This window comes from Cellulomonas sp. S1-8, assembly GCF_026184235.1.
Taxonomy (GTDB): domain Bacteria; phylum Actinomycetota; class Actinomycetes; order Actinomycetales; family Cellulomonadaceae; genus Cellulomonas.
Map to the genome: position 1 here is coordinate 173,014 of NZ_CP110806.1, position 56,963 is coordinate 229,976.

The window sequence follows — 56,963 nt, forward strand, 5'->3', positions numbered from 1 at the left end:
CCGTGGCGACCGCGTCCGTCCAGGAGATCGTGTCCGAGCGCACGTCGCTCGAGCTCGCGGTCGACGGCGACGTCCTGCGGGCCGCGGGCGACCTGTTCGGCATGCCGCTCACGGCCGGGCTCGTGCCGCGCGTCGAGGCGGGTCGGCTGCTGGTCGACGTCCAGGACGTCACCCTGGGGGCCGCGACCCTGCGGCTCGAGCAGCTGCCGGGCGACGTCGCCGAGCAGCTCGTGGGGATCGAGGTGCCGCTCGAGGGTCTGCCCGCCGGGGTCGTCCTGGAACGGGCCGTCGTCGTGCCGGACGGGGTGCGGTTCACCGCCGCCGGCGCCGACGTCGTGCTGGAGCAGGCGCCGTGAGCGCGGCCGGCATGACGGGCCTCGCGGCGCTGGTCGCGACGAGCGCGGCACCGGGGACGTCGGGCGGTGTCGCGGGGCTGTGGGAGCAGGTCACCACCCCGCAGCCTGCGCCGGAGCGCGTCACCGTCCTCGTCGTGGGGGTCGTGGTGCTCGTCGCCCTGACCGTGCCCGGCGTGTGGCACCTGCTGCGGCACGGTCTGACGATCGTCCACGAGGCCGCTCACGCCGCGGTCGCGGTGCTGGTCGGGCGTCGCCTGTCGGGCATCCGCGTGCACTCCGACACGTCCGGGCTGACCGTCTCGCGGGGGAAGCCGCGCGGGCCGGGCATGGTCGCCACCGTCGCCGCGGGCTACCCGGGGCCCGCGGTGCTGGGCCTGGCGGCCGCGTGGCTGCTGTCCCGCGGCTACGCGCTCGGCGTGCTGTGGCTCCTGCTGCTCCTCCTCGCGCTCGTGCTGTTGCAGATCCGCAACTGGTACGGGCTGTGGGCGGTGCTCGTCAGCGGCGCGGTCCTGGTCGCCGTGACGGTGTGGGCACCGACGCAGGTGCAGACCGTGGTCGCCGCCGGGCTCACGTGGTTCTTCCTGCTGGGGGCGCCGCGCGCGGTGCTCGAGATGCAGACCCAGCGGCGGCGGGTGCGGCGGCGCGGCATGCGCGACGAGTCCGACGCGGGACTCCTGGCTGGTCTGACGCACGTGCCCGCCGTCGTGTGGGTCGGGGTGTTCCTGCTCGTCTGCGGTGCGCTCCTCGTGCTCGGCGGGGCGTGGCTGCTGGCGGCGTGGCCGTCGGTCTGAATCACCCGCCCGCCTTGTGGTGGTGTGCCCCGATGTGGGCCGTCATGACCGCAGAATTCGAGGCTCGCACGAGTCGGACAAGCGTCCAGCCTCTGCGATAGTGAAGTGGTGCCCACTCCTCCCGACGCCGAGCCGCGTTCGGGGCGCAACGAGTCCCTGTCACTGCGACGCGCCCTCGCCCTGCTCGACGTGTGCGCTCAGGACTCCGACCCCAGTGGCCTGACCGCCGCCGAGATCGGCCGACGCCTCGGCGTCCACAAGTCCACGGTCCTGCGGCTGGCGACCCCCCTGCTGGAGTCCGAGCTGCTGCGCCGTGACGACACGAGCGGCCGGTTCCGCCTCGGTGCCGGCGCGCTGCGCCTGGGCCACGCGTACCTCGCCGGCCTCGACATCGAGTCCGCCGCCGCGGCCTCCCTGGACGACCTCGCCCGCACCAGCGGCTGCGTGTCGCTGCTCGCGGTGCCGGACGGGCTCCATGCCCGGCTCGTCGGTCACCGCGTCGCCTCCGGTCTCGGCCGCATGCCCGGGCGGCTGCCCGCGAACGTGCCGCTGCACTGCACCGCGACGGGCAAGGCGATCCTGTCGGTCGCGGGCCAGTCCGTCGTCGAGCGCACCGTCGCCGGCGGCCTGCGCCCCGCGACGTCGCGCTCCATCACCGACGCCGGTGAGCTGCGGGCCGAGCTGGTCCGCACCCGGCGCCGTGGCTTCGCCGTCGACGACCGCGAGTTCGACCCCGACGTGCGCGCGGTCGCCGCGCCCGTGCTCGACCACACCGGCGGCGTGGTCGGTGCGCTGGCCATCGTCGGGCCTGCCGCGCGCATGCCCACCGCCGCGGTGCAGGAGCACGCGCGCGCCGTCGTCCTGGCCGCGCGCGCCGTGACGCGTCGCCTCGGCGGTGCCGGTGCCGGGCACGCGTGGGCCGACGCGGCGAGCGGCGCGACGCGGGAGCAGCGCGGCGCCTGACGTCGGCGCGGCGCCCGTCGTCGGGACCCTGCGCTCACCGTCGTCGTGCTCGGCGCTGCCGCGCCCTCACCGAGCCACGACGCACCGGTCGATCTCGCGCGTCAGCGCGTCGTGCTCGGCCTGGGTGACCCACAGGCCGTAGGCGGCCTTGACCATGCTCTGCCGCAGCGCGTACGCGCACCGGTAGCCCCGGTTGGGCGGGAGCCACGTGGCCGCGTCGCTCGCGCCCTTGCTCTGGTTGGTGGGCCCGTGGACGGCGAGCAGGTTCGCGGGGTCGTTCGCGAAGGCGGTGCGCTGCTCGTCGGTCCAGCCCTGCGCGCCCTTCTGCCAGGCGTCGGACAGTGCGATCACGTGGTCGATCTGCACCTCGGACGACCGCTCGCCGCGCTCGAAGTCGATCGACCGGGCCGTGTACGGGTCGTCCAGGGTGCCGGTCAGCACCACGCAGTCGTGCGTGCCGGGCTTCAGGGTGATGTCGAGGAGGTCGCGGCGCAGCATGTCGTTGCGGGTGTCGCAGCCGTTGCGGTCGACGTCGGCCCACGCCTGGCCGAACTCGTCGCGGTCGTAGCCGGTCCGCGGCGCCCGTCCCTTGACGACGAGCGCGTCGAGCGCCGTCCGCCCCGCCGCGAGGTCCTGCGCGGTGACGGGGTACTGGGCCGTCGTGCGGGCGTCCAGCCAGACGGGCGCACCGAGCCCGACCGCCAGCGCGGCCACGAGCAGGACCGCCCAGGACCGCGGGTTGCGCCCGCTGCGGCGCGCGGCCTGGCGCAGGATGTCGTCCGTCGAGGTCACGGGGAGCACCCTGCCGCACAGGGGGGACAAACCGGGGCACCACACGCCCGGACGGTGACGGCCGCCTGCGCCGACGGGGCTGTGGTCGGCTCACCGCGCCGGCTGTCGCGCCGACCCCCCGTCAGTCGCGCGGCTCGGCCGGACGCGCCTCGTGACCCGGCCGGCCGTGGGTGCGCTCGCGCTCCTTGAGCTGCGCCTCGTACACGTGCCGCCGCCCGGCGGTCAGCTCGTCGCGCACCTGCTGCTCGGCCTGCGCGAACGCCCGGTGGTACCCGTCGTCGAACTCCTCGATCATCTGGAACGTCCAGCGTCCCGGCAGCACGTTGCGCCCGACCACCTCGGCGCGGACCCGGTCGGCCAGCTCGCCGTGCCCGGCGGCCTCGAGGTCGTCCAGGGCCTCCTGCAGCTCGAGGTCGGCCCGGCCGATCAGCCGGTGGAACGCGTAGAGCATCCCGCGCGCGTGCTCGACGACCTCGAACGCCGCCGTCACCCCGCCGACCGCCGCCACCGTCGCGTCGTCCACGCCCGCGGGTGGGACGTGCCGGTCGTCGGGTCCGTCGTCGGCTGCGCGTCCCGCGGTGTCGTCCATCCACCCACCATGCCGAGCGGTGAGGGGACGCGCACGCCGGGCGGCGCCGCACGCACGGGGCCCGCACCAGGACGAACGTCCGGTGGCCGGCCGGGGTGGCGCACGCCATGCTCTCGGGGTCGGCCGACGGGGCCAGCGAGGGGGAGGACGATGACGGCAGCGGACGCACGGCGGCCCACGCGGGCACCGCGCAGCATCATGCGACGCCGGTCGGTCGAGGACTCCCTCGCCGTCGTCGACGACCCGGAGCGGCAGCTGCGGCGCACGCTCGGTGCGTGGGACCTCGCGGTGATGGGTGTCGCGGTCGCGGTCGGCGCCGGCATCTTCTCGGTCGGGGCCACGGCGGCGGCGGACCACGCGGGCCCGGCGGTGATCGTCTCGTTCGTCGTCGCCGCGTTCGTGTGCGCGCTGGCGATCATGTGCTACGCCGAGTTCGCGTCGACGATGCCCGTGGCGGGCTCGGCGTACACGTACTCCTACACGACGATGGGCGAGTTCGTCGCGTGGATCATCGGGTGGGACCTCATCCTCGAGATGCTCCTGGCCTCGGCCGTGATCGCGAAGTTCTGGGGCGTGTACCTGTCGGACGCGTTCGCGCTGTTCGGGTTCGACGTGCCGGCGACGGTCGCGGTCGGTGGTGCCGACGTCGCGTGGGGGCCGGTCCTCGTCGTCGCGGTGTTCACCGCGCTGCTCGCCGTCGGCACGCGCCTGAGCTCACGGGTGAACAGCGTGTTCACCCTCCTCAAGGTCGGCATCACGGTCTTCGTCATCGTGGCCGGGTTCTTCTACGTCAAGGCCGAGAACTGGACGCCGTTCGTCCCGCCGTCGCAGCCCGCCCCCGAGGGGACCAGCGCGCTGCACCAGCCGCTGACCGGGTTCCTGCTCGGGTTCGACCCCAGCATGTACGGCGTCATGGGGATCCTGTCCGGCGCGGCGCTCGTGTTCTTCGCGTTCATCGGCTTCGACGTCGTCGCGACGACGGCCGAGGAGACCAAGGAGCCGCAGCGGGCGGTGCCGCGCGGCATCCTCGGTGGCCTGGCGCTCGTCACCGTCCTGTACATCCTGGTGACCGTGGTCGTCACGGGCATGGTCAGCTACACCGAGCTCGCCGCGTCGGACTCCCCGTCCCTGACGACCGCGTTCGTCCTCGTCGGCGCGGACTGGGCCGGGCGGGTCATCTCCGTGGGCATCCTCGTCGGCCTGACGAGCGTGCTGATGGTGCTGCTGCTGGGCCTGACGCGTGTGGTGTTCGCCATGAGCCGCGACGGGCTGCTGCCGCGCGGGATGTCCCGCACGTCGCCGCGGTTCGGCACGCCTCTGTGGCTCCAGGTGGGCACCGGCGTCGTCGTCGCCCTCATCGCCGGGCTGTCGGAGGTCGAGCTGCTGGAGGAGATGATCAACATCGGGACGCTGTCCGCGTTCGTGCTGGTCAGCTTCGGCGTCCCCCTGCTGCGCCGGTCGCGGCCGGACCTCGCGCGCGGGTTCCGGGTGCCGTTCTCGCCCGTGCTGCCGATCGTCTCCGGGGTGGCGTGCATCTGGCTGATGCTCAACCTCACGACCCTGACGTGGCTGCGGTTCCTCGCGTGGGTCGTCGTCGGGTCCGCCGTGTACTTCGGGTACTCCTACCGGCACTCCCTGCTGGGCCGCGGGGCCATGACGACGGCCTCGGCCCCTGCGCCCGCCCCGGAGCCGGACGGGCCGTGACCGCCGGGGACCACCCCGCGGACGCGCCGCGCGGGAGGCCCGCGCCGGCCTGAGACGTCGACGCGGGGTCGGTTCGATGCCCCGTCGGAGGCACCGGGCCGACCACATGCCCGGTTCGCCCGGTTGCGCGTCCACAGGGGGTCCCGGGGCCCGCCCGGGGGTGGACGGCCTGCGGCATACTGACCGCGCACCCCCCCACCGAAGGGACCCCCGTCCGTGATCGTCTTCCTCGTCATCGGGGGCATCGGCCTCGTCCTGCTGCTCGCGTCGCTGGTCTTCGGCGACGTCTTCGAGTCGTTCGACATCGGGGAGGGCGGGTTCTCCGGCATCGCCGCCGGCGTGGGCGCCGTCGTGTTCGGGGCGAGCGGTGTCATCGCGCTCTCCGCGGACCTGGCGGACGTGTGGGCGTACGTCATCGGGATCGGCTTCGCGGTGCTCGCCGCCGCGGTCTCGCAGCTCACCATCAAGCGGCTGTCCGACACCGAGGACGGGCCGCCGCCGCCGCTCGACGGCGCCTTCGGCCTGACGACCGCGACCACCGGCCCGTCGGGCGGCGAGGTCCGTCTCGAGGGCGTGCGTGACCTGGAGGCGCGCCTCGCGTGGTCCGACGAGGAGATCGCCGCCGGGACCCGCGTCGTCGTCGTCGGCGTCTCGGGATCCCGCGTGCACGTGCGACCCGTGTGACCCGCGCCACCGTCCCGTCCCACCCGCAGCACCCGCACCACGCGTCGACCTGAGCCGCACCGCGGCCCCAGCACCACCCAGGCAGCAACGACAGGAAGGGGCCCGGCCCGGCCGGGACACCATGTTCGACGGATTCCTCCAGGACGGCGCCACCGTCCTCGCCGTCGGTGCGCTGATCATCGCGTTCATCGCGGTCATCGCACTGATCACCAAGCGCATCCGGCGCGTCCCGCCCAACGAGGCGCTCATCATCGTCGGGCGTGGGGCAGGCAAGAACGCCGCTGTCGACGGTGGCCAGCGCGTCGTCGTCGGCGGACGGGTGTTCGTGTGGCCCGTGCTGCAGCAGGGCTTCCCGATCTCGCTCGAGCAGCGTCAGATCGGCATCACCGTCGAGGGCGTCGACAAGAACCGCATCAAGCTCGCCATCAAGGCGTCCATCAACTTCAAGGTCCGCGGCGACGAGGAGGGCGTGCGGCGTGCCGCCCAGCGCTTCCTCTCGCAGCAGGCGACGCTGAACGACGTCATCAAGGAGTCCCTCGAGGGCTCGCTGCGCGCCATCATCGGCGACATGACGATCGAGCAGATCATCAGCGACCGCAAGTCGCTGCAGGACGCCGTCGTCAGCTCCACCAAGTCCGACCTCGCCGAGCAGGGCCTGCAGGTCGACCTGCTCAACATCTCCGACATCTCGACGCCCGGGTCGGACTACCTGAGCAACCTCGGCCGTGCCGAGGCGGCGCGCGCCCGGCAGGTCGCCGAGGTCAAGGAGGCCGAGGCGCAGCAGGTCTCCGAGTTCGCCAAGATCCAGGCGATGGAGTCGATCGCGGAGCGGCAGCGCGACCTCGCCCTGAAGCAGGCCGGGATCAAGGCGGAGACCGACCGCGCCAACGCCGAGGCGAACGCCTCCGGTCAGCTGGCCCGCGCCGAGCAGGACAAGCTGGTCGCCCTGCAGGAGCGCGACGCGCTGGCCGAGAAGGCGAAGGTCACCGAGGAGCAGCTCGACATCGACATCCGCAAGCCGGCCGAGGCGTCCGCGTACGCCGCGGTGCAGCACGCCAACGCCGAGCGCGACGCCGCCAACGCCGCCGCCGAGGCCGACGCGTACCGCCGCATGAAGGTCGCCGAGGCCAACAAGATCGCCACGGTGCAGGACGCCGAGGCGGCCGCCGAGGCGACGATCCGCGCGGGCAACGCCGAGCGTGACCGTCAGCTCGCCGAGGCGAGCGCCGTGGAGGCGCTCGGTGCCGCCCGCGCGTCCGCGATCCGGGCCGAGGGTCTCGCGCAGGCCGACGCGACCCGCGCCCAGGCGGACGCGCTGCGCGAGCAGGGCGACGCCGTCCTCGCGCAGCAGGTCATCGCGCTGCTGCCGGAGATCGTCCGCGCGGCGGCCGAGCCCATCGGCAACATCGACCAGCTCACGGTCGTCTCGACCGACGGCGCGTCGGCCCTGACCAAGACGGTCGGCAAGGTGCTGGGCGAGGGCCAGGAGGTCATCAAGTCCCTCACGGGCCTCGACCTCAACACCCTCGTCGCGAACATCGGCTCCCAGGTCGCCGGCGGCACCGGCGGGTCCACGAAGCACCACGGCGGCTGACGGACCGGGGCCGGATCGCCCTCTCACCAGGTGGTGGGAGGGCGATCCAGCCCCGCCCTGGGCGGCAAGCGATGAGCCGGCAGGTGAGACGGGCCCGCGGCGAGACCGGCCTGAGTCAGCCTCTGGGGCTGGATGGACGACTCAGGCCGGTCTGGTCGAGGCGGCGTCTCAGGGAGCGGACCGAGGGCCGCGCGTCGACGGCGCGCTGCCGCCGCGCGATCCAGCCCGTCAGTCGGCGGGTGTGAGGACCAGCACCGGGATCTGGCGGTCGGTGCGCCGGGCGTACGCGTCGTAGTCGGGCCACGTCTCGGCGGCCCGCGCCCACCAGGTCTCACGCTCCGCGCCGGTGACCTCGCGTGCGACGTAGTCCTTGCGGGTCGGGCCGTCCTGCAGCTCGACCAGCGGGTGCGCAACCATGTTGCCGTACCAGACGGGGTGCGTCGGGGCCCCACCGAGCGACGCGACGACCGCGTACTCACCCTCGTGCTCGACGCGCATCAGCGCGGTCTTGCGGATCTTGCCGCTCTTGACCCCCAGGGTCCACAGCACGATCACGGGTCTGCCGTTCAGCGTCGTGCCCTTGGTCCCGCCGGAGCTCTCGTAGAGCTCGGCCTGCTTGCGGGCGTGGGCGGACGTGCTGGGCGCGTACTCACCGACGAGAGGCATACCCGTGCCAACGTCGTCGACGGCCGACGCCATTCCCCGCCGCCCCCCGGCACAGCCGGCGTCCACCCCGCAGGTCCTCGCCGCGTCAGGCACGGGAGACCTCGCGGCGGCGACGCGCGCGGACGGCCAGCAGCACGTCGACCAGCAGGAAGCCGAGCAGCGGCACGCCGAGCAGGGGGACGAACCAGCCGACGACGGCGGCGACGCCGACCACGAGGACCGCGAGCACGCGGGGCGCCCGACGCAGCCCGCCGGGCGGCAGCCACGGTCCGGGTCCGAAGCCGGGTGACCGCGTCGGGCGGCGCGCCCACCACATGCGGTACCCGAGCACGACGAGCGTGATCAGGCCGATCGCGAGCGCGGCGAGCACGAGCTGGTTGACGACGCCGAAGAGCAGGCCCATGTGCGCGTCGATGCCCCAGCGGGTCAGCTTGGCGGCGAGGTGCTGGTCGGCGAAGTCGACGCGGTCGACGACCTCACCGGTCGCGCCGTCGACGGCGATGGTGTCCGCCTGGGTCGGCCACGACCGCGTCGTCTCGGCGACGGTCCAGGCCTGCCCGTCACCGGCGGGCGGGACGATCCGCACCGGGTCACGCAGCCCGTCGGCCTGGGCGACGGCGTGCACGCTGCCGACGCCGCTCAGCGGGACGTCGGCGGCCGCACCCTCACCTGCGCCGTGGACGTGCCCACCACCACCGCCGGTGGGCTCGTCGATCGTGGTGTCGACGGCGGCCGTGATCCAGCCCAGGGACTCGCGGAGCTCGCCGATGTTCGCGCCCGCCCGCGCCGACCATGTCAGCCCCGTGGCCGACAGCCCCAGCAGACCGACCGCGACGACCAGGCCGACGACGCCGTGCCACGAGAGCAGCCGGCGCCGTCCGCGGGCCGCGGTCTCGGGGACGACGAGCCGGCGCAGCCGGCCGCGCCGGGCGCTGCGTGCGACCCACATCGCGACGCCCGCGAGCACGACGACCCACAGCCACGACGCCGCGATCTCGGAGTACACCCGGCCGGGCTCGCCGAGCAGCAGGTTGCGGTGCAGGTCGTCGAGGTACCAGCGCACGGGCAGCCACTCGCCGGCCGTGGTGAGCGCGCCGCGCACCTCGAGCGTGTACGGGTCGACGAACACGGTGCGGCCCCTGCCCTCGGGGACGTCGTCGACGGCGAGGACGACGCGTGTGGTGCCGTCGGGGGTCGCGGCGGGACGGATCTCGGTGACCCGCCCCTCGGGGTGGGCCTCGCGCGCCGCGGCGAGCTGCTCGTCGAGCGCGCGCGGGCGTGTGCCGACCTCGTCGACGACCAGCTCCTGGGCGTGCACGACCGTCTCGAGCTGCGGGGTGGTGGTGTAGAGCAGGCCCGTCGTGGCGGCGACCAGCAGGAACGGGCCGACGAGGACGCCGGCGTAGAAGTGCAGGCGCAGCAGCAGGGGGTGCAGCGCGGACCACAGAGAGGTCCGTGCGGCGTCGTCAGGGGGTCCGGCGTCCGGGCGTGCCGGGGTGCGGGTCGTGGTCATGAGGGGTCGCTTCCGAGGGATCGGGGGCGCGCGCCACGCGCGGCGCCGCCGTGGGCACCGCGCTGCGCGCGTCGGGGACGTGGCTGTGCCCCGGCCCGCCCGACCGCGCAGCGGCCGTCAGCAGCCGGGGAGCGGCAGCGCGGGTGGTCCTCGACGGGGGGCGGCGGTCGGCAACCAGGCCGTGACCGGCCGACGCCGGACCCACCGGGGCTCCTGGCGCGGGACGCGGACGTCGACGTGCTCGGCGAGCAGCCGGACGACGTGCGCGACGAACGCCCAGCAGCGCGCGACGTTCGCCGCGGCGCGGTCGGCGCCCGCGAGCAGGGCGGCGGTCAGGACGACCGCGGCGCCGTGGGCGGCGAGCATGCCCAGGCCGCTGTGCGCGTGGGTGCTCGCAGGGGCGACGTCGGGCAGGGTGCCCACGCCGTGGTGCTGCGCCGCGGGCCCGGTCGCCGCGGCCGACGCGCCCGTGAGTACGGTGAGCGCGGTGTGCACCACCAGCTGCAGCGCCGCCAGCAGGGGGACGAGCCCGACGGTCCGCAGACGCCGACCGGCGAGCGGCGTCGCGGCGGCGAACGTCACAGCGCCGAGGGCGACGAGCACCTGGGCCGTCGGACGGGCGCCGCCGGAGGCGACGTGCGCGCCGACGGCGAAGGCCACGGAGGTCGTCGCCACGCCGGCCGCGCGGGCCACCCAGAGCGCGGAGCCCCGGGACGCGGTCATGGTGCGGACCCTAGCGGGACCTTCGTCCTGACCCCCGGGGTGAAGGGTTTCGGCCCCGCGGCGCCCGACGCGGCCTAGCGTGGAGGGGTGAGTCTCACCGAGTACGCGATGACGGGGTTCCGGGTGCGCGAGCACCGGCTCGAGGTGCCGGTGGACTGGGCCGACCCGCACCGGTTCGGGTCGATCGAGGTGTTCGCGCGGGAGGTCGTCGATCCCGCCCGGGACGGTGAGGACCTGCCGCTGCTGCTGTTCCTGCAGGGCGGGCCGGGCGGGATGAGCCCGCGGCCGACACCCGGCGGGGGCTGGTGGGCCACCGCGCTGCGCACGCACCGCGTCGTCCTGCTCGACCAGCGCGGCACGGGCCGGTCGTCGCGCGTCGAGGGCGCCGACGTCGCGGCGTTCGACGACGCGGTCACGGCCGCCGGCTACCTGGCGTGCTTCCGGGCCGACGCGATCGTCGAGGACGCCGAGCACCTGCGCCGCACGGTGTACGGCGGTCGCCGGTGGACGACGCTCGGGCAGTCGTACGGCGGGTTCCTCACGCTCACGTACCTGTCCCGGCACCCCGGTGCGCTCGATGCGTGCTGGATCACCGGTGGCCTGCCGCCGGTCGGCGCGACGGCCGAGGACGTGTACGCGGCGACGTACCCCCGCCAGCTCGCGCGCAACCGCGCGCTGCGGCGCGCGTTCCCGGACGACGTCGCGCTGCTGGGCTGTCTGGCCGACCGGGTCGCCGCGCGTGACGTCGTGCTGGCGACGGGCGACGTCCTGACGGTGGAGCGCCTGCAGGCCCTCGGCATGGACCTCGGCATGAGCACCGGCGTCGCCGGGCTGCACTGGCTGCTGGACACCGCGCTGGACCGCGACGGGGAGCCCGCGCCCGGGTTCCTGGCGCAGGTCGCGGCGCGCACGGGCTTCGACGCCAACCCGCTGTACCTGGTGCTGCAGGAGGTCATCTACCACTCCGGTCACCGCGCCCCGGGGTGGGCCGCGGCCGCCGAGCACGCGCGCCACCCCGCGTTCGCCGCCGCCGCACGCCCCCTGCACCTGACGGGGGAGGCCGTGTTCCCGTGGATGTTCGCGCAGGTCGCGGCGTTGCGGCCGTTCGCGGCAGCGGCCGATGCCCTCGCGACGCGCACCGAGTGGCCGGAGCTCTACGACGTCGACCGCCTCGCCGCGAACGAGGTCCCGGTCGCGGCCGTGCAGTACTACGACGACCCGTACGTCGACCTGGACCTGGCGCTGGCGACCGCGTCGGCGCTCGGCAACGCGCAGGTGTGGGTCACCAACGAGTACCTGCACGACGGGCTGCGCGTCGCCGGCGACGCGATCCTGCCGCGCCTGCAGGACCTGACCGCGGGTCGCTGGTCGGTCACCTCCCGCTGAGGCGGGGCCGGATCGACCTGACGCCCCCACCCCTGTCGCAGGTGGGGTGGGGGGTGCTGGCGGCGTGAACGGGTGAGGTTGTGGACGACGGTCCGGGCGATCCCGGCAGGTCCGGCATCATGGCGGGACACCCACCCTCCGGAGGACCTCGTCGTGCGCGCTGCCCGCCCGTCCCGCCCCGTCCGGTGCGCGCTCACGACCGGCCTGTGCGCGGCGGTCGCGCTGCTCGCGGCCTGCACCGGCGGCGACCCGTCGCCCGGTCCCGACGGCACACCGACCCCGACCGTCGACCCCGGCCCGCAGCCGGAGGGCGTCGTCGCGACGGCCGTGATCCCGGAGGGCGGGGTCGACCACGAGGTGCGCGTGCACCCGCTGGTGCGGGCCGGGGAGCACGTGGTCCTCACGCTGGACATCGTGCCCGTCGAGGAGATGGAGGAGACGATCCACATCCTCGGCTTCGGTGTGACGTCCTTCATCGCGGACGGCTCGGACCCGGTCAACGTCCGGCTGTTCGACCTTGCCGGCGACGTCGTCCACCACGTCGGAGCCGACGCGGAGGGCGAACCGGTCGTGGCCCCGGACGACTGGGACCGGATCACGGGCGAGCGTGGCACCCGCCTGCAGATGCCGTTCGCCGCACCCGCCGCGGACGTCGAGTCGCTGGCGCTGCTCGTGCCGGGAGCCCCGCTGTTCGCCGACGTGCCGATCGTCGACGGCGACCTGCCCGCGGCCGCGCACCCGGACGACGTGGCCGCGCTGGCGACCGCTGCGGCGAGCGCCGCCGCGGCCGCGTCGGCGAGCCCGTCCGCGACGCCCGAGGTCGAGGAGGTCGAGCCGCCCGAGGAGCTCGACCTCGATGCGGTCGTCACCGCGCCGACGTTCCCGCTCGAGTCGACGAGCGCCGAGCTCGCGGGCGCGGTGCGGACCATCGAGTCGACGGAGAAGGTCGAGGTCACGCTCGGGTCCGACGTGCTGTTCGCGTTCGACTCCGCCGACCTGACGCCCGCGGCCGCCGAGGCGGTGGCGCTCGTCGCGCAGCGCCTCGCGGAGCGGGAGGCGGGCACCGTCGAGGTCGTCGGGCACACGGACGACCAGGCCGACGACGCGTACAACCGCGACCTGTCGGCGCGGCGCGCGCAGGCGGTCGCGGACGCGCTCGCGGCGCAGGTCGACGGCTCCGGGCACCGGATGAAGGTCGAGGGGCGCGGCGAGGCGGAGCCGATCGCCGACAACGGGACCGAGGAGGGCAAGGCGGTCAACCGCCGGGTCACGGTGTCGCTGACGTCGACCGTCATCACGCGGACCGACGTGACGACGACGGGCGAGCTGCCGCCGTTCGGCGCCTACGTGGGCACCGCGGGGACGCCCCTGCGGGTGGAGAACTTCGCGCGTGCGTGGGACGTCGACGCGACGGCCCGTCGTGTCCACGGGCACGTGGTCGTGGACCTGACCGTGCACGGCGCGGACGACGAGGACGGCCTCGGCTGGGCCGTCAGCTTCCTGCGCGGGTTCTCGAGCCACCGCCCGGGGGAGACGGTCACCCCGCACGACCTCACGGCCCGCGGCACGGTGCTGCAGGGGGCGTCCCGCCTGTTCCCCCTGGACTACCGCGTCGGCGTGAACGAGACGTGGCCCGACGGCGAGTGGTTCACGGCCTCCGACCTCGACGCCGGGGCGTGGATCGACGGCGGCCAGACGCGGACCTACACGTTCGTGTACCCGCGGCTCGACGTGGAGTCGGTGGTCTTCCAGGCCGGCACCGGCGTCGCGTTCGACGACGACTTCCGTCTCCTCGACGTGCCGGTCGCGGCCGACGGCGCGGCGACACCCACCCCCGACCCGACCGACTGACGAACGGACCCGACGACGTGCGGACCCTGCGCCCGGCGACCCTGATCGCCGCGACACTGACCCTGACGCTCGTGGCCTGCACCGGCGGTGACCCGGCACCAGGCCCGGACCGCACGACCACCCCGACCGTCACCCCCGGCCCGCAGCCGGAGGATGTGGTGGCGACGGCTGCGATCCCCAGCGACGGGATGGAGATCGAGGTGGGGGTGCACCCGGTGGTCCGGGTCGGCGACCTCGCGGTGCTCACGCTCGACCTCACCGCGCAGGACCCGATCCCGGAGATCGGGTGGGTGCACGTCGAGGGCTTCGGCACCCAGGGGATCACGCACCATGTCACGCGGCACGAACCGAGCAACGTCCGGCTCGTGGACCTCGAGCGGGACGTCGTCCTGCACGTCGCCACGGACGCGGCGGGTGACCCCGTCGTCGCACCGGAACGTTGGGGCACGCTCGACGAGCCCGAGGGCGGGCGTCTGCAGATCGCGTACGCCGCCCCGGACCCGCGGGCGACCGAGGTCGCGGTCTTCCTGCCCGGCGCGCCGATGGTTGCGGCCGTGCCCGTGATCGACGGTGACGTGCCGTCGAGCGTGCGTCCGGCGACTGCGTCGTCGAGCGCGACCGCGACGTCCGACGTCGACGTCCTGGACCTCGACGCCGTCGCCGACGCCCCCGTCTTCTCGCTGGAGTCCAGCAGCGCCGAGCTCGAGGGCGCCGTGCAGACGGTGGAGTCGACCGAGAAGGTCGACATCGCCCTCGGGTCCGACGTGCTGTTCGAGTTCGACCAGGCGGTGCTGACCCCGGCGGCGGACGCGGCGCTGCGACTCGTGGCGCAACGGCTCACCGAACGTGAGCCGGGGACGGTGGGCGTCGTCGGGCACACCGACGACCAGGGCGACGACGCGTACAACGCCGACCTGTCCCTGGCGCGGGCGCAGACGGTCGCCGACGCGCTCGGCGCGCTGGTCGACACGGCGTCGTACCCGATGACCGTCGACGGCCGCGGCGAGGCCGAGCCCTTCGTGCCGAACGACTCCGAGGAGAACCGCGCGCTCAACCGCCGCGTCACGGTGACCCTGACCTCGACCGTCGTCACCCGGACCGACCTGACCACGACGGGCGAGCTGCCTCCCTTCGGGGAGGACGGCCAGGTCGGGCCGGCCGGCACCCCGCTGCGGATCGAGGGCGGGCGACGCGTGTGGGAGGTCGACGCGACCGCACGGCGTGTCCACGGGCACGTCGTCGTCGACGTCACGGTCCACGGCGCCGACGACGAGGAGAACGGCATGGGGGACACGATCGGCTCGCTCGACGGCGGTCCGCGCGGGCGGGGCGCCGGCACCTCGTCGCCCGACGCGTCGGCGCGCGGCGTCCTGCTCCACGGCGCTACGCGGCTGTTCCCCCTGGACTACCGCACCGGGGAGTCCGAGCAGCACCCCGGTGGCGAGTGGTTCCCGCTCACCGACCTGGCGTCCGGCGGCCGCATCGACGGCGGCCAGACCCGCACCTACACGTTCGTGTTCCCGTCGCTGGACGTGGACAGCGTGACCTTCCAGGCGGGTGACGGTGACATGTCCACCCGCGACTTCCGGCTCGTCGATCTACCCGTGACCCCGGGCGGCGCGTGACGAGGTCGTCGACGCGCCGGGGTGCCGGGCTCCGTCCGTGATGTCACCGGATGTCGTGACTTTCCGGACCCCTCCTGCCTACGTTGTGCTCGACGCCGTTCGGGTGCACCCGTCCGGGCGACGTCCACGGTCCCGGCCGACCGGCCGCGGGCCTCGCGTGGAGAAGGGGACACCACCGTGGCAGCTCGACGCACCGCCGGCTTCGCCGGCACCCTCGCCGTCCTCGTGCTCGGCACGAGTGCACTGCTCGTCCCACCGGCGGCCGCGCACGGCCGCGGGGGTGGGCCAGGCCCGGGTCCGGGCCATGCCATCGACGCCGAGCGGTTCGCACGGCAGGTCACGACGCGCGGCGTCTGGAAGCACCTCGAGGCGTTCCAGCGGGTCGCCGACCAGAACGACGGCAACCGCGCTGCTCTCACCGACGGGTACGAGGCCAGTGCGGTCTACGTCGAGCGCACGCTCCGGAGGGCGGGCTACACCACGACGCGGGACCCGTTCACGTTCGGTCTCGAGGTGATCGACGCCGCGAGCCTGACGCTCGGGACGGGCGAGACGTTCGAGGTCGACCAGATGCTGTACGCGCCGAACAGCGCCGAGGGCGGTGTGACCGCTCCCGGTTCGCTGCCGGGTGACACGACGGGCTGCACGGCCGACTCGTGGGCGGGCGTGGAGGCGGTCGGCACGATCGCCGTCATCAGCCGCGGGGTCTGCTCGTTCGCGGAGAAGGCCGTCGCGGCGGCGGACGCGGGGGCGGTGGGCGTCGTCGTCTACAACAACATCGAGGAGATGCTCTTCGGGACGCTCGGCGCGGAGGGCGTCGTGCAGGTGCCGGTCGCGGGCATGAGCCTGGCCGACGGGCAGGCCGTCGTGGCGGCCGTGACCGCGGGCACGCCCCTGACCCTCGACACCCGGTTCCACCCCGAGGAGCGCGAGAGCTTCAACGTCCTGGCGGAGACGCGCGCGGGCCGCGACGACAACGTCGTCATGCTGGGGGCACACCTCGACAGCGTCGAGGACGGTGCGGGTCTGAACGACAACGGGTCGGGCTCGGCGGTGCTCCTCGAGGTTGCGGTGCAGCTCGGCAAGCAGAAGAAGCTGAACAACACCGTGCGGTTCGCGTGGTGGGGTGCCGAGGAGCTGGGCCTGATCGGCTCGACGGCGTACGTGGACGAGCTCGCGACGCAGGAGGGTGAGCTCGACCGCATCGCGACGTACCTCAACTTCGACATGGTCGGGTCGCCCAACTACATCATCGGCGTCTACGACGCGGACGAGTCGACGTACCCCGCACCGGTCGAGGTGCCGGAGGGGTCGGCGCAGACGGAGGCGGTCCTGACGGACTGGTTCGACTCGACGGGCCAGCCGTGGGTGGACACCGAGTTCTCCGGGCGCTCGGACTACGAGGCGTTCATCCTCAACGGCGTGCCGGCCTCGGGTCTGTTCACGGGTGCGGACGACATCAAGACGCCCGAGGAGGTCGCGCTGTTCGGCGGCACCCCCGACATCCGTCACGACCCGAACTACCACACCCCCGCCGACGACCTGGCGAACGTGAGCCGCGAGGCGATCGGGATCATGGCTCCGGCGGTGGCGTTCGCGACGGCGAGCCTGGCGCGTGACACCTCGGCGATCAACGGGGTCTCGGGCCCCGGCGACCAGGGTCACCACCACGGTCCGTGGAAGCCCGGCAAGGGCAAGGGCCACTGGCGCGGCCACGAGAACGGCACGATGGAGAAGGCTGCCTGACGCCCCGGCGGCAGGCCTGACCGGTGGCCCGGGTGCCTGAGGCGCCCGGGCCACCGCACGTCCGGCGGGTTGCCCGGCGCTCGTGCGGTGCCGACGTCGTCGTTGGCGTGGCCGCCCAGCCCCGCTGTTGACGGGCGCCATCTTGCTCCTCCGGGCGGTCTCTGCCAAGACCCTGCATGACCTTTTCTTGACCTGGAGCCCGAGTTTCACCAAGACGAGTCCCCCAGCCGCGGGTTGAATCGTCATGATGTGATGAAAATGTGAAGATTCTCACCCGGCTCTGCCACGCGATTCGGTCAAGGTGCAGGATGCAGGTGGCCGCCCAGCCTCGCGCCCAACCTGACGCGGACACCGCCGTCCGGGACCGCACGTCACCACAGCAGCGGGTAGACCGCGTGCACCAGGGCCACGAGCGTCGCGACGCACACCGCCGCACCCGCCCACACCAGGACGCGCACACGTCGCCGGGTCCGCCGGTCGCCGTCGTCCGGGCGGTCCACGTCGCCCCCCGTCATGCCGACGGAGCGCCGATCCGCGCGAACGGCTCGATCGAGAACGCGACCTCGACCGGCACGTCGAAGAACGCGGCGATGCGCAGCGCGAGGTGCAGCGACGGGCTGTACTCGCCGCGCTCGAGGTACCCGACGGTCTGGTAGTGCACCCCCAGCGCGTCGGCGAGCTCACGCCGGCTGACGCCGCGCTCCGCGCGCAGCACCGCGATCCGGTTGTGGACCGAGTCGCCCGACTGGGGTCCGCGCCGTTCGTCGTCCGCCACGTCAGCGGCCCACGAGGGCGTCGAGGCGGGCGGCGAGCGCGCTCGCGGTCGCACGCGCGTGGGTACGGCGCAGCACGGCGGGCGCGGCGAGCAGCCCCACGACGGCCCACGCCAGCAGCACGAGCGCGGCGATCCCCGGGTACCAGGCGTCGCCGATCTCCAGGCCCTCGGCCCCCGCGGGCAGCGTCGTCGAGCGCAGGCCGTGCGCCAACCAGTACAGCGGGAACGCCTGGACGGGGCCCGCCGCCCACGGCGGGATGGTCTGCGGGCCGAAGACGCCGGAGAGGAAGGCGAGCGCGACCACGGGTGCCATGACGAACAGCAGGACGCGCGTGGGCCGTCCGGCGAGCGCGCCGCCGACGATGCCGATCGGCAGCGTGGCGAGCGTGCCGAGCAGCAGCCAGCCGACGACCGCGACCCACCCGCCCGCGCCGCGGTGCATGGGGTCGCCGAGCAGGAAGGGCCACGGAGCCAGCAGGAGCACGAGCATCGGCAGCGCACCGAGCACCTGGCTGACGACCATGCCGACGGTGTACGTCGTCGTGCCCCGCGGGATCGTGCGCATCCGCAGCACGGTCCCGTCCTCGATCTCCGTCGACAGCGCGAACGCCGGGCCCATGACCATGCCGAACAGGATGAGCGACGCGAGGATGCCCGGCAGCGCGACGTCGGGGAGCGTCAGCCCCCCGCTGCCGGGGATCGCGGTGTCCCGCTGCGTGACGAGGTACACGAGGATCCCGATCCCGATGACGACGTTCCAGCCGATGTCCTCGGGGTTGCGCAGCATGTGGCGGAACTCGACGACGCCGCGGCGCACTCCCGTGCGGACGGCCCAGGCGCGGGGGGTGGGGGTGCTCATCGTGCGACCTCCAGGTCCGGGTGGTGCGCGCCGGCCTCGTGGCGGCGGACGATCTCGAGGTAGGCGTCCTCGAGGCTCGCCCGGACCACCTCGAGGTCCTCGACGTCGCCGCCGGCGAGCAGGTCGCGTGTGAAGGCGACGGGGTCGTGGGTGCTGTGCACGTGGCGGGCGCCGTCGGCGTTCCAGCGCACCTCCGCCGGCCCGGCGACCTGGCGGGCGACGGCGGCGGGGCTGCCGTCGGCGACGATGCGTCCGCCGGCGAGCAGCAGGATGCGGTCGGCGACGGTCTCCGCCTCGGCGAGGTCGTGGGTGGTCATGAGCACGACGGTGCCGTCGCGGTCCACGACCTCGTGGACGAGCTCGTGGAACTCGCGGCGCGCGGCGGGGTCGAGGCCGGCGGTGGGCTCGTCGAGGATCAGCAGGTCGGGTCGTCCGACGAGCCCGACGGCGACGTCGAGCCGACGTCGCTGGCCGCCGGACAGGGTGGCCGTGCGCTGCCGTGCGGCGTCGGTGAGCCCGACGCGCTCGAGCAGCTCGTCGACGTCCCGGGGTCGCGGACCCCGGTCGTCGGCGTAGGGGCGGTAGGCGTCGGCGAGGTGCGTGAGGAGCTCGCGCACGCGCCACCGGCGGTGGTCGCGCCAGGACTGCAGGACGACGCCGATGCGGGCCCGCCAGGCATCGTCGCCGCGTGCGGGGTCGACGCCGAGGACCTCGACGTCGCCCGCGTCGCGGTGCCGGAAGCCCTCGACGATCTCGACGGTCGTCGTCTTGCCGGCGCCGTTGGGCCCGAGCAGGGCGACGACCTCACCGTGCGCGACCTCGAAGTCGACGCCGTCGAGCACGGTGAGGTCGCCGTACGCCATGCGCAGGCCGGCAACGCGGACGGCGGCGTTCTCGATGCGCTCCATGTAGTAGGTGTACTACATACCGTCGCACTCCCGCTACCTCTGGAGAGCGATGACCTCAGCCGATCGGCGAGCTGATCACCCACCGGTGCCCGAACGGGTCGACGAGCCACCCGCGCCGCTCGTCGCCCTGGTCGCTCGGCTCGCGATCGACCGTGGCACCCGCGGCGATCGCCCGCGCGTACGCCGCGTCGACGTCCGCCACGGTCAGCGCGAGCGACGCCGTCGCCTGCCCGAGCGTCGCCGGCGCCCACGCGCCGTACTCGTGGGCCTCGTCGGACAGGAACAGGGGCGCGCCGTCGATCGTCAGCGCGGCGAAGCCGATCTTCCCGTCCTCCTCGTACCGCTCCCCCGTCTCGACCGCGCCGAACGCGGCCGCGTAGAACGCGATCGCCGTGCTGCCGTCGTGGACGGTCAGGTAGGGCGTGAGCGTGGTCATGGGCTCCCCCTCTCGTCTCAGTCCTGCGGCGCACCCGCGACGTTGATCATCCAGCCGACGCCGAACCTGTCGGTGACCATGCCGAACTCGTCGCCCCACGGCGCGACCTCCATCGGCACACCGGGGGTGCCGCCCTCCGAGAGCCGCGCGAAGACCGCGCGCAGGGCCTCGGCGTCCGCGGCCTCGCCGAACAGCGCGACGGACGACGACGACTCGTCCGGGGCCGGCTGCGCGGCCGGCGCGTCGGACGCCATGAGGGTCCCGCCGCCGCTCGGCAGCTCGAGCTGGGAGTGCATGATCTTGCCCGCGTCCGCCGGGTCTTGCGCCATGCCGTACTCGTCGAACGTGCTGAACGTCGGCTCGGCGCCGAACACCTCGCCGTAGAACTCCATGGCGGCGCGGGCCTGGCCGCTGAAGCCGAGGTACGGGCTGATGCGTGCGGTCATGCGGTCCTCCAGGTGGGTGCGGGCTGACAGGACGTACCGACCGGCGCCGCCGTCCCGACTCATCGGGCACGCCGGTGGCCGCGCGCGCCGCGGCTACAGTGATCGTGACCCCGGAGGACCCTCATGTGCTACCCCACCCCCTGCCCCACCTGCGGGCGGACCACCTGGGCCGGCTGCGGCGAGCACGTCGAGGCGGTGCGGGCACAGGTCCCGGACGCGCAGTGGTGCCGCTGCGACGGCGACGCGTCGGACGCCCCTGTCACCTGAGGGTGGTAGGACGGTGCCATGACGACACCTCCCGGCGGCGACACCCCGGCCGCCACGCCCTTCCACGACCTCGACGCGTACGTCGCGCTCCCGCGACTGTCGGGCCTCGTACTCTCGCCCGACGGCACACGGCTGGTGACGGCCGTGCAGACCCTCGACCGCAAGCGCACCGCGTACGTCACGGCGCTCTGGGAGGTCGACCCGACGGGTGAGCGCGCGGCGCGGCGCCTGACACGGTCCGCCAAGAGCGAGGCGTCCGCGGCGTTCACGCCCGCAGGCGACCTGCTGTTCACGAGCGCGCGCCCCGACCCGGATGCGCAGGACACCGACGAGGACCCGAAGGCCGCGCTGTGGCTGCTGCCCGCCGACGGCGCCGAGGCCCGCGTCGTCGCCGACCGCGGCGCCGGGCTCGGGGGCGTGCAGGTCGCGACCGACGCGCCGACGGTGCTGGTCCTGTCCGAGGTCCTGCCGTCGGCGAGCGACCCGACCGACGACGACCGCCGCCGCAAGGAGCGCAAGGACGCAGGCGTCGCCGCGATCCTGCACACCGGGTACCCGGTGCGGTACTGGGACCACGACCTGGGTCCGGGGTCGCCCCACGCGTTCGTCGCGACCGTCGCCGCGGACGTCGCGGCCCCCCGCGCCGGTGAGCGCGACCCGCGCCTCGACCTGACGGACGTGACTCCCGGCGCCCGCACCGAGCTGCTCGAGCAGACCCCCGCGCTGAGCCCCGACGGGCGCACCGTCGTCACGCCGTGGAACCGCGCGGGTGCGCGCGGCGAGCTGCGCACGCACCTGGTCGCCGTCGACGTCGCGAGCGGCGAGCGGCGGGTGCTCGTCGACGACGAGGGCGCGGACATCGGCCACCCGGTCGTCTCGCCGGACGGGCAGTGGGTCGCCTACGCGCGCGAGACGCTGTCGACGCCGCACGTGGCGCCGGCCGTCGAACTGTGGGTCGCGCCGCTCGCCGGCGGTGAGCCCCGCCGGCTGGCCGCGGGCTGGGACCGGTGGCCGTCGACCCCGGTCTGGCTGCCGTCGTCCGACGCCCTGCTGGTCGTCGCGGACGACGACGGCCGCGCGCCGGTGTTCCACGTGGAACTGAGCTCCGACACGGTCACGCGCGTGACCAGCGACGACGCGGCGTTCTCCGACGTGCGGGTCAGCCCCGACGGGCGGACCGCGTACGCGCTGCGCACGTCGTACGCGGTGCCCGCGCACCCCGTGCGGATCGACCTCGCGGCCGCGCTCGTCGGCGCGCCCGTCGCGGCGCAGGCCCTCCGCTCGCCCGCGCCCGACGTCCCGCTGCCGGGACGCCTCGACGAGGTCGTCGCGACGGCCCCCGACGGCACCCGGGTGCGCGCGTGGCTCGCCCTGCCCGAGGGCGCCGGCCCGGAGGCGAAGGCCCCGCTGCTGCTGTGGATCCACGGCGGCCCGCTCGGCTCGTGGAACGCGTGGTCGTGGCGGTGGAACCCGTGGCTGATGGTCGCGCGCGGCTACGCCGTGCTGCTGCCGGACCCCGCGCTGTCGACCGGCTACGGCCAGGACTTCGTCCAGCGCGGCTGGGGCGCGTGGGGCGCGGCGCCCTACACGGACCTGCTGGCCGCGACCGACGCCGCCCTCGAGCGCGACGACGTCGACCCCGAGCGCACCGCCGTCATGGGCGGGTCGTTCGGCGGGTACATGGCCAACTGGGTCGCCGGGCACACCGACCGCTTCCGCGCGATCGTCACGCACGCGAGCCTGTGGGCCCTCGACCAGTTCGGCCCGACGACGGACGCCTCGTACTACTGGCAGCGCGAGATGACCCCCGAGATGGCGCTGGAGAACTCACCGCACCGGTTCGTCGGCGACATCGTCACGCCCATGCTCGTCGTCCACGGCGACAAGGACTACCGCGTGCCCATCGGCGAGGGCCTGCGCCTGTGGTACGAGCTGCTGTCCGCGTCCGGCCTGCCCGCCGACGACGAGGGCCGCACCCCCCACCGCTTCCTGTACTACCCGGACGAGAACCACTGGATCCTCAAGCCGCAGCACGCCAAGGTCTGGTACGGCGCGGTCGAGGCGTTCCTCGCCGAGCACGTCCTGGGCCGCACGGGCGAGGACGCGGTGGCCTACCCGGAGGTGCTGGGCTGAGTGCACTACCTGGGTCCGTGTCCGCGGAGGCATCGCCTCCGTGGACGCACGATCCGGCTGGCAGAAGAGACCGCAGATGGGACCCGACTGTGGTGCGTCAGCTCGTCAGACAGGATCGGTGAACGAGACCCGCTTGCCGGTGGCGTGGGCATGGGCGATCTCTCTGCTCGTGGACTCGCCGACGTACCCGCCCGGGTTGACAACCAGGACCCGGTCAGCCAGCTCGATCTTCCGCAGGTGGAGGGCGCCCAGCGCGGCCTTCTGCGCCTCGGTCATCACCTCGTTCGCTTCGCCCCGCGCGACGACGATGACGCCTGCCAAAGTCAGGTCACGGTTCGCCGCACGCATCTCGTCGACGAACCGGCTGGAGCCGCAGATGCAGACGATCTCAGGTCGGTCGGGCACGCCTCAATCCTCTTCGGTCGAACGGGAAGCCGTCAGCCTGCACCCGGCTCACGGGCTTCCAGCAGCACGGTCTAGCGGCCCGCGCCCGACGACACGTAGTCGAGGACGGTGGCTGTGGTGTGACCCTGGGCGGCGAACCACGACCAGTACCTGTCGCGCGTGACGACCTTGACACCCAACCGCTCGACGGTCGCGAGGATCAGAGCGTCACCGAGCGACAGCGTGGCGTGATGGGGACCGGGGTGGGCGTCGGAGGCCTCCCGCAGCTCTGCTGCGCGCAGCAGGTCGTCGTCCTCGGGGTGAGCGATCACGGCGCCGTGGGCGGAGAAAGCCGTCCAGAGCTGTGACGGGGTCGAGGTGTTGCCGTCGACCCGCGCACGGTGGACGACCTCCGTTAGGACCGGGCCGGCGAGGACAGGGGTGATCTGCGGGTTGCTCAGCAAGGCGTCGACACGTTGCCAGGTCGGTTCTTGCAGGATCCAGGTGAGCAGCACCGAGCTGTCGAACGCGACGTTCGTCATGCCACCCCGAGCTCGGCGAGCAGGTCGGCAGCGCTGAGGTCCAGGTCTGCCGGAGCAGGCGTGCTGCGGTTGAAGCCGGCCTCCTCGAGCCGTTGGTCCTCGGTGCGCGCCGCCCGAACCTTGGCCGTGGAGTCACCGGCGTCACCGCCTGTGTTGTTCGCCCACACGGCCATGGCAGCGGCGCGTGCCGTCACGAGCCGGACGCCGTCGTCCTCGACCACGAACTCGACGCGGTCACCGGCCTCGAGTGCGAGCGCAGCGCGGACCTCTGCGGGGATCACGACCCGCCCCTGCTTGTTGACCGTTCCGTGGGCGCGGCGTGCTCGATCTGTCCTCATGAGTTCCGAGTGTACGTGGGGGCAGACAGTGTCACAACATCGATCCCGTGACACCGGGTTGCTTGCGAGGTCCGCCGGGGCAGCCGACTCAGTGCGGTTCGCAGACGTAGAGCTGGAGCGCCGCACCTGCGGTGAGTGGCGCACGGGACCAGTCACCGAAGCGCTCGACCACCCGCAGACCGCCGAGCGAGAGCAGCAGCGGCAGCTCCTGGGGAAAGATGCTCCTGATCTCGAGCGGCATGACGACGAAGTCGGCCTCGGAGTCGGTCGAGAAGTACCACCTGCCGCGAGTGACCTGCGCGGCCGCGTCGTACTCGTCCGCGACGTCGACGTGCACCACGCCACGATCAGGGTCCACGAACGACAGCGCGTCGCGTCGTCGTCGGATGCCGTCGGCCTGGGCGAGCACGCCGACGCTCGGGTTGAACACGTCGAAGACGAGCCGCGCTCCGGGCGCCAGGTGCCGTCGCACCAACCGGAAGCAGGCCACCAGGTCCTCGGCAGCGTGCAGGTGGAGCAACGAGTTGGCGGCGATGAGCACGAGGTCGAACGTCCGGCCCAGGTCGAACTCGCGCATGTCGCCCTGCACCCACTCCACCTCCACGCCACGCTCGGCCGCTTTGCGCCGAGCCTCGGCGAGCATGGCCGCTGAGAGCTCGAGGCCCGTGCACGCGTGCCCGTCGGAGGCGATCGGGATCAGCTTGTTCCCGGTGCCGCTCCCGAGCTCCAGGACGCGCCCGCCGTGCCGACCGGCCTCGGCCCTGTAGAACTCGACGGCCTGCTCGCTCCCGGGGAACAACCGGTCGTACAACGTCGCATCCGAGTAGAACTGCCCGCTCATGAGGCGACACCTTCCTTGCGGGGTCTCGGGCCACCGGCGTCTCCGGCAGACGAGCGCCGCCTCACAGGTCCGTCGGGTCCACCAGGAAGTCGGCCTCGTCGGCCACCTCACCACCGGCGACGGCGTGCAGCGCCTTGGTGAGGGTCGCGATGAGCGGCGCCGACCGGCTGCGCGCGACGCGGTGCTCGAACGACGGCTTCTCGCGCTCGATCTGCTCGATCTCGAACGGCTCCCAGCGCACCCGGTAGGCCACGACGCCGGCCTTCGTCCAGGGCAGGTCCTCCATGAGCGGCGGCAGCTGCTCGCACGCCGCGACCTCGACGGCCAGCATGCCGTCCATGCCCAGGTCGACGAGCACGCCGAACGCCTCGGCGGGCGGCGGCGCGGCCAGCACGAGCTCGTCGTACGCGTCGGCCTCGGCCATGAGGCGGCGGCGGTCGTCGGGGTCCGCGACGCCGTGCTCCTCGAGCGCCGCGCGCAGCCCTGACCCGCCGACCTCGGACACCCCGCCGACAGCGCCGTGCGACCCGCGGCCGGCCAGGACCGTCGGTCCCGCCCACGAGCCGGGCGTCGCGACCGAGAGGTAGGCCCTGGGCTGGACGGTCTGCACGACCGCCAGCACGACCGCCGGCTCGAGCCAGCGGTCGGTCAGCACGGTCAGGTCGGTGGCGGCGTCCGGGTCGGGGGTCAGGACGACGCCGGTCTGCGTCCGCACCGCGCCGCCGAGCCGGCGCGCAGCGGCGACGAGCCACTGCAGCACCCGCTCCTCCTCGCGGATCGGCAGGCCGTCGGGGAACGCGCGCTTGAGGCCGTCGCGGTCGCCGCCCGGCCAGGGGCGCTCCCCGCGCTCGCGTGGCGCCTGCAGGACCCAGACCATGACGGTCGAGGCGGGCAGGCCGAGCGCGATCGCGTCGTGCGCGACGATGCCGTACGGCCCGGCGAGCGACGACAGGCGCGCGAGCCGCAGGGCGCGGGCCGGCCGGGCGGACGCCCGCGGCACGGACCGGATCCCCAGCGCAGCGGTCACGGCGGGCAGCATGCCGGTGCGCGTCGGGGCCTCGGACGCGGCGCGGTCCTCCCAGCGCACGTTGCGGAACCGGCTGGCGGCGAGGACCTCGATCTCCTCGGGCTCGACGCCGGCGGGCAGCGCGAGCAGGTGCCGGTCGGCCAGCGTCGGGTCGCCGAGCGCCAGGGGAGGCAGGGAGAGCGCCGCCATCACAGCTCCGTCCGGTGGAACCCCTGCCAGGAGCGCGACGCCGTCGGCCCGCGCTGCCCCTGGTAGCGCGAGCCGTACGCGCTCGAGCCGTACGGGTTCTCGGTGGGCGACGTGAGGCGGAAGAAGCAGAGCTGCCCGATCTTCATGCCGGGCCACAGCAGGATCGGCAGGGTCGCGACGTTCGACAGCTCGAGCGTGACGTGCCCGCTGAACCCGGGGTCGACGAACCCGGCGGTCGAGTGCGTGAGCAGCCCCAGGCGGCCGAGGGAGGACTTGCCCTCGAGGCGCGCGGCGACGTCGTCGGGCAGGGTTACCTGCTCGTACGTCGCACCCAGGACGAACTCCCCGGGGTGCAGCACGAACGACTCCCCGCTCTCGACCTCGACGAGGCGCGTGAGGTCGGGCTGCTCGGCGGCCGGGTCGATGAACGGGTACTTGTGGTTGTCGAACAGCCGGAAGTACCGGTCGAGGCGCACGTCGATGCTCGACGGCTGGACCATCGTGGGCTCGTAGGGGTCGAGACCGACCCTGCCCGACTCGAGCTCGGCACGGATGTCGCGGTCGGAGAGCAGCACGCGCCCACCGTAGTGGGAAGCGCGGGGCGCCCGTCGACATCGTGGAGCGCCCGCACACGTTCCTCACACGACCGGGTGCACACCGGCTGCCTCGTCGGGCAGCGGTGACGGGTGCAGCGGTGAAAGGTCACGGGTCGTTCCGGCGGGCGAGCCTTCGGGATATGCTGTGCCCGCTTCGCCTGTGGGAGCGCTCTCGCCCAGAGCAGGCGACGCGCTTCGACGGCGAGCGCGCGCGGGACGTCCCGCGATGTAGTTCCGTAGGACGACCAGGTACCTGAGCAGGGTCGCTGACGCCTGGCGTGCACCCCACCGGTGACGCCCGGGAGACGGACCGTGCAACGAGGCACGAGAGGCATGCGATGCGGTTCGGCCACTTCGACGACGAGGCGCGCGAGTACGTCGTCACGACGCCCCACACCCCCTACCCGTGGATCAACTACCTCGGGTCGGAGCAGTTCTTCTCGCTGCTGTCCCACCAGGCCGGCGGGTACTCCTTCTACCGCGACGCCAAGATGCGGCGTCTGACGCGGTACCGGTACAACAACGTCCCCGCCGACACCGGCGGCCGCTACCTGTACGTCAACGACGGCGGCGACGTGTGGACCCCGTCGTGGCTGCCGGTCAAGGCGGACCTCGACCACTTCGAGGCGCGCCACGGCCTGGGCTACTCCCGCATCACGGGGGAGCGCGGCGGCCTGCGGGTCGCGACGACGTTCTTCGTGCCGCTGGGCGAGGACGCCGAGGTGCAGCGCGTCGCGGTGACGAACACCTCCGACGTCGAGAAGACGGTGACGCTCTTCTCGTTCGTCGAGTTCTGCCTGTGGAACGCGCAGGACGACCAGACGAACTACCAGCGCAACCTCTCCATCGGCGAGGTCGAGGTCGAGCAGGACAGCCCCCACGGGTCGGCGATCTACCACAAGACCGAGTACCGCGAGCGGCGCGACCACTACGCCGTGTTCGGCGTGAACACCCGCGCGGACGGCTTCGACACGGACCGCGACACGTTCGTCGGCGCGTACAACTCGCTCGGTGAGGCGGCCGTGCCGCGCGCGGGTGCCTCGACGGGCTCGGTGGCGTCGGGCTGGTACCCGATCGGCTCGCACTCGGTGCACGTGACCCTCGCCCCGGGCGAGACGCGCGACCTCGTCTACGTCCTGGGCTACCTGGAGAACGCGCAGGACGCCAAGTGGGCCGACGACGCGCACCAGGTGGTCAACAAGGAGAAGGCGCACGCGCTGCTGGGCCGGTTCGCGACGGCCGAGCAGGCCGACGCCGCGGTCGAGGCGCTGCAGAGCTACTGGACCGACCTGCTGTCGACGTACTCCGTGCGTTCGGGCGACGAGAAGCTCGACCGGATGGTCAACATCTGGAACCAGTACCAGTGCATGGTCACGTTCAACATGTCGCGCTCGGCGTCGTACTTCGAGACGGGCATCGGACGCGGCATGGGCTTCCGCGACTCGAACCAGGACCTGCTGGGCTTCGTCCACCTGGTCCCCGAGCGGGCACGCGAGCGGATCATCGACATCGCGTCGACGCAGTTCGACGACGGGTCGGCGTACCACCAGTACCAGCCGCTCACCAAGCGCGGGAACAACGACATCGGCTCCGGCTTCAACGACGACCCGCTGTGGCTCATCGCCGGCGTCGCGGGGTACATCAAGGAGACCGGCGACTTCTCGATCCTCGACGCGCCCGTGCCGTTCGACAACGAGCCCGGGTCCGAGGTGCCGCTGTTCGAGCACCTGACGCGCTCGTTCGACTTCACGGTCCACCACCGCGGCCCGCACGGCCTGCCGCTCATCGGCCGGGCCGACTGGAACGACTGCCTCAACCTCAACTGCTTCTCGACGACACCGGGCGAGTCCTTCCAGACCACCGAGAACCAGGCCGGCGGGCACGCGGAGTCGGTCTTCATCGCCGCCCAGTTCGTGCTCTACGGCGAGCAGTACGCCGAGCTCGCGGAGCGCCGCGGCCTCACGGAGGTCGCGTCGCAGGCGCGCAAGGTCGTGGGCGAGGTCCGCGAGGCCGTGCTCGAGCACGCGTGGGACGGCCGCTGGTTCCTGCGCGCGTACGACTTCTACGGCAACCCCGTCGGCACCGACGCCAAGCCCGAGGGCAAGATCTGGATCGAGCCGCAGGGCTTCGCCGTCATGGCGGGCATCGGTGTCGGCGACGGTCACGACGACGTCGAGGCACCTGCCATCCAGGCGCTCGACGCGGTCGACGAGATGCTCGGCACGCCCCACGGCCTGGTGCTGCAGTACCCGGCGTACACCACCTACCAGGTGGAGCTCGGCGAGGTCTCGACGTACCCGCCGGGGTACAAGGAGAACGGTGGCATCTTCTGCCACAACAACCCGTGGGTGATCATCGCCGAGACGGTGGTCGGCCGCGGCGACAAGGCGTTCGACTACTACAAGCGGATCACCCCGGCGTACCGCGAGGAGATCAGCGACGTCCACAAGCTCGAGCCGTACGTGTACGCGCAGATGATCGCGGGCAAGCAGGCGCCGCGCGCCGGTGAGGCCAAGAACTCGTGGCTCACGGGCACGGCGGCGTGGAACTTCGTCGCCGTCTCGCAGTACCTGCTGGGCGTCCGGCCCGACTACGACGGCCTGGTCGTGGACCCGCAGATCGGTCCCGAGGTGCCGTCGTTCACGGTCACGCGCGTCGCCCGTGGCGCGACGTACGAGATCACCGTCACCAACTCGGGTGCGCGGGGCTCGCGCGGTGCGCTGGTCGTCGACGGGACCCCCGTCGAGGGCAACCACGTGCCGTACGCGCCGGCCGGGAGCACCGTCCGCGTGGAGGTCACGCTCTGACCGGGGCCCTCGCGCACCCGGTGCCGACAGCAGGGGGCTGCCGCCGATGACGATCACCGCGCCGATCACCGAGCTCGCGCCCGCCCCGGTCACCCCGGCCGTGGCGGCGCCCCCGAGCGCCGTCACGCTGCGCAACGACCGCTGGGAGGTCGACGTGCTGCCGGGCACCGGCGCGGCGCTCGGCGCCGGCCGCATCCGCACGTCCGACGGCGTGTGGCGCGACCTGCTGCGCCCGACGCGGCGCACCGGGTCGGGCGACCCGGAGAAGTGCGCGAGCTTCCCGATGGTGCCGTGGTCCAACCGCATCCGGGACGGCGTGCTGCCGTTCGCGGGGCGGCGCTGGCAGCTGCAGCGCAACGCCGCGGACGGCACGGCGATCCACGGTGCGGTGCGGTACGCGCACTGGGACGTCGTCGAGCAGTCGGGCACGGGCGTGACGCTCGCCGTCGACACGGCCGAGCAGATCGGCATCAACTTCCCGTGGCAGTTCGGCGCGACGGTCCGGTACGCGGTCGACGGCGACGACCTGGTCGTCACGACGTCGGTGCGCAACACCGACGTCGAGCCGTTCCCCGCGGGCTTCGGCCACCACCCCTACCTGAGCCGCGCGCTGCTGCCCGTCGGCGCGCCCGCGCGCGAGTACCCGCCGACCGCGGGCCCCCTGCTGCAGGTCGACGCGGCCGCCGGGTACCGGCTGACGGGTGCGCTGCCGGACGGGCCCGCCGGGCCGGTGCCGCCGCGCGCGGACTTCCGGGCGCAGCGGCCGCTGGGCACCGGGTTCGTCGACGACGTCCTGACGAGCCTCGCGCCGGGCGCGCCCGTGCACGTCGAGTACCCCGAGGAGGGCGTCGCCGTCGACCTCACCGTCGACCCGGTGTACCGCCACCTCGTCCTGTACGCGCCGCGCCGCCGCTGCTACTTCGCGGTCGAGCCGGCCACCAACGTCAACGACGGGTTCGCGCTGCACGACGCTGGCGTCCCCGGCACGGGCGTCTTCGTGCTGGAGCCCGGCGAGGAGCGGTCGGGCACGTTCCGGCTGGGCGTCACGGTCTGACCCGCACAGGGACCACACCACCCCACCCACATGGGCGCGAGAGAGCAATCCAGCCCACCCACATGGGCGCGAGAGAGCAATCCAGCCCCACCCACATGGGCGCGAGAGAGCAATCCAGTCCGCTCAGTGCGAGTGACCGGACCGTGAGTGGTCCGGTGGCACGCCGACGGCAGCGATCGCCGCGACCACCGTCGTGAGCGGGATCGCGAGCACCAACCCCGTCGCCCCGGCGAGCGTGCGCACGATCTCCTCGGCGAACGCGCCGCCGGTGAGGGTGATGAGCAGCGGCTGCTCGTACAGCTCGAGCAGCAGGAGGAGCGGCAGCGACGCCCCCGCGTAGGCGAACGCGATCGTGTAGACGGTCGACGCGATGTGGTCGCGCCCGATGCGCATACCGCGCGTGGTGAGCGTCCGCCACGACGCCGACGGGTCCGCGGCGCGCAGCTCCCACACGGCCGACGCCTGCGTGATCGTCACGTCGTTGAGCACGCCGATGCCCGCGAGCACCACCCCGCACAGGAACACGCCGCGCAGCACGCCGACGCCGTCCGCGCCGAGCGCCCGCGCGAGCGCGAACGTGTCCTCCGACGTCACAGGCTGCAGCCGCGCGGCATGCGCACCCAGCAGACCGAGCCCCGTGACCATCGCGAGCCCCAGCAGGGTCCCGACGAGCGCGGTCGTGGTGCGCAGCGAGATCCCGTGCGCGAGGTACAGCACGACGACGACGATCACGGTCGACCCGGCCAGCGCGACGGTCAGCCCGTCCTGCCCGGCGACCAGCGCAGGCAGGACGTACGCGCCCAGGACCGCGAACGCCAACCCGAGGCCGATGATGGCGCGCAGGCCTCGCAGCCCGGCGACGAGGGTCGTGACCAGCGCGAACGCGAGGGCGAACGTGCCCAGCGGCAAGGTCCGGTCGACGTCGTGCCAGGCCCAGACCTCCGGGTCGCCGCCGGCGGCCGGGTAGTGCTGCACCAGCACGCGCGTGCCGGGCGGGACGTCGGACGCCTCGGTGCCGCCCGTCGCGAAGACCTGGACCTCGCGCCCCGTCGACGTGCGGACGGTGACCTGGAGGCAGTCGACGTCCTGCGGGACGGTGCCGTCCGGCAGGACGTCCTCGATGGTCCCCTCGCAGGACTCCATCCCGGACTCCACGACCTGCCCCGCGACGTACTCGACGCCCACGTCGACCAGCCCGGTGTCGGGGCCGTCGCCGGTGGGCCACGTCAGGACCATGCCGAGCGCCGCTGCGACCGACGCCACGACGACGACCGCGGCGAGCACGAGACGCGTCGGACCTCCGGACCGCCGCGAGGTGCCGCTGCCGACGTCGGTACGGACTCGGGGCAGCCCTCGTCGGCGAGGGCGCTCCGGCTCGCTGGCTCCGGCTTCGGTCGGCACGGGCGACGCGGGCTCGATCGGACTCACGGGGTGATCCTGCCCTGTCTCGTTCCGCGGGGCCGCCCTCCCGCCCGGCGTGCTGGGTGCTGGATTGCTCTCTCACCATCAGGGGGTGGGCGGCGTCCCCCGATGGTGGTGAGAGAGCAATCCAGCACCAGGGGTGGGCGGCGTCCTCCGATGGTGGTGAGAGAGCAATCCAGCACTAGGGGTGGGAGTCGTCCCCCCGATGGTGGTGAGAGAGCAATCCAGCACTCGTCGGGCGTCGCTGGATTGCTCTCTCACGGCCATGTGGGGGTGGGGGTGGGGGGCTGGATTGCTCTCTCACGGGTGAGGGGGAGGCGGTGGCCTGCCCCTGCTGTGGTGAGAGGGCGATCCAGCACCGCGTCCGGCGGGTGCCGCCGTGTCAGTGGGCGTGGGTGTCGCCCTCGCCCGTGGCGATGGCGACCTCGTCGGGGACGACGTCGAGGGTGACGGAGCGGTAGACCTCGCCGGTCTGGATGTCGACCGCGTGGATCGCGCGGGCGGCGGGGTCGGTGACGTAGGCGGTGCCCGCGTGGACCTTCACGCCCGGGCGGGCGACCTGCCAGTCCGCGGGCTCCTCCCACGCGGCGACGACGGGCATCGAGCGGACGAGGGTGCCGGACTCGGCGTCGATGACGTGCAGGGCGCCGTCGGTGCCGAGCACCAGTGCCTCGCCGTCGTCGCCGCGGGCCAGCGAGCGGAACGTGTACGACGCGGGCAGGTCGACGAGCCGCAGGGTCGCGGTGCGGGTGTCGACGAGCGAGATGCGCGTGGGGCGCTCGAGCTCGGCGTCCGGGTCGGACTTGTAGTCGCCGAGGACGATCGCCGACGCCTCGCTGCCCGCCTGGTTGCCGATGCGGCCGTACGCGTCGGGGCTCTGCACCTTGGTGAACGCGCCCTCACGGTAGAGCACGACGCCGTCCTCGCAGCCGATCGCGACGACGTCGTCGGCCGCGACGGACTCGCCGTGCACGCCGGGGCAGGCGTCGGTCGCGGCGATCTCGGTGTCGTCGGCGTCGAGCGCACGGACGCCGGTGCGGGCGTCCTGCGTGCCCTCGGAGACGACGAGCGTGCCGTCGTGGAGCTCGACCGCGACGCCGTGGTGCGCCGACGGGGTCGTGTACGTGCGGGCGTCGTCCGACGGGCCGTCGCCGACGTGCGCGGCGTCGAGGACCGTGACGTCGCCCGTGCCGTCGGCGAACAGCGCGGTGCGGCCGTCGTGGACGACGACGTGGCCGGGCTTGGTGGCCGGGAAGGTGATGTCGGTGAGCTGCGGGTCGGCGGTGTAGTGGTGGGCGTGGTCGCCATGGGGCTCGCCCCACGTGCCGGAGTCGAGCAGCTGGAAGCCCTCGCTCGTGGAGACCATGACGTGGCGGCCGTCGCCCGCGGGGTTGACGCGCAGGTAGCCCGCGGCGGGCAGGTCGGCGACGACCTCGAGCGAGGTGGCGTCGAGCACGAGGACGCCGCCCTCGTGCGTCACGGTCAGGCGGGGCGTCGCGGTGGCGCGCTCGACGGGTGCCGCGGTGGTGGCCTCGGGGGTGGGGTCCGCGGACGTGGCGTCGCCCGGGGTGCCGGCGCAGGCGGCCAGCAGGGCGGTCGTCAGCGCGAGAGCGAGGGCCGCCGTCGCGCGGCGGGCGTGGGTGGGCAGGGCAGTCGTCATGGCGTGGTGGGGCGCGGGCGCGCCTGATCCTCTCGGTTCGGTGGCGGGGCGCCGCGAACCTAACAGATAGTGAGAGGCGCTATCAATAAGAGTCTCGGCGCAGGTCGAGCACCAGCCGGTGACCCCAGTCGTACGTCGTCTCGCGGCGGAACCCCAGGTGCTCGTAGAACGCGATCGCCCGCGCGTTCGCCGCCGAGACCCCCAGGTGCACCCCCGGCACGTCGCGCGCACGCAGGGCGTCCGCGAGGCCCGCGATCAGCCGACGCCCCCAGCCCTGCCCCTGCAGGCGCGGCAGCAGGTCGATGTGCAGGTGCGCCGGGGCGTCCGACGGCGCGGGCGCGACGTCCGGCTCGTGCAGGCGCGTCCGCAGCACGTGGTCCTGCGTGCCGTCGCCCGGGTCGTCGGTACGGGCGTACCGGGTGCGAAGCACCGGCCACCAGGCCCGCTCGCACCACGCCTGGAACGCGGCCGTGTCGGCCGTCGCGACGACGTACCCCGCGACGCCCTGCGCGTCGACGACGACCAGGCTCAGGTCCGGGTCGGCCGTCGGGTACGGCCCGCAGTACACGTGGCCGAGCAGCTCGGGGTCGCGGTAGAGGGCGGTGGCGTCCTGGCCGGCCGCGCCCGTGAGCAGGCACACGCGGTACATGCCGGGCAGGTCGCTGGGGTGGAACGGGCGCATCGTCGTGGTCACCCGCCCGACCCTGCCACCGCGGCGGGGCCCCGACCAGGCCGACCCGCCCGTGCTGCCGACCGGGTTGGAGGAGCCCCCCGCCTTCCGGGTAGGATCGTCGCTGCAGCGCTCCCGGGCGCCGCGCGGGTGTAGTTCAGTGGCAGAACTTCAGCTTCCCAAGCTGATAGCGCGAGTTCGATTCTCGTCACCCGCTCCAGGCTGACTCCGGCTGCTGGGGCTTGAGGTCTCGGCTCCGGAGGTCATGCGGCCCCTCGACCTACGCCCACCGTGCCGGGATCCCAGATGCTGCTCTGCGGGCTCTCCGCCACACCTGGGCCCGCGGATGCTTCCCGGGCACTCGGGCTGGCCCGCTCCCGAGGTGGACGTGAGGCTGAGGTCGTGGAGATGTGGAGTGGCACCCCAGGGCGGATAAGCAAAAACTGCCACAGGCTAGTATTGCTTATATCTCGTGGGAGTGACCACCATGGACCTCCGCGGGCCCATCAGCAAGATCAGAGGACGGCAGATCGTGCTTATCGATGAGGTGTGGGCCCAGTTGGCGCTCACCCATGGCGTCACCCTGGAGACCCCACGAGACCCTGCAGTCGACGTGCTGCTGCGAGTGCCCGGCTGGCCCGAGGCAGTCGCCTACGACGTCAAGGTGTTCGGCTCGCCGATGGCCCCGACCACGCTCGCCCAGATCCACAGCCGTCACCGGCCCCGGAGCGCTCAGTCCCGGCTCCTGCTGTTCGTCCCGGCGGCCACCGAGACCCTCTTGGAGAAGGCCGCCGAGCACGGGGTGTCCGTGCTACGCGCCCCGAAGAGAGCGGGTGAGCCGATCGAAGGGATGCTCGTCAGCCCCGACGGGGCGACCCTGCGGCTGCGCGCCGACCCTGACCCGGAGCGGCAGCCTCGCCGGCGTGGTCGCATCCCGTGGGGGACCTACGCGGTGGCCTTCGAGGTCCTGGCCGCCGACGCCCGACCCGTCAGGCAGCGCGAGCTGGCCGACAAGTTCGGCATCAGCCAACCCCGGGTCAGCCAGATCCTCCGCGAGCTTCACCCTGTGGCGACGAAGGGCCCGGACGCCTCCGAGGTCGACCGCTTCGCCCTGGCCCAGTGGCTGGTCGATGAGTACCCGCGTGACCCGCGGGTCTCCACCAGCTGGATGACGCTGGTACCCACGAACCTGGCGGTCGTCAGTGTTCACCAGCACCTTCGCGTGGCGGGCGTCGAGCACGCCGTGTCCGGTCAGGTGGCAGCGGACTGGTTGGCGCCCTGGGCGCGACCCCAGACGCTGTGGATGTGGACGCGGTCTGCGGTGGACATGACCGCCGCTGCCGCCACCCCGGTCAGCCCCCGGGATGCCACTCTCACCGTGGCCGTCGCGGACGACCCCTACCTGCTGGCTTCCGCGCGCCAGGTGGGCACCCACGCGTCGCCGGTCCTTGCACCGTGGAGGGTGTGGGTCGACCTGGTCCACCAGGGTCACCATGACGCTGCCGACGTGCTGCTCAGCGCTCTGCTCGAGGGCAAGCTCCGATGAGCACGCTGCAGATGCTGTCCCCCTCGGCGGCGACCGACGCAGCCTGGTTGGCGGCGGCCGACGTCGCCGCCATCGCCACCGACCTCGACTTCCGGTATCGGCTCGTGGGCGGCATCTCCATCACCCTGCTGGCCCACCACTACGGCGTGGAGGACGTGGTGCCTGCGCGGGAGACAGCCGACGCCGACATGGGCGTGCCCAGAGATGTGTGCGCCGATGAACGCCTCCTGATCGCTCTGGAGGACCGTCAATACAAGCGCGAGGGTGGGAACCGGTTCGTGCGCCAGGACGGCGACCGCGAGCTCGTCATCGACGTGCTCGCACCCGCACCCGGGCGGGACCTCGAAGCCAACCACGAGATCGGGAGTCTGTCGGTCGACCTGATCCCCGGGCTGCTTCAGGCGTTCCTCCTGCCGGCAGTCGAGGTGAAGATGGTCGCGCACCTGACCGACGGCACCGAGCTGCCCATGACGGTGGCACTCTCGGACCCGCGAGGCGCCCTGATCCTGAAGGCGTTCGCGTACGCCGGGCGATTCACGGACCGGGACGCACTGGACGTCTGGCGGCTGCTGGAAGTTACCTACAAAGCAGGGTTGACGGCTGCCGACTGGCCTGACCGGCCGATCGCGCTGGAGGCCGCTCACCTGCTGCACCGGTCGTTCGCTGCACCTCCGGCGATGGGAGCCACGCGAGCCACCCCCCGGCCTGCCGAGCAAGCCCGGATGCGCCTGCTCGTGCAGACGATCGTCCCCAAGCCGGTGGTCTGAGCCCGACGCTCACGAACCGCCCGGTGATGCGGCGGCCAACGCTATGGCGGTAGCCGGTGCGCCGGTTGCCATGGCGGCGCGAACGCGACATGGTCGTCCTGACCACCGGCAAGCGTGCCCTTTCAACGCCAGGACGACGTCGCCGTGGTCCCTCTCGCGCTTCTTAGGCCGTGACCTGCGCGGCGACCGGCGCGGTCGGGCCGTTCACCTGGCGCGGCCGGGCGACCAGATCACCAGATCACCAGATCACCAGAGTGCCAAGCGCCCAGCGACACGGCAGACGAGAGACGGGACGACCAGTGCCGCCCCTCGGTCGTCCTTGCACGTGGACCCGCGCCGACGCGCCGGCCCCCGGCGGACGGCTCGGGCGGAGGGTGCCGGACGACTCGGGCTGACGAGGATCGAGCCGAGGGCGTCAGCGCTCAGTCGTCGTCGTCCTTCTTGTCGTTGCCGCGCCCGTTGCCGCCGCCGCTCTCCGGAAGAGTTCCGAAGCTGGTCACCAGGGCCGTCGTCAGGGCCTGGCCGTCGGACGCTGCCATCTCGCCGTCGGCGACCAGCCCGGCGACGACCTGGCTCAGCTCAGCCACCTTCTCACCGGCCTTCTCGGCGCCCTTCCCCGGCTTGCCCCCGGCTGCGGACGCGGCTGCCTCCTCGTACCTCTTCAGGAGGTCGGACCGGGTCGACTCCTCGAGGTTCATCCCGGACAGGAGCGTCGGGAAGTCCTGGGTCGGCGGCGGCTCGGCGGGGGCCTCGGCGGGCGGCTCCCCGGCGGGCGCCTCGGCCGGCAGCTCCTCGGCGGGAGCTTCGGCGACGCCGCCGTCCGCGGGCGCATCGGCAGCGGGCTCGCCCTCGGCTGCCGGCGCGGCAGGTGTGGTGCCGCCCCCGGGCGGGTTGGAGCCGAGCGCGAAGGCGAGGACGGCCAGCAGGACGACCGCCACCCCCGCCGCGATCAGAGCGGGACGGCGCCGACGCCCCGCCACCGGAGGCGTGACCCCAGGCGGCCGGCGCGGCGGCAGGCTGCGGGGGGCGCCGGCCGGTGGACGGACCGCGCCGGAGGGTGCGTGATCCCCGGGACGACCCGCCGGGGTCGCGCCGTCGACCGGCGTCGGCATGACGCTCGTCGCGGGCATGACGCTCGTCGTCGGCATGACGCTCGTCGCGGGAAGGACGGAGGAGCTGGCGACAGCCGCGTCGGCCGTCGCCGCGGACGCCGCGGGGCCCGCTCCGGCGGCACCGGCCGGCAGCACCTGGGTCCGGGCCTCGTCCGGCGGCACGGCCACGGCGGCGACCGCTGGCGCCCCGGCGAGCTCGGTGAGCACCTGCTGAGTCTCGCGCGCCGACGGGCGCTGCGCCGGGTCCTTGTCCAGCAGCCCGTGCACGAGGTCGTCCAGACGTCCCGGGACGTCGGGCACGCGGTCCGCCAGGCGGGCAGGCTCGGCCGACACGTGCTGGTTGAGCAGCGCCAGAGGCGCCTCCCCCGCGAACGGCGGCGTGCCGGTCACCAACGCCATGAGCAGGCAGCCGAACGAGTACATGTCGCTGGCGGGAGTCGCTCGCCGACCCGACGCCTGCTCGGGCGAGATGTAGGTGGCGGTCCCCAGGATGGTGCCCGGCGTCGTCATCGACGTCTCGGCGGCATGCGTGGCAGCGGCGATGCCGAAGTCGACCACGGTCACCTGCGCGCCGTGCACGAGGACGTTGCCCGGCTTGACGTCGCGGTGGACGAGCCCCGCCTCGTGGGCGGCGGCGAGCGCCCCGGCGACGCGCGCACCGATCCGTGCGGCCTCCTCGACCGGGACGCGGCCGTCGCTGATGACGGCCGCGAGGTCGCGTCCCTCGAGGAGCTCCATCACGACGTAGGCGGTCTCCCCCTCGAGCCCGGCGTCGAACACGGTGACGATGTCGGGGTGCGCGAGGGTGGCCAGGGTGACGGCCTCGCGCTGGAGCCGAGGCCCCAGGGTGGAGTCGTTCGAGCCCGCGAGGTCGACGGTCTTGACGGCGACGGACCGCTTCAGCACCGCGTCGTACGCCTCCCAGACCTGGGCCATCCCGCCGCGGGCGATCAGCTCCCGCAGCTCGTAGCGACCCTGGAGGGTGTGCGTGGTCATGGGGTCGATCATCGCCCGTCCCCACACGGAGTGCGTCATCGGCCCGGTGGGCGACGGCCGCGCGGCATGGCAGGCGAAGGCGCCCCGTCGGTCCGGTCATGCGTCGCCGACGTCGCTCACGAGTCCGGTTCGACGCCGGTCCAGCAGCCCGCCCGCCGGGGCTCGTCGATCTCGAACGGCGTAACCCCAGGTCACAGACCGGCCACACTGCGGCCTCCCCGGATACGGAAGCCCATCGGTCCGGTCACGACCCGGCAACTCCCGCCATGCACGACCCGCCTGGCCCCTAGCGTCGGCCCCACGCCACGACGACCGAGATGGGGCCCCGATGAGGATCAGCCAGCGCAGGATGACGGGTCTCGCCGGAGCCGCGCTCGTTGCCGCGCTCGCCCTGACAGGCTGCAGCGCGGGTGACGGCTACTCGGACGCCGTCGGCGCCTCCGACCCCGGCCTCGACGAGGCCGTGCCGCCGTACCCGGACCCTGCGCCCACGGAGCCCACGGCCGAGTTCGAGATGACCGACCCCACCCAGGACGCGCTGTCGACGTTCGCGCTCGACATCGACACCGGCTCGTACACCCGGTTCCGCGACGCGATGTCCCAGGGGATGTCGATCGACCCGAGCGAGGTCCGCACCGAGGAGTTCGTCAACTACTTCGACCAGGACTACGCGAGCCCGGAGGACGGCCTCGGCGTCAGCATCGACGCCACGGCGCTGCCCTTCCGGCCCGAGCACCGGCTGGTCCGCGTGGGCATCAGCAGTGCGCCGTCCTCCAGCGTCTCCCGCGACGACGCCGACCTCGTCCTCGTCGTCGACTGCTCGGGGTCGATGGGCGAGGCCGGGAAGATGGAGACGACCAAGGCGGCTCTCCGCACGCTGGTCACCGCGCTGCGGCCCACGGACCGGGTCGCCATGGTCTGCTACTCCACCGAGGCGCGGGTGGTCCTCGAGCCGACGCCGGCCTCGGAGCGTGACGGGATCCTCGCGGCCGTCGACGAGCTCGCGCCCCAGGAGTCCACGAACGCCGCAGCCGGTCTCGCGCTCGGCTACGACGTGGCGCTGTCGATGGGCACGGAGGGCCGGATGACCCGGGTCGTCCTCATCAGCGACGGGGTGGCGAACGTCGGCGAGACGGACCCCGACGGGATCCTGTCGCGCATCAGCACGCAGGCGAAGGCCGGCATCAACCTCATCTCGGTCGGCGTCGGCATCACGACGTACAACGACCACCTGCTCGAGCAGCTGGCCGACCAGGGCGACGGGTGGCACGTCTACATCGACACCGCCGCCGAGGCCGAGCGGGTGTTCGCGACGGGACTCACCGGCTCGCTCGTCGTGGCCGCGACGGACGCGAAGGCCCAGGTCGAGTTCGACCCCACCCAGGTCTCCGGCTACCGGCTCCTGGGCTACGAGAACCGCGCCGTCGCCGACGGGGACTTCCGCAACGACGCCATCGACGGTGGGGAGGTCTTCGCGGGCCACGCCACCACCGCCCTCTACGAGGTCGCCCTGCGCGAGGGGGCGTCGCGCGAGGGAACGTCGCGGGAGCCGTTCGTCACGGCGACGGTGCGCTACCTCGACGACGCGGGCGAGCCGGTCGAGCGCTCCGAGACCCTGGCCGGTTCCGCCAGCGCCACGTCGCCCCGCGAGGCGTCGCCTCGGCTGCGTCAGGACCTCGTCGTCGCGCTGCTGACCGATCGCCTGCTCGGCGGGCCGTGGTCCGAGATCATCAGCGACGCCGACCTGCGCGCCGAGGCCGAGTCCCTGCCGGCAGCCCTCGACGGGGACCCCGACGTGACACAGCTGATCGAGCTGATCGAGCGGGCGACCGCCTGACGCCGTCCTCCCGCCGTGCCTGCCCTGCGGCAGGTCGACCTGGATACGCTGCCCAGATGGCGGATCTCGAGGACGTCCAGCGGCTCGTCACCTCGCTCCCCGACGTCACCGACGTCGAACGGCGCGAGCGCCGCGCGTGGGCGGTGGCCGGCAAGACGTTCGCCTGGGAGCGGGCGTTCAGCAAGGCCGACATCAGGCGCTACGCCGGGGCCCCCGTGCCGTCGGGTCCGATCCTGGCGCTCGCGACGGACGGACTCGAGGACAAGGAGGCCCTGCTGCAGGCGCATCCGGGGTACCTGTTCACGATCCCGCACTTCGACGGCTACGCCGCCGTGCTGCTGCACCTGGAGAGCGCGGACGAGACCGACCTGCGCGACGCGCTCGAGAACGCCTGGCTGGTGCACGCGCCCGCCGACGTCGCCGAGCGCTACCTGGAGGCGTAGGAGCGGGGAACTCCTGCCTCTAAGCACTATAGTTCTCACGTGAGTCATCCAGCGATCACGGGAGAGCGATGGACCTGGTGAACCCCCTGGCGGACGTCGTGCCGTCGGCGCACGGCCCGGTGCTCGCCGTGCTGGCATCTGCGACGACGCCGTTGACGGGACGCGCGATCGCCGGGCTCACGCACCCTCGCGTCTCCCAGCCGCGGGTGGCCCGCATCCTCCACGACCTCGCCGACGCGGGCCTGGCGACCCGCGTGCCGGCCGGGTCGGCGTCGCTGTTCTCGCTCAACCGCGAGCACGTGGCCGCCGGCGCGGTCGAGGCGCTGGCGTCCCTGCGTGACCGGCTGTGGGAGCGCATCGCGACGCACGTCGACGGCTGGAACCACGAGCCCGATGCCGTCGTCGTCCACGGTGCGGCCGCGGGGGGCGCGGGCGACGCGCGCGGGGACGTCCGCCTCCTCGTCGTCCGACCGTCCGCTCTCGACGAGGACGACGAGGACTGGCGCCGGGACCTGGCCGACCTCGCCGACCGGGTGGCGCGCTGGACCGGGAACCGCTGCGCGGTGCTCGAGCGCTCGGCGGACGAGCTGCGGACGATGGCGGCGGCCGGGGAGCAGCTGCTCACCGAGATCGGCCGTGACGGTCGCGCGGTCGTCGGCGCGATCTCGCTCGTGCCCACGTCCGGGCGGGCGGGCGTCGCCGGGCAGCAAGGTGAACGCCGGGAAGATTCGTCCCACCATTCGGACGTTCCTGTGAAGATCATGTGACGGCGGGACTTTCGGACCGTCACTCGCGTGGCCCACGATGATGGGCCACACGAGTGTGACGCGATCGCGTCGTCGCAGGTCAGGGCCGGCACGCTCGGTCGACAACCGGGCATAAGGGGGCACGGGTGACCGGTGCTACGTTGACGACGGCCCTGGGGGAGCCGACGCATCAGGCGTCGCGCCCCCCGCACCGCCGCGCCGGGTCGTAGTCGCGTCACGCATCGCGTGTCGCCCGGTGCGCGGGTTCGCGTGTCGGCCCTGGCTGCGGCTGGGCACCGATCCGAGGAGCCCCGCGTGACCAGCTCATCCCCCACCCGCCGTCGCACGTTCGCCGTCGTCGCCGCTGCCGCCGCTGGTGTGCTGCTCGCCGCCGGCTGCACGTCCGCCGCCAGTGCCGACAACAACGCGACGCCCGACAGCGTCGTCTACGAGGGTGGGCAGACCGGCTTCGGCCAGTCGTTCACCTACGCCGACGGCCTGATCGTGGAGGTCAAGAAGCCGGTGGAGTTCACGCCGACGCTGCAGGCCGAGGGCCTCGACGGGGTCGAGGGCGACACCGTCAAGGTCCGCATCAGCATCATCAACGGCACCGACGAGGAGTTCACCCCGGACACCCTGGGCGTGACCGTGACGTCCGACGGCCAGGAGGCCGTGCAGATCATCGACCCGGGTTCGCGCATCGACCTCACCGGCCCGGCGCACCCGCTGGACCGCTCGGGCGTCGCTGCGTTCGACCTCGCGTTCGTCGTGGCGGACGTGGACGACGTCACGCTGAGCCTTGTCCCCGCCCTCCTCGGCTACGACCCGCTGGTCGTCACCGCCGGCTGACGCCCGACGCGGGGGCCGGCGAGCTCCGCGGACGGGGCAGCGCTGAGCCGCACGAACGTCGCGGCCAGCGCGGTGGTCACGGGGATCGCCAGGACCAGGCCGACGGACCCGACGAGGGTGCGGACGACCTCCTCGGCGATCTCCCCGCTGGTCAGCAGGCCCAACAGGTCGCGGTCGGACAGGCTGACCAGCAGCACGAGCGGCAGGGCCGCGCCGACGTACGCGAAGACGATCGTGTAGACGGTCGACGCGATGTGGTCGCGGCCGATCCGCATGCCCTGGGAGTACAGCGAGCGCCACGACCGCCCGGGGTTCGCGGCGTGCAGCTCCCACACCGCGGACGCCTGCGTGATGGTCACGTCGTTGAGCACGCCGAGCCCGGCCAGGACCATGCCGCAGACCAGGACGGCGCGCAGCCGCACCTCGGGCGCGACGGACATGAGGTCGAGCGCGTACTCCCCCGACAGACCCGTCAGGTGCGCCGAGCCGCCCGCCCAGGCGGCGATGCCGGCGGTCGCGACGAGCCCCACGAGCGTCCCGGCGAGCGCGGTGGACGTGCGCACCGACACCCCGTGCGCCAGGTAGAGGACCGCGAACATGACCGCGACGCCGGTGACCAGCGCGACGGGGATGGCGGGTCGGCCCTGCAGCAGCGCCGGCAGGGTGAACCCGGCGACGACGGACAGCCCCACCGCCATGCCGACGAGCGCCGCGAGCCCCCGCCACCGGGCGACGAGCACGACGAGCAGCGCGAACGCGGCCGCGAGCAGCGCCATCGGCGGCCCGCGCACGAAGTCGACGAAGACGTACTGCGTGGTCATCGCCTCGGGGTCGGCGGCCGGGTCGAACGCGATCGCCGCGACCGCCATGCGGGCCGCCCGCACGGTGTCGCCCACGGCCAGCTCCGGGACGTACTCCGGCGGCACGTTCAGGTCGACCTGCTCACCGTCCGCGAGGCGGACGACGGCCTGATCCGTCGCGGTCGAGTCGGGACGCACCTCGACGACGTCGCCGCGCACGTAGGAGACCCCGGGTCCGTCGGTCGCGAACTGCGGGGGGTGGGCGTCGGGGTCGGGCCACAGCAGCCACGCGCCGAGCCCGGTGAGCAGGGCGACGGGCACGAGCACCCACGCCAGCAGCACCCGGGCGCGGTGCACCGACGCCACGGGCAGCGGGGTGCCGCCGTGCCCGTGGGCGTGCGCCTGCCACGCGTCCGGCTCGACGGCCACGTCCTCGTCCTGCGCCACCGCCACACCCTCGCCGCCGACCGCGCCACCGCGCCGCACGCCACGCCGCGGACCGCAGGTCACAGCCCGCGCTCACCTGGTGAGAGCCTGATGTGAAAGCCCGTTTTGTAACCGTTTAGGCACCTGCTTTCGAACGGCGCCACGCTACTTTTCGGCAGTCGGGGACGCGAGACGGAGCGCCCCGACCCCCTCCGTCGCCGCATCAGCCCTGGCTGTGCCATGCCCGACGACGGGGCCCGTCACGGTGGGCGCCGGCGCGACCGGACCAGCCCGCCGGTCCGCCGAGCTCAGGGAGAGCGTGTGACCACCGAACGATCCGACGCCCGCAGCGCGCCCGCGCACACGATCGACTCCGTCCCCACCCCGCGCTCCGGAGTCCGCACGGGCTTCGGCGTCGCGACCGGCCTGCGCTCGTCGGAGGCCGTCGTCCTCCCTGCGGAGGAGCCGGAGCGCCGCAGCCGGGCCGTCACGATCGCGGCGGCACTGCTCGCGGTCGTCGCGGTCGTCGCGGCCGTCGTCGCGTTCCGCATCATCGTGCCGACCACCCCCGTGGCAGAGGCGCGGTCGAGCGCGGTCGAGCAGGCCACCGGCGAGATCCGGGAGCAGCCGGGCTCGATCGTCGACTTCGGCCAGGAGTACACGTACGGGGACGGGCTCGAGGTCGCGATCAACCTGCCGCAGGGCTACGAGCCCAGCAGCAACGCCACCGGGGTCGAGAGCGGTGTGCCGACCAAGGTGCAGGTGGTCCTCACCAACCGCACGACGGAGCCGTTCCGTCCCAACACCCTGCAGGTGTACGCGACGGCCGCCGGTCAGGAGGCCCCCGCGGTCTGGGACCCCGACCAGGGCGTCGGTCTGACCGGGCCCGACGTCAGCGTCCCGGCGGGGTCGACCATCCAGTTCAACATGGCGTTCGCCCCCGTCGACCCGCTGGACCTGCGGCTCGAGATCACGCCGGCGCTGTACGGCTACGGGCCGATGATCGTCCAGCGCCCCTGAGCGCGGGCGCGGGACGTCCCGTCCCGCATGGTGGACAGCGTGTCAACAGCGTGTAACGAGTCCCTCCCTCGAGGTCGCCCGACCGGCCCAGCGACCGGCCGGTCGGTCGAGCGTGGGACGGTACGTCGTCGCAGGTCAGAGCCCTTGTTTCGAGACTGCTACGCGTCCCCGGCTGCCGGGTGAGCCCCTGCTAGCTTGGCGATCGCCCACGGGGAGCCGCACGGTCACGACCGTCGCCTCCCCGCACCGCCGCACCGGGTCGTGGTCACGCCGCACGTCGCGGCGAGGCGGTGCGGGTGCCCGCGCGTCGGGGCCGCGCCGGGGCAAGGACCCAGGAGTCACGCGTGACCACTCCCACCCCCGCTCCCACCGGTGCCGCCGCCCGCCGCCTGCGGACGCGCGCCACCGCGGCGGTCGCCCTCGCCGCCGCCGCGCTCCTCGTCGCCTCGGGCTGCGCCGCCACGGCGAACGCCGAGTCCGGGACCCCCGACGCGGCCGCGACCCACGCGGGCGCCGAGCTGACGTTCGGCACCCCCTTCGAGTACGCCGACGGCCTGTTCGTGCAGGTCAAGCAGCCCGCGCGCTTCACGCCGACGGCCCAGGCGGAGTGGGACCGCAGTGTCGAGGGCGTGCCCGTGCGCATCCGGCTGACGATCACCAACGGCACGCGCGAGGAGTACATCGCGCACACGCTCAGCGCGACCGTCGAGTCCGGCGGCCAGGCGGCGGCGCAGATCGTCGACCCGGGCACCCAGATCGACCTGACAGGCCCGAGCCTCACGCTCACGACCGCCGGCGTCGTGAACTTCGACCTCGCGTTCGTCGTGCAGGACCCCTCCGACGTCACCCTGACGGTAGTCCCGGCGCTCGGTGGGTACGAGCCGCTGGTGCTCACGACCGGCTGATCGAACGTGGCGCCGGGGTGGCGGGTGGGGGTGACGTCGCACGTCACCGGCACCTCGCGCCGCGGCGAGCGGTTCGGGGCGCGCCGCGCCCCCGCGCCGCGACGAGCGCGCCGATGAGTCAGACTGCCGGGGTGACCGACCTGCTCTCGTCGCCGCGCCTGCTCGGCGACGGGGCGACGATCGCGCACCGGCCCGACTGGACGTGGCTCCCGTCGGGGGCCGCGCCGACCGACGCGGACCTCGTGCGCGCCGCCCGCCAGGCCGAGCAGCTGCTCGCCGAGCACGGCGTCACCTACGGCGCCGACCTCACCGAGCGGGACCACCAGTGGCGCCTCGACCCGCTGCCCGTGGTCGTCGACGAGCCCGAGTGGGCCCGCCTGGACGCGGCGCTCGTGCAGCGCGCCGAGGTGCTCGACGCGGTCCTGCACGACCTGTACGGCGCGCGCCTGCTCCTCGACGACCGGGTGCTGCCCCCGACGGCCGTGCTGTCCCACCCGGGGTTCCTGCGGGCCGTCGACGGGCTGCGGCTGCCGGGTGGCCGTGAGCTCGTGCTCACCGCCACCGACCTGGTGCGCGACGCGGCGGGCGACTGGTGCGTCGTCGCGGACCGCACGCAGGCGCCGTCGGGAGCGGGGTACGCGATGGAGGACCGGCGCGTCACCGCGCAGGTCCTCGCGCCCGTGTACCGGCAGGCGTCCATCGCGCGGCTCGGGCCGTTCTTCCACGCGCTGCGCAAGGCCCTGCACGAGGTCGCGCCCCCGACCGCGGGCGACGAGCCCCGCGCGGTGCTGCTGTCGCCCGGGCCCGCCAGCGAGACCGCGTTCGACCAGGCGTACCTCGCGTCGATGCTCGGCCTGCCGCTCGTCGAGGGCAGCGACCTGCTCGTGCGCGCCGGGCGCCTGTACCTGCAGGGCATCGACGGCCTCGAACCCGTCGACGTCGTCCTGCGCCGCGTCGACGGCGACTGGTGCGACCCGCTGGACCTGCGCGCGGGCTCCCGCCTGGGGGTCCCGGGCCTCGTGCACGCCGTGCGGAACGGCGCGGTCAGCGTCGTCAACCCGCTGGGTGCGTCCGTGCTGGAGAACCCCGCCCTGCTCGGCTACCTGCCGCGGATCGCGCGCGCCGTGCTCGACCAGGACCTCACGCTCGCGTCCGCGCCCACCTGGTGGTGCGGCGAGGAGCGCGCGCTGCGCCACGTGCTGTCCCGGATCGACCGGCTCGTCATCAAGCCCACCGTGCACGGGCCGCGGACCACGACGGTGCTGGGCTGGACGCTGTCCGCCGCGGAGCGTGACGAGCTCGCGGCGCGCATCACCGCCGAGCCGTGGGCGTGGGTCGGGCAGGAGCCCGTCGGGCCGACCCTCGAGCCCGCCGCGGACGCCGGCGTCGGCGCCGTCCGACCCGGCGCGTCGGATCTCGGGGCCGACGACCTCGGACCGCGCGCCGCGGTCATGCGCACGTACGCCGTCGCGCACGCCGGGACCTACACCGTCATGGCGGGCGGTCTGGCACGGGTCGCCGACGACCACGTCGTGTCGTCGTCGTCCGCGGGCGCACTGGCCAAGGACGTGTGGGTGCTGGCGTCGCAGCCCCCGGTGCCGGCCGTCGCGCTGCGGGAGGACGCCGTCGTCGGGGTGGGCCGCACGGCCGGCTACGGCGTCTCGCCGCGCGCCGCCGAGAACCTCTACTGGATGGGCCGGTACGCCGAGCGTGCCGAGGACGGCGTGCGCGTGCTGCGCGCCGTCACGGACCGCTGGGACGACTTCCACCGTGTGCCGGACAGCGCGGGCGGCCAGGCGCTCGCGGTGCTGCTGCAGGCGCTGACGCCCGCGGCGCTCCCCGACGGCGGCGAGGTCGTCGCGACGGACCCGCTGGCCGAGCACGTCGGCCCGCGCGTGCCCGCGCTGCGTGACCTGCTGCTCGACCAGCGCACGCCCGGGTCCGTCGCGCGGGCCGTCAAGCGGCTCGGTGCGTCCGCCGCGACCGTGCGCGACCAGCTCTCGACCGACACCTTCGGGCCGCTCGCCCGCATCGAGCGCACGCTGCGGGCCGAGCGCTCGCGGGTGCGCTCGCGCCAGCAGCCTGGTGAGGGGCTGGACGTGGGGGACGTCCCCCCGGCCTCCGTCACGGCAGGGCTGCGCCCCACGCTCGACCGCGTCCTGGAGAGCCTGCTCGCGATCTCCGGCATCGCCGCCGAGGGGCTGACCCGGGACGTCGGCTGGCACCTGCTCGACGCGGGCCGCCGCATCGAGCGCGCCCAGCGGCTCGTCGCGATGCTCGCGGCGACGCTCGTCGAGCGCCGGCCCGGCGACGTCGAGGACCTGGTGCTGGAGTCGGTGCTGCTCTCGACGGAGTCCGCGATCACGTACCGCCGACGCCACCAGTCGGGCGCGAGCGTCGCCAGCGTCCTGGACCTGCTGGTGCACGACCGCACCAACCCGCGCTCGCTCGCCTTCGCCCTCGACCGCCTGCTCGCGGACCTGGAGGCGGTGCCCGCGCCGCGGTCTGCCGCGCAGCGCGACCACCTGCTGCACGGCGTCGCCGACCTGGTCGCGGAGCTCGACACGGTCGCCGTCGGCAACGAGATCTCCGAGGACGGGCGCCGCGTGCGGCTCGCCGACACGCTCGAGTCGATGCTGTGGCGGCTGCGGGAGGCGTCGGACGAGATCGAGCGCGTGCACTTCGTCCGCCCGGCACCCAGCCGCGCGCTCGCGGACCTGTGGGGGTCGACCTACGGCCGCCCGACCGAGGGGGGCGCCGAGTGAGCGCGCGCACGTACGACCTGGTGCACCGCACGACGTACGAGTACGCGCAAGCGGTCACCGACTCCTACGGCCGGACCACGCTGACCCCGCGGGACCTGCCCGACCAGCGCCTGCTCACCAGCTCCGTGACCATCGACCCGCCGCCCGCCGACAGCGGGCAGCACGTCGACTGGTTCGGCAACACCACCACCTACTTCGGCGTGACCAGGCCGCACACCCGGCTCGTCGTCACCGCCCGCTCGACGCTCGAGGTCAGCCGCACGGTCCCGCCGCGCGAGCAGCTGCCCGACGTCGGGTGGCGCGCCGTGGCGCGGGCCGTCACCGCGGGCGACCTCGGGGTGCTGCACACGGACGCGGCCGGGGTCGTCGGGCTGCGCGAGGCCGTGCTGCCGTCCACGCACGTGACGTTCGTCGACGAGGTCCGCGACTGGGCCGCGCCGTCGTTCGCCGACGACCGCCCCCTGGCGGACGTCGTCGTGGACCTGGTCCACCGCATCCGCGTCGAGCTGACGTACCGGTCCGGGTCCACGACCGTCCACACGACGCAGGCGCAGCTGCTCGCGCAGGGCGCGGGCGTCTGCCAGGACTTCGCGCACCTGATGATCGCCGCGCTCCGGCTGCACGGCGTGCCCGCGCGGTACGCCTCGGGGTACATCGAGACGCGCCCGCGGCCTGGCCGCCCCAAGCTGCGCGGCGCCGACGCGTCGCACGCCTGGGTCTCGGTGTGGCTGCCCGGGCACGGCTGGCTCGACGCCGACCCCACCAACGACCAGCTCGTCGACGACCGCTACGTCGTGCTCGGCTGGGGCCGCGACTACCACGACGTGCCCCCGCTGCGGGGCGTCATCTTCACCGAGGGCGGCGGCGCGACACCACGCGTCGAGGTCGACCTGGTGCCGACGGGGTCGGAGCCGTTCGGCTGAGGCGGCCGGGCCGCCCGCCTGCCGTCAGCCGCGCACCCGCGCGCGGGCGTCGATCTCCTCCTGCGAGACGACGAACCCGCCCGCGTCGACGACCGTGCCGCCGGCCGTGCGCCACAGCGTCGCGACGACGCGCGAGATGCTCGGCGTGACCCGCTGCCGCGCGATCACGTGCAGCTGGGACGGGTGCGACATCTCCAGCTCCAGCGGGTCGTGCGGGCGCCACGCCACGCGGTAGGCCCACGGACCGTGCTCGCGCCAGTCGAGGGTCGACAGCACGACGGGCACCTCGGTGGAGCGCGTGCAGCTCACGACGACCGTGCCGTCGTACTCGTACGTCGCGGCCAGCGAGAACCCGACGCCGTGGGCGCCGTCGTGCTCGACGGGGCTCAGCCGGCTGCCCGACAGCGCGGGGCGGACCAGCGGCAGGGCGTCGGCCGCGCGCAGGGGGACGGACGACCACAGCGTGAGGTCGACCGCGGACAGGGGATCGGGGACGACGGCCCGGTCCCGCGCGGCGGGCACGATCCCGCCGCCGGTGCGACGCGCCACGGCCGTGGCCCAGCCGGTGACGAGGCCGGGTGCCAGCGTCGCGCCCGGCACGGGCGTCGCGGGCAGCCCGTACAGGTCGCTGTCCTGCGCGGGGAGCGTCAGGGCGCGGGCGTCGGTCGCGTCGAGGGGGTAGGGGCCGACGACGTCGACGGCCCCGTCGAGGCTCAGCACGCCCGCGGTGCTGACGGGGGCGACGGCGATGCCGCGGAACCGGGCACCCGACATCGGCCGCGACGCCGGGGCAGCCTCCGCGGACGCCGGCTCGCGCGTCCAGTGCGCGACGGGGAACCAGGCGCGGGCCAGCGGCGCGAGGTCGGTGCCGCGGGGGACCGCGAGGACGTGGAGGCCGGCGAGCGCGGACAGCACCGCAGGCGGTTCGGTCATGGCCGGAAGTTACACAGTCTTTGCTGCGCCGGTGTTTCGCATCCGGACATCGCCGACCCCGGCCCCGGCGCGTCGCGCAGGGCGCGCCGGGGCCGTCCGGCAAGGTGTCCGCGTGCTGGGACGCGCCATGCCGTGGGGGCCGTGGCAAGCCCGGGTCGCGCGCCGGTCATCCCGCCGACGTCAGGCGTTCACGTCGTCCAGGTGGTGCACGACGTCGTGCAGGAAGTAGCGCGTGAGGGTGCGGACCGTGAACACCGAGCCGTTGCTGCGCCGGCCCGTGCGGTCCCACCCGTCGGCCGGCACGGCGTCGAGGCGGTCGGCCATCGCCGAGGAGGCGCGCGCGAGCTCGTCGGCGACCACGGCAGGGTCCTGCAGGTCGTAGCGGTCCGCCAGGGCGGTCGCGTCCTGGTCCCAGTCGTCGAACAGCGGGTCGTCCTGCTCGACCATGAGGCGCACGCGCGTCCCGAACACGCGCATCACGTCGCGCACGTGGGCGCCGTACTCCAGGGTCGACCAGACGCCCGGGGCGGGGCGCTCGCGGGCGTCGTCGCGGTGCAGCGCGGCCGTCCACCGCGGGATCAGGTCGCGCACAGTGCCGGCGATGCCCGTGGGCTCGACGTCCCAGGCGGCGAACCCGCACTCGGGGCAGCGGGTCTGCAGGACCCACGTCCAGTCCTTGGCGTCCGGCACGATGGCCGGGGGGAGCTCGGTGGCCTCGGCAGGGCGGTCGGTGTCCACGTCGCCACGTTAGCGGCCCGACCGGGGCACCCGTGCCAGGGGCGCCCGTGCGGGCGGCCGATCCGGTAGCGGTGATGGTCGGGCGACGCGCCCCCTCCCGCGCGCCGCCCGACCGGGCAACTGGGCGACGGACTCCCACGAGGGGCGTCGCCGTCGATGCCACCGCGGCTCACGCTAGAGGTCGGACCGTTGCACAACCGTTGCACGACGAGATCCGTCATCGCGGCGGTCCTCGGTCGCCCTTGGGCGGCGGACGCCGGGACGTCGCGGGTCAGCGCAGGGTGCGGTCGAGCTGGGCGAGCCGCGTGTGCGCCCGCAGGTGCGCCGCGGACCCGATGGGGGCCACGCGCGCCAGCGTCTGCCAGGCCTGCCAGTCCTCGGCGCCGTCGTCGCTCGCGGTCCAGCGGGCGACCAGGCTCGGGTCCCCGGAGGCGAGCGTGGCGGCGCGGACCTCGCCCAGCACGGTCTCGCGCAGGCGCGCGACGCCCGGTGCGGACGAGCGGGGCAGGACCGAGCCGGCGTACGACGACAGCGCGCCCTCCACGTCGCCGACGGCCAGGGCGGCGCGCACGGCGTCGACGTCGGTCTGCAGCGGCGCCGTCAGCCGGTACGGCCGTGACTCGGACAGCAGCGGGCCGACGAGGCGGCGCAGCCGCGAGATCTCGGCGCGGACCGTCACCTCGGACAGCTCGGACTCGGAGAGCAGCACCGCGAGCTCGTCGCCGCGCAGGCCTGCGGGGTGCTCGGCGAGCAGGAGCAGGATCTCGGCGTGGCGGCAGGTCAGGCGGCGGCGACCGGCGGGCGTGTGCAGCGTGCCGCCCTGCCTGCCGAGGACCGCGAGCCGGGCACCCGGCGTGGTCCCGGTGGTCGCCGTGGTCGCGGAGATGGTCGCCTCGATCGCGGCGACGGTCGCCCGGACCAGGGCGAGCGCCATCCACGACGCGGCGTCGTCGCGCCCGGTGATGTCGAGCACGCCGAGCAGCCGGCCCTGCGGGTCGTGCACGGGCACGGCCGCGCAGTTCCACGGGTGCACGACGCGCGCCCAGTGCTCGGTGCTCATGACCTGCAGCGGTCGCCGGGTCGCGAGCGCCGTGCCCAGCGCGTTGGTGCCGACCGCGTCCTCGCGCCAGGCGGCGCCCTCGACGAAACCGACGCTGTCGAGCGGGGCGCGCAACGCCGGGTCGCCGTCGACCCACAGCAGGCGACCGGACTCGTCGCTGAGCGCCGCGACCCAGCCCGCCCCCGGCTCGACGAGCAGGCGGCGCACGATGGGCACCGCACCGGACAGCGGGTGGGTGCTGCGCAGCTCGGCGAGGTCCGCGCCGACGACGTCGACGGGCGGTGTGGGGAGCTCGGGGTCGACGCCGTCACGGCGGCTGCGCCGCCAGGAGTCGGCGACGACCGGACGCACCTGGCGGCCGGGGTCGTCACCGGACGCGACGAAGCGCTCGTGGGCGGCGCGCACGACGGCCGACGGGCGTTCGGCGTTCTCCGCGACGTGCCAGTCCCCGGGGCGTTCGGCGGGCACGGGGGCGGGCACAGGGGCGGGCACCGGTCCGCCGTGCGCGGGGCCCCCGGGGGGCCCGTCCTGCGCAGGATGGACGTGTCGGCTCATGCGTTCCGGGCTCTCGTCGGACTGGTCGTTCGGGCGTGCGAACACATTGTAGGCGAAAGCGACGAACCGCCGTGAGGAATGTCACACTTCAACCAAACTCATCCCCCTTCCCTGCCCCTTTTCCTGACACACTGTGTGAAGATGTCAGCATGCCGAAGATCATCGGGGCGTCGCTCCACGAGCACCGCGAGCAGACCCGTCGCCGCCTGTTCGACGCCCTGTCCACGCTGATGAACGAGCGCGGCTTCGACGTCATCACGCTCGCCGACATCGCCGCCGCCGCCGGCGTGGGCCGCACGGCCGTGTACAACCACTTCCCCGACAAGGAGGCGCTGCTCCTCGGCTTCATCACGCACGAGACCGAGCAGTACGCCGCGGGCCTGCAGGCCTCCCTGGACGACATCGACGACCCGGTCGAGCAGCTGCGCGCCTACGTCCGCGCGCAGGCCTCGCTGACGCGCGTCTACCACGTGGCCCCGGGGCCGGAGCTGCGCTCGGTGCTCTCCCGCGGCGCGCAGCAGCGCGTCCGGGAGCACGTCGTGGTCGTGGAGCAGATCCTGTGCCGCATCCTCGACGCCGGCATCGCCTCCGGCGTCTTCCCCGAGCAGGACCTCGCCACCACCGTCCCGCTCGTCAACGCGTGCCTCACCGGCCGCGGCCTGCCCGAGGGCGGCGCCGCCCGCGAGCGCGCCGTCGAGCAGACGGCCGCGTTCGTGCTGCGCGCCGTCGGCGCCGGCGTCCCGGTGCCGGTCTGAGCGCGCAGCGGGGCGGCCGGCCGGGCGGGCCCGGGCGCGGCGCGGGCCCTCGGCGCGCCGGTCCGGCGGGCGACCGTCGGGCGACCGGGAACCGGTACGGCGATCGCCGCACGGCGCCCGCCCCGGTGCCGCTGACGTCCGTCGAGCTCACCTACCTGCCCGGCCTGCGCGACGTGCTGGCCGACGAGGTCGCGCAGGTGCTCCCCGGCGCGCGGGGCGTGCGCGACGTGCGCGACCGTGACGACGCGCTCGCGCTCGGGCTACCAGGGTCGCTCGCCGCCGTCGCGGGCCTGCGCACGGCGGTCGCCGCGTGGGTCGTCGTCCACCTCGACGTGCCGCGGCCGAAGTCCTTCACGAGCCCCGAGCACCTGCGCCGCATCGTCGACGCGATGTACGCCTCGCTGCGCGTCGGCGGCTCCTCGACGTTCCGGTTCGAGGCCGCGGGTGCCGACTCCCCGGCCTTCACCCGGCTCGGCGACCTGCTGCACGAGGCCACGGGCCTGCTGCACGACCCCGGCACGGGCGACCTCGTCGTGCGCGTGCGCCGCGGCCTGCGCCGCGGCGACGTCGACCCCGGGTGGGACGTGCTGGTGCGCGTCGGGCCGCGGCCGCTGTCGGCGCGGACGTGGCGCGTCGCGGACTTCCCCGGCGCCGTCAACGCGACCATCGCCGCCGCGGTCGCGCGGCTCGCGGAGGTGCGCCCGGCCGACCGCGTCCTCAACCTCATGGCGGGCTCCGGCACGCTGCTCGTCGAGCGGCTCCTCGCAGGGCCCGTCGCGGCGGCCGTGGCGGTCGACCGCGACGCCGCCGCGCTCGACGCGGCCCGGGCGAACCTCGAGGCCGCGCGGCTGCTGTCCCGCCCGCCGCGTCCCGTGCTCGTGCGCGCCGACGCGACCGACCCGGACGCGCTGCGCGCCGCGGTCACCGCGCCGCTGGGTGGTCCCGCGGACGTCGTGCTCGCCGACCCGCCCTGGGGCACGCTGCACGGCTCGCACGCCGACGCGCCCCGGCTGCACGCAGGCCTGCTGCGCGCGGCGCACGCCGTCGCCGCGCCCGGGGCGCGGCTCGTCGTGCTGACGCACGAGGTCAAGGTGATGGAGCGGGTCGTGCGCGGCGCGGCAGACCTGTGGGTGCCGCGCTCCGAGACCCGCGTCTTCGCCAAGGGTCACCACCCGCGGATCCACGTCCTCGACCGTCGCTGACGCGGGCCCACGGAAGTGTGTCGAAACGCTTCGCCGCCTTCCGCCCGGCGGCGCCGCGCGCGAGCGTAGGGGCTCGCCCCCGACCACCGGAGAGCCGCATGCACCGATCCACGTCCCCCCGCCGAGGCCTGCGCCGGGCAGCCCTCGCGCTGACCGTCCCCGTCGCCCTGCTGACGTCCGTCCTCGTCGCGACCCCCGCCGCCGCGCACGGCTCCGTGACCGACCCCCCGACCCGCAACTACGGCTGCTGGGAGCGGTGGGGCGACGACTTCCAGAACCGCGACATGGCGACCACCGACCCCATGTGCTGGCAGGCCTGGCAGGCCGACTCCAGCGCCATGTGGAACTGGAACGGGCTGTACCACGAGGGCATCGGCGGCCGGCACGAGGAGCTCATCCCCGACGGCCAGCTCTGCTCCGGCGGGCGGACCGAGGGCGGCCGGTACAACGCGCTCGACACCCCCGGCGCCTGGACCATGAAGACGGTCCCGCAGAAGTTCACGCTCACGCTGACCGACCAGGCCAAGCACGGTGCGGACTACCTGCGCGTCTACGTCACCAAGGCGGGCTTCGACCCGACGACGAAGGCTCCCGCCTGGTCCGACATGCAGCTGCTCAAGGTCACCGGCTCCTACCCGACGACGGGCCTGTACCAGACGGACGTCGACCTGACGGGCCGCTCGGGCCGCGCGATCCTCTACACGATCTGGCAGGCCAGCCACTCCGACCAGCCGTACTACCTGTGCTCGGACATCAACATCGGCGGCACCGCGGCGACCCCGACACCCACGCCGAGCGCGACCCCCTCGGCGACCCCGAGCCCGACTCCCAGCAGGACGCCCACGCCGACGCCCACGCCCAGCGTGACCCCGACGCCGACGCCCAGCGTGACGCCCACGCCGACGCCCACGTCGACCGGCACGCCCGTGCCCGGCGCGTGCACGGCGACCGTCACCGCCTCGAACGCCTGGAGCGGCGGGTGGCAGGGCGCCGTCGTCGTGACGGCCGGCGCCGGCGGGCTGTCCGGGTGGAAGGTGACCGTCGCAGGGGCGACCGTCACGCAGGCGTGGAACAGCACGGCCAGCGGGTCGGTGCTGACGAACGCCGCCTGGAACGGGACGCTCGCGGCCGGGTCGACCACCACGGCCGGCTTCCTGGCCTCGGGCGCTCCCGGTGCGCTGACGGCGACCTGCGCCGCGGCGTAGCCATCGGCCGGACGGACGATCCGGACGCTCCCGTTGCTGGTGACGGGAGTGTCCGGATCGTGCCCGTCCGGGGTCGTACGTCCTGCTGAAACGGTTAGCAGTCTCGCGTGCCCTGCGCGCAGGACGCACCGTGGTCGAGCCCTCGCGGCTACCCGTCGTCCCCCGATCGCATCGATGCGACCCGGGCGGGCGTGCGCGGACGGGTGCCGTACACGAGTACAGGAGTCACCTATGACCACACGCCCCCGGAGCAGGCTCGGCCGACTCGGTCGCCTCGCCCTCGCCATCCCCCTCGCCCTCGTGGCGACCGGGGTCGTCGCCACGTCGGCGTCGGCCCACGGGTCCGTCACCGACCCGCCGACCCGCAACTACTCGTGCTGGGAGCGGTGGGGCGACGACCACCAGAACCCGGCCATGGCGCAGCAGGACCCGATGTGCTGGCAGGCCTTCCAGACCAACCCGAACACCATGTGGAACTGGAACGGGCTGTACCGCGAGAACGTCGGTGGCCGGCACGAGGCCGTCATCCCCAACGGTCAGCTGTGCTCGGGTGGCAAGACGCAGAACGGTCTGTACGCGTCGCTCGACACCGTGGGCAACTGGACCGCGAAGACGGTCCCGACCAACTTCACGCTGACGCTCACCGACGGCGCGAAGCACGGCGCGGACTACCTGCGCATCTACGTCTCCAAGGCGGGCTTCAACCCGACGACCGAGGCGTTGGGCTGGGACGACCTCGACCTGGTCAAGGAGACCGGCCGCTACGGCACCACCGGTCTCTACCAGACGGATGTCAACCTGTCGGGTCGTTCGGGGCGTGCGGTCCTGTTCACGATCTGGCAGGCCAGCCACCTCGACCAGCCGTACTACCTGTGCTCGGACATCAACATCGGTGGCACGGGCACCACGCCCACGCCGACGCCGTCCGTGACGCCGACCCCGACGCCGTCGGTCACGCCGACGCCCACGCCGACCCCGACGCGGTCCGTGCCGCCGACGCCGACGCCGTCGCCCACGCCCACGCCCACGCCGAGCGTGACGCC

General features: G+C 74.0%; 52 protein-coding genes and 1 tRNA gene (2 of these 53 only partly in view). 28 read left to right on the forward strand and 25 right to left on the reverse strand.

Annotation, left to right across the window (positions count from 1 at the left end; genetic code table 11):
- The 3 genes from OKX07_RS00745 to OKX07_RS00755 form a co-directional block, all read left to right on the forward strand.
- On the forward strand, positions 1-356 hold the 3' portion of the coding sequence (locus OKX07_RS00745) for a DUF2993 domain-containing protein (RefSeq protein ID WP_265629955.1). It extends 328 nt beyond the left edge of the window; 356 of the gene's 684 nt are visible here — the last part of the coding sequence; its start codon lies off the left edge, out of view; the stop codon is at positions 354-356.
- Positions 353-1,147: a M50 family metallopeptidase gene (locus tag OKX07_RS00750; RefSeq protein WP_265629956.1), complete on the forward strand. Its 795-nt coding sequence runs from the start codon at positions 353-355 to the stop codon at positions 1,145-1,147. Before OKX07_RS00745 ends, OKX07_RS00750 begins: the two co-directional genes overlap by 4 nt.
- A gap of 108 nt (positions 1,148-1,255) precedes the next feature.
- A complete protein-coding gene (locus OKX07_RS00755) occupies positions 1,256-2,110 on the forward strand; it encodes an IclR family transcriptional regulator (RefSeq protein WP_265629957.1) in 855 nt (284 codons plus the stop codon).
- A gap of 66 nt (positions 2,111-2,176) precedes the next feature.
- Here the strand turns inward: OKX07_RS00755 and OKX07_RS00760 are convergent, their stop codons facing one another.
- Positions 2,177-2,902, reverse strand: a complete 726-nt coding sequence (locus OKX07_RS00760) for an HNH endonuclease family protein (protein WP_265629958.1) — start codon at positions 2,900-2,902, stop codon at positions 2,177-2,179.
- A gap of 121 nt (positions 2,903-3,023) precedes the next feature.
- Positions 3,024-3,491, reverse strand: a complete 468-nt coding sequence (locus OKX07_RS00765) for a hypothetical protein (protein WP_265629959.1) — start codon at positions 3,489-3,491, stop codon at positions 3,024-3,026.
- A gap of 150 nt (positions 3,492-3,641) precedes the next feature.
- Between OKX07_RS00765 and OKX07_RS00770 the strand changes: the two genes are divergently transcribed.
- From OKX07_RS00770 to OKX07_RS00780, 3 genes are all read left to right on the forward strand, one after another.
- A complete protein-coding gene (locus tag OKX07_RS00770) occupies positions 3,642-5,195 on the forward strand; it encodes an amino acid permease (RefSeq protein ID WP_265629960.1) in 1,554 nt (517 codons plus the stop codon).
- Positions 5,196-5,411: 216 nt separating this feature from the next.
- Positions 5,412-5,879 carry an NfeD family protein gene (locus OKX07_RS00775; RefSeq protein ID WP_265629961.1) on the forward strand — a complete coding sequence of 156 codons (468 nt, stop codon included), beginning with the start codon at positions 5,412-5,414 and terminating at the stop codon, positions 5,877-5,879.
- 121 nt (positions 5,880-6,000) lie between these two features.
- A complete protein-coding gene (locus OKX07_RS00780) occupies positions 6,001-7,473 on the forward strand; it encodes a flotillin family protein (protein ID WP_265629962.1) in 1,473 nt (490 codons plus the stop codon).
- Between the two features lie 228 nt (positions 7,474-7,701).
- Here the strand turns inward: OKX07_RS00780 and OKX07_RS00785 are convergent, their stop codons facing one another.
- From OKX07_RS00785 to OKX07_RS00795, 3 genes are all read right to left on the reverse strand, one after another.
- Positions 7,702-8,139 carry a nitroreductase family deazaflavin-dependent oxidoreductase gene (locus OKX07_RS00785; RefSeq protein WP_265629963.1) on the reverse strand — a complete coding sequence of 146 codons (438 nt, stop codon included), beginning with the start codon at positions 8,137-8,139 and terminating at the stop codon, positions 7,702-7,704.
- A gap of 85 nt (positions 8,140-8,224) precedes the next feature.
- Complete coding sequence (locus OKX07_RS00790) at positions 8,225-9,652, reverse strand: PepSY-associated TM helix domain-containing protein (RefSeq protein WP_265629964.1); 1,428 nt, start codon at positions 9,650-9,652, stop codon at positions 8,225-8,227.
- A gap of 117 nt (positions 9,653-9,769) precedes the next feature.
- Positions 9,770-10,375 (reverse strand): hypothetical protein, encoded by a 606-nt coding sequence (locus OKX07_RS00795; protein WP_265629965.1) that lies wholly within the window; start codon positions 10,373-10,375, stop codon positions 9,770-9,772.
- Positions 10,376-10,483: 108 nt separating this feature from the next.
- Here OKX07_RS00795 and OKX07_RS00800 point away from each other — a divergent pair, with 108 nt between their 5' ends.
- The 4 genes from OKX07_RS00800 (at position 10,484) to OKX07_RS00815 (ending at position 16,983) form a co-directional block, all read left to right on the forward strand.
- The gene (locus tag OKX07_RS00800; protein WP_265631767.1) at positions 10,484-11,761 is read left to right on the forward strand and encodes an alpha/beta fold hydrolase; all 1,278 of its coding nucleotides are present in this window, start codon (positions 10,484-10,486) and stop codon (positions 11,759-11,761) included.
- A 153-nt stretch (positions 11,762-11,914) separates the two neighbouring features.
- The gene (locus OKX07_RS00805) at positions 11,915-13,612 is read left to right on the forward strand and encodes an OmpA family protein (protein ID WP_265629966.1); all 1,698 of its coding nucleotides are present in this window, start codon (positions 11,915-11,917) and stop codon (positions 13,610-13,612) included.
- Positions 13,613-13,629: 17 nt separating this feature from the next.
- Positions 13,630-15,237: an OmpA family protein gene (locus tag OKX07_RS00810; protein ID WP_265629967.1), complete on the forward strand. Its 1,608-nt coding sequence runs from the start codon at positions 13,630-13,632 to the stop codon at positions 15,235-15,237.
- Positions 15,238-15,414: 177 nt separating this feature from the next.
- A complete protein-coding gene (locus tag OKX07_RS00815; RefSeq protein ID WP_265629968.1) occupies positions 15,415-16,983 on the forward strand; it encodes a M20/M25/M40 family metallo-hydrolase in 1,569 nt (522 codons plus the stop codon).
- Positions 16,984-17,354: 371 nt separating this feature from the next.
- On the opposite strand, the gene OKX07_RS00820 is transcribed toward OKX07_RS00815, so the two are convergent.
- From OKX07_RS00820 to OKX07_RS00845, 6 genes are read right to left on the reverse strand one after another with little or no spacing between them, the layout of a single operon-like run.
- Positions 17,355-17,483: a hypothetical protein gene (locus OKX07_RS00820; RefSeq protein ID WP_265629969.1), complete on the reverse strand. Its 129-nt coding sequence runs from the start codon at positions 17,481-17,483 to the stop codon at positions 17,355-17,357.
- Between the two features lie 11 nt (positions 17,484-17,494).
- Positions 17,495-17,758, reverse strand: a complete 264-nt coding sequence (locus OKX07_RS00825) for a helix-turn-helix transcriptional regulator (RefSeq protein WP_265629970.1) — start codon at positions 17,756-17,758, stop codon at positions 17,495-17,497.
- Between the two features lies 1 nt (position 17,759).
- The gene (locus OKX07_RS00830; protein ID WP_265629971.1) at positions 17,760-18,617 is read right to left on the reverse strand and encodes an ABC transporter permease; all 858 of its coding nucleotides are present in this window, start codon (positions 18,615-18,617) and stop codon (positions 17,760-17,762) included.
- Positions 18,614-19,525 carry an ABC transporter ATP-binding protein gene (locus tag OKX07_RS00835; RefSeq protein ID WP_265629972.1) on the reverse strand — a complete coding sequence of 304 codons (912 nt, stop codon included), beginning with the start codon at positions 19,523-19,525 and terminating at the stop codon, positions 18,614-18,616. Before OKX07_RS00835 ends, OKX07_RS00830 begins: the two co-directional genes overlap by 4 nt.
- Positions 19,526-19,580: 55 nt before the next feature.
- Complete coding sequence (locus OKX07_RS00840) at positions 19,581-19,961, reverse strand: VOC family protein (protein WP_265629973.1); 381 nt, start codon at positions 19,959-19,961, stop codon at positions 19,581-19,583.
- A gap of 17 nt (positions 19,962-19,978) precedes the next feature.
- A complete protein-coding gene (locus tag OKX07_RS00845; RefSeq protein WP_265629974.1) occupies positions 19,979-20,407 on the reverse strand; it encodes a VOC family protein in 429 nt (142 codons plus the stop codon).
- 285 nt (positions 20,408-20,692) lie between these two features.
- Here OKX07_RS00845 and OKX07_RS00850 point away from each other — a divergent pair, with 285 nt between their 5' ends.
- Positions 20,693-22,807, forward strand: a complete 2,115-nt coding sequence (locus OKX07_RS00850; protein WP_265629975.1) for an alpha/beta fold hydrolase — start codon at positions 20,693-20,695, stop codon at positions 22,805-22,807.
- Between the two features lie 105 nt (positions 22,808-22,912).
- Here the strand turns inward: OKX07_RS00850 and OKX07_RS00855 are convergent, their stop codons facing one another.
- The 6 genes from OKX07_RS00855 to dcd all read right to left on the reverse strand — a co-directional run bounded on the left by OKX07_RS00855 (position 22,913) and on the right by dcd (position 26,703).
- Positions 22,913-23,212, reverse strand: coding sequence for a hypothetical protein (locus OKX07_RS00855; protein WP_265629976.1), 300 nt, complete (start codon positions 23,210-23,212; stop codon positions 22,913-22,915).
- Positions 23,213-23,283: 71 nt separating this feature from the next.
- Positions 23,284-23,733, reverse strand: a complete 450-nt coding sequence (locus OKX07_RS00860) for a PIN domain-containing protein (RefSeq protein ID WP_265629977.1) — start codon at positions 23,731-23,733, stop codon at positions 23,284-23,286.
- Positions 23,730-24,071 (reverse strand): AbrB/MazE/SpoVT family DNA-binding domain-containing protein, encoded by a 342-nt coding sequence (locus OKX07_RS00865; protein WP_265629978.1) that lies wholly within the window; start codon positions 24,069-24,071, stop codon positions 23,730-23,732. The genes OKX07_RS00860 and OKX07_RS00865 overlap by 4 nt, the downstream gene beginning before the upstream one ends.
- Before the next feature lie 88 nt (positions 24,072-24,159).
- Complete coding sequence (locus OKX07_RS00870; protein ID WP_265629979.1) at positions 24,160-24,912, reverse strand: class I SAM-dependent methyltransferase; 753 nt, start codon at positions 24,910-24,912, stop codon at positions 24,160-24,162.
- 61 nt (positions 24,913-24,973) lie between these two features.
- On the reverse strand, positions 24,974-26,128 hold the full coding sequence (locus tag OKX07_RS00875; protein ID WP_265629980.1) for a hypothetical protein: 1,155 nt from the start codon (positions 26,126-26,128) through the stop codon (positions 24,974-24,976).
- A complete protein-coding gene (gene dcd / locus OKX07_RS00880) occupies positions 26,128-26,703 on the reverse strand; it encodes a dCTP deaminase (protein WP_265629981.1) in 576 nt (191 codons plus the stop codon). The genes OKX07_RS00875 and dcd overlap by 1 nt, the downstream gene beginning before the upstream one ends.
- A gap of 359 nt (positions 26,704-27,062) precedes the next feature.
- On the opposite strand from dcd, the gene OKX07_RS00885 reads away from it, so the two are divergent.
- A complete protein-coding gene (locus OKX07_RS00885) occupies positions 27,063-29,531 on the forward strand; it encodes a GH36-type glycosyl hydrolase domain-containing protein (RefSeq protein WP_265629982.1) in 2,469 nt (822 codons plus the stop codon).
- A gap of 46 nt (positions 29,532-29,577) precedes the next feature.
- The gene (locus OKX07_RS00890) at positions 29,578-30,585 is read left to right on the forward strand and encodes an aldose epimerase (RefSeq protein WP_265629983.1); all 1,008 of its coding nucleotides are present in this window, start codon (positions 29,578-29,580) and stop codon (positions 30,583-30,585) included.
- A gap of 123 nt (positions 30,586-30,708) precedes the next feature.
- On the opposite strand, the gene OKX07_RS00895 is transcribed toward OKX07_RS00890, so the two are convergent.
- From OKX07_RS00895 to OKX07_RS00905, 3 genes are all read right to left on the reverse strand, one after another.
- Positions 30,709-31,869 carry a YibE/F family protein gene (locus tag OKX07_RS00895; protein WP_265629984.1) on the reverse strand — a complete coding sequence of 387 codons (1,161 nt, stop codon included), beginning with the start codon at positions 31,867-31,869 and terminating at the stop codon, positions 30,709-30,711.
- Positions 31,870-32,389: 520 nt separating this feature from the next.
- Complete coding sequence (gene aztD / locus OKX07_RS00900) at positions 32,390-33,667, reverse strand: zinc metallochaperone AztD (RefSeq protein WP_265629985.1); 1,278 nt, start codon at positions 33,665-33,667, stop codon at positions 32,390-32,392.
- An 82-nt stretch (positions 33,668-33,749) separates the two neighbouring features.
- The gene (locus tag OKX07_RS00905) at positions 33,750-34,361 is read right to left on the reverse strand and encodes a GNAT family N-acetyltransferase (RefSeq protein WP_265629986.1); all 612 of its coding nucleotides are present in this window, start codon (positions 34,359-34,361) and stop codon (positions 33,750-33,752) included.
- Between the two features lie 122 nt (positions 34,362-34,483).
- Between OKX07_RS00905 and OKX07_RS00910 the strand changes: the two genes are divergently transcribed.
- From OKX07_RS00910 to OKX07_RS00920, 3 genes are all read left to right on the forward strand, one after another.
- Positions 34,484-34,557, forward strand: a tRNA-Gly gene (locus tag OKX07_RS00910).
- A gap of 258 nt (positions 34,558-34,815) precedes the next feature.
- The gene (locus OKX07_RS00915) at positions 34,816-35,883 is read left to right on the forward strand and encodes a hypothetical protein (protein WP_265629987.1); all 1,068 of its coding nucleotides are present in this window, start codon (positions 34,816-34,818) and stop codon (positions 35,881-35,883) included.
- Positions 35,880-36,650 carry a hypothetical protein gene (locus OKX07_RS00920; RefSeq protein ID WP_265629988.1) on the forward strand — a complete coding sequence of 257 codons (771 nt, stop codon included), beginning with the start codon at positions 35,880-35,882 and terminating at the stop codon, positions 36,648-36,650. The genes OKX07_RS00915 and OKX07_RS00920 overlap by 4 nt, the downstream gene beginning before the upstream one ends.
- Positions 36,651-37,072: 422 nt before the next feature.
- Here OKX07_RS00920 and OKX07_RS00925 read toward each other — a convergent pair whose 3' ends face one another.
- The gene (locus tag OKX07_RS00925) at positions 37,073-38,758 is read right to left on the reverse strand and encodes a serine/threonine-protein kinase (protein WP_265629989.1); all 1,686 of its coding nucleotides are present in this window, start codon (positions 38,756-38,758) and stop codon (positions 37,073-37,075) included.
- Between the two features lie 328 nt (positions 38,759-39,086).
- Between OKX07_RS00925 and OKX07_RS00930 the strand changes: the two genes are divergently transcribed.
- The 4 genes from OKX07_RS00930 (at position 39,087) to OKX07_RS00945 (ending at position 42,633) form a co-directional block, all read left to right on the forward strand.
- The gene (locus OKX07_RS00930) at positions 39,087-40,595 is read left to right on the forward strand and encodes a vWA domain-containing protein (protein WP_265629990.1); all 1,509 of its coding nucleotides are present in this window, start codon (positions 39,087-39,089) and stop codon (positions 40,593-40,595) included.
- Positions 40,596-40,651: 56 nt separating this feature from the next.
- Positions 40,652-41,038 carry a hypothetical protein gene (locus tag OKX07_RS00935; protein WP_265629991.1) on the forward strand — a complete coding sequence of 129 codons (387 nt, stop codon included), beginning with the start codon at positions 40,652-40,654 and terminating at the stop codon, positions 41,036-41,038.
- A 68-nt stretch (positions 41,039-41,106) separates the two neighbouring features.
- The gene (locus tag OKX07_RS00940) at positions 41,107-41,805 is read left to right on the forward strand and encodes a hypothetical protein (RefSeq protein WP_265629992.1); all 699 of its coding nucleotides are present in this window, start codon (positions 41,107-41,109) and stop codon (positions 41,803-41,805) included.
- A 294-nt stretch (positions 41,806-42,099) separates the two neighbouring features.
- Entirely contained in the window at positions 42,100-42,633 is a 534-nt protein-coding gene (locus tag OKX07_RS00945) for a hypothetical protein (protein ID WP_265629993.1), read from the forward strand.
- On the opposite strand, the gene OKX07_RS00950 is transcribed toward OKX07_RS00945, so the two are convergent.
- Positions 42,603-43,880, reverse strand: a complete 1,278-nt coding sequence (locus OKX07_RS00950) for a YibE/F family protein (RefSeq protein WP_265629994.1) — start codon at positions 43,878-43,880, stop codon at positions 42,603-42,605. The genes OKX07_RS00945 and OKX07_RS00950 overlap by 31 nt on opposite strands.
- Before the next feature lie 300 nt (positions 43,881-44,180).
- On the opposite strand from OKX07_RS00950, the gene OKX07_RS00955 reads away from it, so the two are divergent.
- The 4 genes from OKX07_RS00955 (at position 44,181) to OKX07_RS00970 (ending at position 49,472) form a co-directional block, all read left to right on the forward strand.
- Positions 44,181-44,879, forward strand: a complete 699-nt coding sequence (locus OKX07_RS00955) for a hypothetical protein (RefSeq protein ID WP_265629995.1) — start codon at positions 44,181-44,183, stop codon at positions 44,877-44,879.
- A 344-nt stretch (positions 44,880-45,223) separates the two neighbouring features.
- The gene (locus OKX07_RS00960; protein ID WP_265629996.1) at positions 45,224-45,784 is read left to right on the forward strand and encodes a hypothetical protein; all 561 of its coding nucleotides are present in this window, start codon (positions 45,224-45,226) and stop codon (positions 45,782-45,784) included.
- A gap of 131 nt (positions 45,785-45,915) precedes the next feature.
- Entirely contained in the window at positions 45,916-48,549 is a 2,634-nt protein-coding gene (locus OKX07_RS00965; protein ID WP_265629997.1) for a circularly permuted type 2 ATP-grasp protein, read from the forward strand.
- Positions 48,546-49,472 (forward strand): transglutaminase family protein, encoded by a 927-nt coding sequence (locus tag OKX07_RS00970; protein ID WP_265629998.1) that lies wholly within the window; start codon positions 48,546-48,548, stop codon positions 49,470-49,472. The genes OKX07_RS00965 and OKX07_RS00970 overlap by 4 nt, the downstream gene beginning before the upstream one ends.
- Positions 49,473-49,496: 24 nt before the next feature.
- Here OKX07_RS00970 and OKX07_RS00975 read toward each other — a convergent pair whose 3' ends face one another.
- The 3 genes from OKX07_RS00975 to OKX07_RS00985 form a co-directional block, all read right to left on the reverse strand.
- The gene (locus tag OKX07_RS00975) at positions 49,497-50,405 is read right to left on the reverse strand and encodes a hypothetical protein (protein WP_265629999.1); all 909 of its coding nucleotides are present in this window, start codon (positions 50,403-50,405) and stop codon (positions 49,497-49,499) included.
- Positions 50,406-50,585: 180 nt separating this feature from the next.
- Positions 50,586-51,143 carry a DinB family protein gene (locus OKX07_RS00980; RefSeq protein WP_265630000.1) on the reverse strand — a complete coding sequence of 186 codons (558 nt, stop codon included), beginning with the start codon at positions 51,141-51,143 and terminating at the stop codon, positions 50,586-50,588.
- A gap of 271 nt (positions 51,144-51,414) precedes the next feature.
- A complete protein-coding gene (locus OKX07_RS00985) occupies positions 51,415-52,695 on the reverse strand; it encodes a GAF domain-containing protein (protein ID WP_265630001.1) in 1,281 nt (426 codons plus the stop codon).
- A gap of 212 nt (positions 52,696-52,907) precedes the next feature.
- On the opposite strand from OKX07_RS00985, the gene OKX07_RS00990 reads away from it, so the two are divergent.
- The 4 genes from OKX07_RS00990 to OKX07_RS01005 form a co-directional block, all read left to right on the forward strand.
- Complete coding sequence (locus OKX07_RS00990) at positions 52,908-53,513, forward strand: TetR/AcrR family transcriptional regulator (RefSeq protein ID WP_265630002.1); 606 nt, start codon at positions 52,908-52,910, stop codon at positions 53,511-53,513.
- A gap of 125 nt (positions 53,514-53,638) precedes the next feature.
- Positions 53,639-54,715, forward strand: coding sequence for an RsmD family RNA methyltransferase (locus tag OKX07_RS00995; protein WP_265630003.1), 1,077 nt, complete (start codon positions 53,639-53,641; stop codon positions 54,713-54,715).
- Between the two features lie 98 nt (positions 54,716-54,813).
- Positions 54,814-55,920 (forward strand): lytic polysaccharide monooxygenase, encoded by a 1,107-nt coding sequence (locus tag OKX07_RS01000; protein WP_265630004.1) that lies wholly within the window; start codon positions 54,814-54,816, stop codon positions 55,918-55,920.
- 231 nt (positions 55,921-56,151) lie between these two features.
- Positions 56,152-56,963, forward strand: the 5' portion of a protein-coding gene (locus OKX07_RS01005) for a lytic polysaccharide monooxygenase (protein WP_265630005.1). The gene runs 289 nt beyond the window's last position; 812 of the gene's 1,101 nt are visible here — the first part of the coding sequence; the start codon lies at positions 56,152-56,154; its stop codon lies beyond the right edge, outside the window.

Coding starts and splice junctions, on each gene's coding strand:
- OKX07_RS00765 (WP_265629959.1), bottom strand. CDS start 3,491: ATGGACGACACCGCGGGACGCGCAGCCGACGACGGACCCGACGACCGG.
- OKX07_RS00770 (WP_265629960.1), top strand. CDS start 3,642: ATGACGGCAGCGGACGCACGGCGGCCCACGCGGGCACCGCGCAGCATC.
- OKX07_RS00780 (WP_265629962.1), top strand. CDS start 6,001: ATGTTCGACGGATTCCTCCAGGACGGCGCCACCGTCCTCGCCGTCGGT.
- OKX07_RS00785 (WP_265629963.1), bottom strand. CDS start 8,139: ATGCCTCTCGTCGGTGAGTACGCGCCCAGCACGTCCGCCCACGCCCGC.
- OKX07_RS00790 (WP_265629964.1), bottom strand. CDS start 9,652: ATGACCACGACCCGCACCCCGGCACGCCCGGACGCCGGACCCCCTGAC.
- OKX07_RS00795 (WP_265629965.1), bottom strand. CDS start 10,375: ATGACCGCGTCCCGGGGCTCCGCGCTCTGGGTGGCCCGCGCGGCCGGC.
- OKX07_RS00800 (WP_265631767.1), top strand. CDS start 10,484: ATGACGGGGTTCCGGGTGCGCGAGCACCGGCTCGAGGTGCCGGTGGAC.
- OKX07_RS00830 (WP_265629971.1), bottom strand. CDS start 18,617: ATGAGCACCCCCACCCCCCGCGCCTGGGCCGTCCGCACGGGAGTGCGC.
- OKX07_RS00835 (WP_265629972.1), bottom strand. CDS start 19,525: ATGGAGCGCATCGAGAACGCCGCCGTCCGCGTTGCCGGCCTGCGCATG.
- OKX07_RS00840 (WP_265629973.1), bottom strand. CDS start 19,961: ATGACCACGCTCACGCCCTACCTGACCGTCCACGACGGCAGCACGGCG.
- OKX07_RS00845 (WP_265629974.1), bottom strand. CDS start 20,407: ATGACCGCACGCATCAGCCCGTACCTCGGCTTCAGCGGCCAGGCCCGC.
- OKX07_RS00850 (WP_265629975.1), top strand. CDS start 20,693: ATGACGACACCTCCCGGCGGCGACACCCCGGCCGCCACGCCCTTCCAC.
- OKX07_RS00860 (WP_265629977.1), bottom strand. CDS start 23,733: ATGACGAACGTCGCGTTCGACAGCTCGGTGCTGCTCACCTGGATCCTG.
- OKX07_RS00865 (WP_265629978.1), bottom strand. CDS start 24,071: ATGAGGACAGATCGAGCACGCCGCGCCCACGGAACGGTCAACAAGCAG.
- OKX07_RS00870 (WP_265629979.1), bottom strand. CDS start 24,912: ATGAGCGGGCAGTTCTACTCGGATGCGACGTTGTACGACCGGTTGTTC.
- OKX07_RS00875 (WP_265629980.1), bottom strand. CDS start 26,128: ATGGCGGCGCTCTCCCTGCCTCCCCTGGCGCTCGGCGACCCGACGCTG.
- OKX07_RS00885 (WP_265629982.1), top strand. CDS start 27,063: ATGCGGTTCGGCCACTTCGACGACGAGGCGCGCGAGTACGTCGTCACG.
- OKX07_RS00890 (WP_265629983.1), top strand. CDS start 29,578: ATGACGATCACCGCGCCGATCACCGAGCTCGCGCCCGCCCCGGTCACC.
- aztD (WP_265629985.1), bottom strand. CDS start 33,667: ATGACGACTGCCCTGCCCACCCACGCCCGCCGCGCGACGGCGGCCCTC.
- OKX07_RS00920 (WP_265629988.1), top strand. CDS start 35,880: ATGAGCACGCTGCAGATGCTGTCCCCCTCGGCGGCGACCGACGCAGCC.
- OKX07_RS00925 (WP_265629989.1), bottom strand. CDS start 38,758: ATGACCACGCACACCCTCCAGGGTCGCTACGAGCTGCGGGAGCTGATC.
- OKX07_RS00930 (WP_265629990.1), top strand. CDS start 39,087: ATGAGGATCAGCCAGCGCAGGATGACGGGTCTCGCCGGAGCCGCGCTC.
- OKX07_RS00935 (WP_265629991.1), top strand. CDS start 40,652: ATGGCGGATCTCGAGGACGTCCAGCGGCTCGTCACCTCGCTCCCCGAC.
- OKX07_RS00940 (WP_265629992.1), top strand. CDS start 41,107: ATGGACCTGGTGAACCCCCTGGCGGACGTCGTGCCGTCGGCGCACGGC.
- OKX07_RS00975 (WP_265629999.1), bottom strand. CDS start 50,405: ATGACCGAACCGCCTGCGGTGCTGTCCGCGCTCGCCGGCCTCCACGTC.
- OKX07_RS00990 (WP_265630002.1), top strand. CDS start 52,908: ATGCCGAAGATCATCGGGGCGTCGCTCCACGAGCACCGCGAGCAGACC.
- OKX07_RS01000 (WP_265630004.1), top strand. CDS start 54,814: ATGCACCGATCCACGTCCCCCCGCCGAGGCCTGCGCCGGGCAGCCCTC.